Annotated in this window: 48 protein-coding genes; 24 read left to right on the plus strand and 24 right to left on the minus strand. The window is 44.6% G+C overall.

What is annotated here, in order from left to right; translation table 11 throughout:
• Together B3R91_RS05460 and B3R91_RS05465 are read left to right on the plus strand one after the other, a co-directional pair.
• Positions 1–854, plus strand: an 854-nt coding sequence (locus tag B3R91_RS05460) for a DUF4139 domain-containing protein (protein ID WP_286796779.1), incomplete at its 5' end; no start/stop codon positions are given.
• A 35-nt stretch (positions 855–889) separates the two neighbouring features.
• Positions 890–1,708, plus strand: coding sequence for an NRDE family protein (locus B3R91_RS05465; protein WP_191690729.1), 819 nt, complete (start codon positions 890–892; stop codon positions 1,706–1,708).
• Positions 1,709–1,771: 63 nt separating this feature from the next.
• Here B3R91_RS05465 and B3R91_RS05470 read toward each other — a convergent pair whose 3' ends face one another.
• Positions 1,772–2,293 carry an RNA pyrophosphohydrolase gene (locus B3R91_RS05470; protein WP_068403735.1) on the minus strand — a complete coding sequence of 174 codons (522 nt, stop codon included), beginning with the start codon at positions 2,291–2,293 and terminating at the stop codon, positions 1,772–1,774.
• A gap of 566 nt (positions 2,294–2,859) precedes the next feature.
• Between B3R91_RS05470 and B3R91_RS05475 the strand changes: the two genes are divergently transcribed.
• Entirely contained in the window at positions 2,860–3,273 is a 414-nt protein-coding gene (locus tag B3R91_RS05475; protein WP_191690731.1) for an OsmC family protein, read from the plus strand.
• A gap of 14 nt (positions 3,274–3,287) precedes the next feature.
• The gene (locus B3R91_RS05480) at positions 3,288–3,713 is read left to right on the plus strand and encodes an MAPEG family protein (protein ID WP_286796780.1); all 426 of its coding nucleotides are present in this window, start codon (positions 3,288–3,290) and stop codon (positions 3,711–3,713) included.
• Between the two features lie 70 nt (positions 3,714–3,783).
• On the opposite strand, the gene B3R91_RS05485 is transcribed toward B3R91_RS05480, so the two are convergent.
• The 6 genes from B3R91_RS05485 to hisIE all read right to left on the minus strand — a co-directional run bounded on the left by B3R91_RS05485 (position 3,784) and on the right by hisIE (position 9,493).
• The gene (locus B3R91_RS05485) at positions 3,784–4,806 is read right to left on the minus strand and encodes a tRNA dihydrouridine synthase (RefSeq protein ID WP_286796781.1); all 1,023 of its coding nucleotides are present in this window, start codon (positions 4,804–4,806) and stop codon (positions 3,784–3,786) included.
• 66 nt (positions 4,807–4,872) lie between these two features.
• Positions 4,873–6,372, minus strand: a complete 1,500-nt coding sequence (locus B3R91_RS05490) for a UvrD-helicase domain-containing protein (RefSeq protein WP_191690735.1) — start codon at positions 6,370–6,372, stop codon at positions 4,873–4,875.
• A gap of 223 nt (positions 6,373–6,595) precedes the next feature.
• Positions 6,596–7,474 (minus strand): twin-arginine translocase subunit TatC, encoded by an 879-nt coding sequence (gene tatC, locus B3R91_RS05495; protein ID WP_191690737.1) that lies wholly within the window; start codon positions 7,472–7,474, stop codon positions 6,596–6,598.
• Positions 7,474–8,190: a Sec-independent protein translocase protein TatB gene (gene tatB, locus B3R91_RS05500; protein WP_286796782.1), complete on the minus strand. Its 717-nt coding sequence runs from the start codon at positions 8,188–8,190 to the stop codon at positions 7,474–7,476. The genes tatC and tatB overlap by 1 nt, the downstream gene beginning before the upstream one ends.
• Positions 8,191–8,215: 25 nt before the next feature.
• Positions 8,216–8,455 (minus strand): Sec-independent protein translocase subunit TatA, encoded by a 240-nt coding sequence (tatA, locus tag B3R91_RS05505; RefSeq protein ID WP_286796783.1) that lies wholly within the window; start codon positions 8,453–8,455, stop codon positions 8,216–8,218.
• 189 nt (positions 8,456–8,644) lie between these two features.
• A complete protein-coding gene (gene hisIE, locus B3R91_RS05510) occupies positions 8,645–9,493 on the minus strand; it encodes a bifunctional phosphoribosyl-AMP cyclohydrolase/phosphoribosyl-ATP diphosphatase HisIE (RefSeq protein ID WP_286796784.1) in 849 nt (282 codons plus the stop codon).
• Positions 9,494–9,850: 357 nt separating this feature from the next.
• On the opposite strand from hisIE, the gene rpmI reads away from it, so the two are divergent.
• From rpmI to B3R91_RS05535, 5 genes are all read left to right on the plus strand, one after another.
• The gene (gene rpmI, locus B3R91_RS05515) at positions 9,851–10,048 is read left to right on the plus strand and encodes a 50S ribosomal protein L35 (RefSeq protein WP_011281253.1); all 198 of its coding nucleotides are present in this window, start codon (positions 9,851–9,853) and stop codon (positions 10,046–10,048) included.
• A 131-nt stretch (positions 10,049–10,179) separates the two neighbouring features.
• Complete coding sequence (rplT, locus tag B3R91_RS05520) at positions 10,180–10,536, plus strand: 50S ribosomal protein L20 (protein WP_058369591.1); 357 nt, start codon at positions 10,180–10,182, stop codon at positions 10,534–10,536.
• A 329-nt stretch (positions 10,537–10,865) separates the two neighbouring features.
• Positions 10,866–11,921, plus strand: a complete 1,056-nt coding sequence (pheS, locus tag B3R91_RS05525; protein ID WP_286796785.1) for a phenylalanine--tRNA ligase subunit alpha — start codon at positions 10,866–10,868, stop codon at positions 11,919–11,921.
• 68 nt (positions 11,922–11,989) lie between these two features.
• Complete coding sequence (gene pheT / locus B3R91_RS05530) at positions 11,990–14,404, plus strand: phenylalanine--tRNA ligase subunit beta (RefSeq protein ID WP_286796786.1); 2,415 nt, start codon at positions 11,990–11,992, stop codon at positions 14,402–14,404.
• A gap of 248 nt (positions 14,405–14,652) precedes the next feature.
• A complete protein-coding gene (locus tag B3R91_RS05535) occupies positions 14,653–14,949 on the plus strand; it encodes an integration host factor subunit alpha (protein WP_068403716.1) in 297 nt (98 codons plus the stop codon).
• A gap of 189 nt (positions 14,950–15,138) precedes the next feature.
• Here the strand turns inward: B3R91_RS05535 and B3R91_RS05540 are convergent, their stop codons facing one another.
• Complete coding sequence (locus tag B3R91_RS05540) at positions 15,139–15,495, minus strand: hypothetical protein (protein WP_286796787.1); 357 nt, start codon at positions 15,493–15,495, stop codon at positions 15,139–15,141.
• A gap of 477 nt (positions 15,496–15,972) precedes the next feature.
• Between B3R91_RS05540 and ypfJ the strand changes: the two genes are divergently transcribed.
• Entirely contained in the window at positions 15,973–16,875 is a 903-nt protein-coding gene (gene ypfJ / locus B3R91_RS05545; protein WP_227514907.1) for a KPN_02809 family neutral zinc metallopeptidase, read from the plus strand.
• 182 nt (positions 16,876–17,057) lie between these two features.
• Here ypfJ and B3R91_RS05550 read toward each other — a convergent pair whose 3' ends face one another.
• The 3 genes from B3R91_RS05550 to trxA all read right to left on the minus strand — a co-directional run bounded on the left by B3R91_RS05550 (position 17,058) and on the right by trxA (position 19,769).
• On the minus strand, positions 17,058–17,303 hold the full coding sequence (locus B3R91_RS05550) for a hypothetical protein (protein WP_286796788.1): 246 nt from the start codon (positions 17,301–17,303) through the stop codon (positions 17,058–17,060).
• Positions 17,304–17,596: 293 nt separating this feature from the next.
• Positions 17,597–18,865, minus strand: a complete 1,269-nt coding sequence (gene rho, locus B3R91_RS05555; protein ID WP_068403707.1) for a transcription termination factor Rho — start codon at positions 18,863–18,865, stop codon at positions 17,597–17,599.
• 577 nt (positions 18,866–19,442) lie between these two features.
• A complete protein-coding gene (gene trxA, locus B3R91_RS05560; RefSeq protein ID WP_068403703.1) occupies positions 19,443–19,769 on the minus strand; it encodes a thioredoxin in 327 nt (108 codons plus the stop codon).
• Positions 19,770–20,140: 371 nt separating this feature from the next.
• On the opposite strand from trxA, the gene B3R91_RS05565 reads away from it, so the two are divergent.
• Both B3R91_RS05565 and B3R91_RS05570 read left to right on the plus strand, forming a co-directional pair.
• Positions 20,141–20,854, plus strand: coding sequence for an RluA family pseudouridine synthase (locus B3R91_RS05565; RefSeq protein ID WP_068403701.1), 714 nt, complete (start codon positions 20,141–20,143; stop codon positions 20,852–20,854).
• Between the two features lie 57 nt (positions 20,855–20,911).
• Complete coding sequence (locus B3R91_RS05570; protein ID WP_286796789.1) at positions 20,912–22,543, plus strand: flavin-containing monooxygenase; 1,632 nt, start codon at positions 20,912–20,914, stop codon at positions 22,541–22,543.
• Between the two features lie 20 nt (positions 22,544–22,563).
• On the opposite strand, the gene B3R91_RS05575 is transcribed toward B3R91_RS05570, so the two are convergent.
• The 3 genes from B3R91_RS05575 to B3R91_RS05585 all read right to left on the minus strand — a co-directional run bounded on the left by B3R91_RS05575 (position 22,564) and on the right by B3R91_RS05585 (position 27,114).
• On the minus strand, positions 22,564–23,499 hold the full coding sequence (locus B3R91_RS05575; protein ID WP_286796790.1) for a D-2-hydroxyacid dehydrogenase: 936 nt from the start codon (positions 23,497–23,499) through the stop codon (positions 22,564–22,566).
• Between the two features lie 243 nt (positions 23,500–23,742).
• Positions 23,743–24,705: a response regulator gene (locus tag B3R91_RS05580; RefSeq protein WP_193031010.1), complete on the minus strand. Its 963-nt coding sequence runs from the start codon at positions 24,703–24,705 to the stop codon at positions 23,743–23,745.
• Between the two features lie 96 nt (positions 24,706–24,801).
• Entirely contained in the window at positions 24,802–27,114 is a 2,313-nt protein-coding gene (locus B3R91_RS05585) for a sensor histidine kinase (RefSeq protein WP_286796791.1), read from the minus strand.
• A gap of 805 nt (positions 27,115–27,919) precedes the next feature.
• Here B3R91_RS05585 and rapA point away from each other — a divergent pair.
• Positions 27,920–30,808, plus strand: coding sequence for an RNA polymerase-associated protein RapA (gene rapA / locus B3R91_RS05590; RefSeq protein ID WP_286796792.1), 2,889 nt, complete (start codon positions 27,920–27,922; stop codon positions 30,806–30,808).
• Positions 30,809–31,240: 432 nt separating this feature from the next.
• Complete coding sequence (locus B3R91_RS05595; protein ID WP_144297665.1) at positions 31,241–32,143, plus strand: acyl-CoA thioesterase; 903 nt, start codon at positions 31,241–31,243, stop codon at positions 32,141–32,143.
• Between the two features lie 97 nt (positions 32,144–32,240).
• Here the strand turns inward: B3R91_RS05595 and mutY are convergent, their stop codons facing one another.
• The 4 genes from mutY to B3R91_RS05615 all read right to left on the minus strand — a co-directional run bounded on the left by mutY (position 32,241) and on the right by B3R91_RS05615 (position 38,802).
• Positions 32,241–33,476: an A/G-specific adenine glycosylase gene (mutY, locus tag B3R91_RS05600; protein WP_286796793.1), complete on the minus strand. Its 1,236-nt coding sequence runs from the start codon at positions 33,474–33,476 to the stop codon at positions 32,241–32,243.
• Positions 33,477–33,732: 256 nt separating this feature from the next.
• Entirely contained in the window at positions 33,733–34,689 is a 957-nt protein-coding gene (gene ylqF / locus B3R91_RS05605) for a ribosome biogenesis GTPase YlqF (RefSeq protein WP_201592078.1), read from the minus strand.
• Positions 34,690–34,823: 134 nt separating this feature from the next.
• Positions 34,824–37,742, minus strand: a complete 2,919-nt coding sequence (locus tag B3R91_RS05610) for a DUF2339 domain-containing protein (RefSeq protein ID WP_286796794.1) — start codon at positions 37,740–37,742, stop codon at positions 34,824–34,826.
• Between the two features lie 322 nt (positions 37,743–38,064).
• Positions 38,065–38,802 (minus strand): dienelactone hydrolase family protein, encoded by a 738-nt coding sequence (locus B3R91_RS05615; protein WP_286796795.1) that lies wholly within the window; start codon positions 38,800–38,802, stop codon positions 38,065–38,067.
• 204 nt (positions 38,803–39,006) lie between these two features.
• Between B3R91_RS05615 and B3R91_RS05620 the strand changes: the two genes are divergently transcribed.
• Positions 39,007–39,627, plus strand: a complete 621-nt coding sequence (locus tag B3R91_RS05620; RefSeq protein WP_349681531.1) for a YcgN family cysteine cluster protein — start codon at positions 39,007–39,009, stop codon at positions 39,625–39,627.
• 108 nt (positions 39,628–39,735) lie between these two features.
• On the opposite strand, the gene B3R91_RS05625 is transcribed toward B3R91_RS05620, so the two are convergent.
• The gene (locus B3R91_RS05625; RefSeq protein WP_200662309.1) at positions 39,736–41,028 is read right to left on the minus strand and encodes a DUF4105 domain-containing protein; all 1,293 of its coding nucleotides are present in this window, start codon (positions 41,026–41,028) and stop codon (positions 39,736–39,738) included.
• 342 nt (positions 41,029–41,370) lie between these two features.
• Here B3R91_RS05625 and B3R91_RS05630 point away from each other — a divergent pair, with 342 nt between their 5' ends.
• The 5 genes from B3R91_RS05630 (at position 41,371) to B3R91_RS05650 (ending at position 48,820) form a co-directional block, all read left to right on the plus strand.
• On the plus strand, positions 41,371–42,270 hold the full coding sequence (locus B3R91_RS05630; protein WP_144297658.1) for an HlyC/CorC family transporter: 900 nt from the start codon (positions 41,371–41,373) through the stop codon (positions 42,268–42,270).
• A 280-nt stretch (positions 42,271–42,550) separates the two neighbouring features.
• Positions 42,551–44,125, plus strand: a complete 1,575-nt coding sequence (gene lnt / locus B3R91_RS05635) for an apolipoprotein N-acyltransferase (protein WP_191692233.1) — start codon at positions 42,551–42,553, stop codon at positions 44,123–44,125.
• 135 nt (positions 44,126–44,260) lie between these two features.
• Positions 44,261–44,698 carry a hypothetical protein gene (locus B3R91_RS05640; RefSeq protein ID WP_286796796.1) on the plus strand — a complete coding sequence of 146 codons (438 nt, stop codon included), beginning with the start codon at positions 44,261–44,263 and terminating at the stop codon, positions 44,696–44,698.
• A 306-nt stretch (positions 44,699–45,004) separates the two neighbouring features.
• A complete protein-coding gene (locus tag B3R91_RS05645; RefSeq protein WP_286796797.1) occupies positions 45,005–46,570 on the plus strand; it encodes a peptide MFS transporter in 1,566 nt (521 codons plus the stop codon).
• 432 nt (positions 46,571–47,002) lie between these two features.
• Positions 47,003–48,820 (plus strand): aminopeptidase P family protein, encoded by a 1,818-nt coding sequence (locus tag B3R91_RS05650; RefSeq protein WP_286796798.1) that lies wholly within the window; start codon positions 47,003–47,005, stop codon positions 48,818–48,820.
• Between the two features lie 115 nt (positions 48,821–48,935).
• Here the strand turns inward: B3R91_RS05650 and B3R91_RS05655 are convergent, their stop codons facing one another.
• The 3 genes from B3R91_RS05655 to B3R91_RS05665 all read right to left on the minus strand — a co-directional run bounded on the left by B3R91_RS05655 (position 48,936) and on the right by B3R91_RS05665 (position 52,822).
• A complete protein-coding gene (locus B3R91_RS05655; protein WP_286796799.1) occupies positions 48,936–49,811 on the minus strand; it encodes a hypothetical protein in 876 nt (291 codons plus the stop codon).
• A gap of 139 nt (positions 49,812–49,950) precedes the next feature.
• A complete protein-coding gene (gene fabF / locus B3R91_RS05660) occupies positions 49,951–51,228 on the minus strand; it encodes a beta-ketoacyl-ACP synthase II (RefSeq protein WP_286796806.1) in 1,278 nt (425 codons plus the stop codon).
• 214 nt (positions 51,229–51,442) lie between these two features.
• Positions 51,443–52,822 carry an anhydro-N-acetylmuramic acid kinase gene (locus B3R91_RS05665; RefSeq protein ID WP_286796800.1) on the minus strand — a complete coding sequence of 460 codons (1,380 nt, stop codon included), beginning with the start codon at positions 52,820–52,822 and terminating at the stop codon, positions 51,443–51,445.
• Positions 52,823–52,941: 119 nt separating this feature from the next.
• On the opposite strand from B3R91_RS05665, the gene tyrS reads away from it, so the two are divergent.
• From tyrS to B3R91_RS05685, 4 genes are all read left to right on the plus strand, one after another.
• Positions 52,942–54,153, plus strand: coding sequence for a tyrosine--tRNA ligase (tyrS, locus tag B3R91_RS05670; protein ID WP_068403761.1), 1,212 nt, complete (start codon positions 52,942–52,944; stop codon positions 54,151–54,153).
• Positions 54,154–54,213: 60 nt separating this feature from the next.
• A complete protein-coding gene (locus B3R91_RS05675) occupies positions 54,214–54,795 on the plus strand; it encodes a GNAT family N-acetyltransferase (protein WP_286796801.1) in 582 nt (193 codons plus the stop codon).
• Positions 54,785–55,024, plus strand: coding sequence for a DUF1653 domain-containing protein (locus tag B3R91_RS05680; protein WP_286796802.1), 240 nt, complete (start codon positions 54,785–54,787; stop codon positions 55,022–55,024). Before B3R91_RS05675 ends, B3R91_RS05680 begins: the two co-directional genes overlap by 11 nt.
• A 203-nt stretch (positions 55,025–55,227) precedes the next feature.
• Positions 55,228–55,884 carry a hypothetical protein gene (locus tag B3R91_RS05685; protein ID WP_286796803.1) on the plus strand — a complete coding sequence of 219 codons (657 nt, stop codon included), beginning with the start codon at positions 55,228–55,230 and terminating at the stop codon, positions 55,882–55,884.
• Positions 55,885–55,908: 24 nt separating this feature from the next.
• Here B3R91_RS05685 and B3R91_RS05690 read toward each other — a convergent pair whose 3' ends face one another.
• Both B3R91_RS05690 and upp read right to left on the minus strand, forming a co-directional pair.
• Positions 55,909–56,661, minus strand: a complete 753-nt coding sequence (locus B3R91_RS05690) for an SDR family NAD(P)-dependent oxidoreductase (RefSeq protein WP_144297647.1) — start codon at positions 56,659–56,661, stop codon at positions 55,909–55,911.
• A 78-nt stretch (positions 56,662–56,739) separates the two neighbouring features.
• Positions 56,740–57,387 (minus strand): uracil phosphoribosyltransferase, encoded by a 648-nt coding sequence (gene upp, locus B3R91_RS05695; protein WP_068403656.1) that lies wholly within the window; start codon positions 57,385–57,387, stop codon positions 56,740–56,742.
• Positions 57,388–57,671 lie beyond the last annotated feature (284 nt).

Below are 57,671 nucleotides of genomic sequence, written 5' to 3' on the forward strand. Positions count from 1 at the left end.
CTTATCCCGAACTGGGGTTAAGTAGCGTAAATCCCAATCAAACGACTACCAGTCAGCTGCCACACGTTGAGCGCTTGTCATTATATGAAGAGCAGCAACAAGCTAAATTGGCTCGTTATGCAGCGCCGATGATGGAGATGGAAGCATCGCCTGTCGTTGTTGCTTCTGCAAGAGACAATTATGGCGGCGGTGCAGAGATGCCGCCACTACCGAGCTTTACTGTGAGTAGTCAAAACAAAAATGGCATCACCGAATATCGCTTGCCGCAGCGTGTGAGTATTCCCAGTGATGGCAGGCGCGTACGCACGGTCATTGATGAGCAATCTGGCACCAGTAAGCTTTGGCTACGCAGCACACCAAGTGCCGAGACCGCCGCTTATTGGTATGCATCCGCGCCATTTTTGACGCCTGCTTGGGCAGATGGTTCGTTGCAGCTATACCGTGATGATAACTATGTCGGACAGTCGCGCTATAATTATCAAACTCTAAAAGAGCAGGGTGTTGGCTTCGGTATTGACCCAAGTTTGCTGGTGAAGCAATTGACTGACGAGAATAAACAAGGTGATAAAGGCGTATTTAACCGTCAGCAAACCAAAACCATCACTCAAGCTTATCAATTTACCAATCAGCACAATCGCAGCGTGCGCTTGCAGGTGTTAAGTGCTGAGCCGGTGAGCAGTGATGACAATATTAAAGTCACGGCGACGCATACCCCAGCGATTAGCCAAAAAGACTGGAATGACCATAAAGGCATGGTCGCTTGGGAGTTTGATTTGCCAAGTAAGCAATCACAAGTCGTGCAATCGACGTATCAAATCAGCTACCCTGCTGATAAAAAGCTGAATACCAACTAAGCGCTAATAATTTAATATTTATATCAAGGAAAACTATGTGTATCGTCGCCATTGCTTGGCAGTTATTTGATGAGCTGCCGTTGGTTTTACTGTCCAACCGTGATGAGTTTTTACAGCGTCCAACAGCGCCGCTGCATCAATGGGAGGATAAGCCTATTTATGCAGGGCGCGATAAGCAAAGTGGCGGCACATGGCTTGGCATACATCAACAGCAACATGGCGATTTTTACGACCAAAACGGGCGCTGGGCGGCGGTGTTAAATTTTCGTGATGGCGTACAAGCAAGTAATGATGAGCGCTCACGTGGCGAATTGGTCACCGATTTTTTGACCAGCACTTTAAACCCATTGGAATTTGCTCGGCAAATCAGTTTGCAAGATTACGCAGGTTTTAACCTTGTTATTGGCGATACGGCGCAAGCGGTGATTGTCAATAATCGTGGTCATGCACCAACGCCGTTATATGCTGGATTGTACGTAATATCCAATGGTCAGCCAGAAGAAGGGTGGTTTAAAACCGAACGCCTACGCGGTCGGTTACGCCAAGAGGTGTTGCCATTGATTAGCGAGAACAGCGCCCTTGACTACTGGCAAGCAGCGGCGTTTGCCGTGATGTCAGATAATACGCCAGCGCCAGAAAATAAATTACCCGAAACAGGTGTCGCTAAGCAGATTGAGCGCGCACTGTCCTCCATTTATATTGAATCTGCTGATTTAAGTAGTATGAATAAAACAGCCATGCCAAGCTATGGAACGCGGACGCAAAGTATTTTAACCTTACGTAAAGAAGATAGTTCAGACAAAAAAATCAAAGCAGCGCTTATTAGCCGTGAATGCCAGCATAGGCAAATCTAACATAAAAAAATTCCCCTATGAATAATAGCTATCAATAGGGGAATTTGTTTTCTATTTGAATACTTATTCCACCAACAAATGGTTGTTTTGTTCTGGAATAATCAGTTCTTGTTTAAGCGGTAGTTCGCGCACCAATTCTTGCAAGGCGCGACGATATACCCCGCGTTTAAAATGAATCACTTGTCCGAGTGGATACCAGTAGCTGACCCATTGCCAATGGTCAAATTCTGGTTTACCCTCATCAAAGCGGATGTGTTGAGTATTCGGCTCATCTAAGCGCAGCAAAAACCATTTTTGTTTTTGCCCAATACACAAAGGGTACTGCCCATGACGCACATAGCGTTTTGGCAAACGATAACGCAACCAATCTTGCGTGACCGCCAGTAGATCGACATGACGCGGATGTAAACCGACCTCTTCCCAGAGCTCGCGATACATCGCATCCATCGGCGTCTCCCCGCGGTCGATGCCGCCTTGAGGGAACTGCCAAGCGTTGTGACCAATACGTTTTGCCCACAGAACTTGCCCTTGTGTATTTGCCAAGATGATGCCGACATTGGCGCGAAAGCCGTCTGCATCTATCATGACTAAACCCTTTTAAATTGTTTAAAAATAGCTTATTTCGACAAGGTACAACGACAGCAATCATAGTTATTATAGGGTGATGACCATCAGTACTATGACAAAATAAGATTCATTACCGTTATTAAACCAAGAAACAACCAAAATGTGTAACAGTATTTTGCTATAAAATGTTTCACAAGATTAATCCTTTAAAATCAGTAACTTATAATTCTACTTTTGTAAGTAAATTCCGCAGATTTTTCTAACAATAATAAGTCGCGGTAACGATAGGTGTATAAATACTTAAATATCGAATATTATTGTTAAAGCATAAATAAGGTAGCGGTTTATAAAAGGTAAACAAGAAAAGGCAAACGAGGAAAGAGCGTCATAAATCTGGTTTTTGCTTATGCTACACTAATAAAAGACAGTATTTTTCAAAAAGAGATTGTATTTCAGAAAATAAGAAACCTTTACTATTCAAACTAAAAATCATGTCAAATTAAAAAGCATATGAATTAAGAAGCATATGAATTAAGAAGCATGCGCATTCAAAGTCGTAGCAATTAAAACAAGGAATATCTAAGATGTCAGAGTCAAAAGCAAGCGTCACGTGGCAAGAAAATAAAGCCTTTATGGGTGTGTCGCCATCAGGACATAACGTCCAAATCGATGCTGATAAAGAAAAGGGCGCCAGTCCTATGGAGCTAATTTTATTAGGACTTGGTGGCTGTGCCAGCTACGATGTGGTGGCAATTTTACAAAAGTCGCGCCAACAAGTGACCGATGTACGTTGTGAGCTGACCGCTCAGCGTGCTGAGACCATTCCAGCAGTTTATACCGACATTCATATGCATTTTGTGGTGACCGGACAAGAGGTCAAAGAAAGCCAAGTAGAAAAAGCCATCAAATTGTCGGCCGAAAAATACTGCTCAGCCAGTCGGATGCTGGTACAGGGCGGCGTCAATGTGACTCACGATTTTGAAGTGATTGCAGGATAGGGACGAGTATACTGATGAGTCTATTCTTTGGGTTGATTCCCGATAGTGCCGCAGCGGCTATTTGGGCGATGGTGGTGGCAAGTCTGCTGCCACTGATAATGGCGCTGACAGCAAAAGCGCTTGGTGGTTTTAATTTTGCTGACAATGCCCACCCGCGTGAGTTCTTACAAGGGACGACAGGAGCTGCCGCGCGGGCCAATGCTGCCCAGCAAAACAGCTATGAAACCTTGCCTATATTTTTGGCAGCAGTATTGGTTGCAATGCTGTTTTTTGTACCGCAGTTGATAATTAATACCATCGCTTGGCTTTATGTGCTGATTCGTATTGGGTTTTGCGTGGCCTATATTACCAATTTAGCGACCTTTCGCTCTATTCTTTGGGTGCTTTCGATGGCTTGCTCATTGATGTTGTTTTATTTAGCGATTCGGGTCAGTTTTTAGCTTATTGCAGCTGTAAGTCTTTGAGATTTTTATTTTTAACACCTTTACAATATCGATCATAAGGCGCTGTTTATTCGCATGTGCTATTTTGCAGCGCCGCGATAATCACCGCTTTATTTTTTTCTCTTTTAATACGTTCCCACAAGGTTTGCGCCTCAGAGTAACCTTTGGTCAACATACCAAGCCACTGCTTATAACGCCCGACCAACACCACATCGTTTTTCGCCGCACCCTCTAAAAACTTAATCTGATGGGTAATTAAATCTTGCCATGCTAAGACTGTCAGTGTTTTTGTGTCATTATTATCGAGATCAATCTTGGCAATCAAATCAGGACGGGTGACAGCGCCGCGACCAAGCATTAAATGCTGGGTTCCTGACTGTGCCATACAGTTTTGTGCGTGCTCACTATTCCAAATTTCACCATTGGCAATCACTGGTATAGCAAGCATATTAAAATTTTGGATTTTGTCCCAGTAAGCGGGCGGCTTATAACCTTGGGTTTTGGTACGCGCATGAATGGTTAACCAATCAGCGCCGCTCGCAGCAATCGCCGCTTTGATATCGTCCATGCGACTCGTATCCGTATAGCCCAGGCGAATCTTTGCGGATACGGGAAGGTGCGCGGGTACAGCTCGGCGTACGGCACTGATAATCTCATACATCACCTCAGGCTCATCAAGTAGCACTGAGCCACCACGATGGCTGTTAACCGTTTTAGCCGGACAACCAAAATTGATATCAATCGCAGGCGCACCAAGCTCGGCAGCATAAGCGGCATTTTCTGCCATCAATTGCGCGTCACTACCGAGCAACTGAATATGAATCGGTGTACCGGATGCAGTTTTGGCATCATGATGCAACTCTGGTACGTATTTATAAAATACATGTGCTGGCAAGACAGTTTGGGTAACGCGAATAAACTCACTGACCGACCAATCATAAGGACGACCCAAGTCTGACGCAATTTGGGTTAGGATTTGGCGCATCAAAGGATCAGTTAAGCCTTCCATGGGCGCAAGAAGACGAACAGGATTGGCAAATAATTGCTGTATGGTGTTTTGGCGTGCTTGAAGTTGTTGATTATGATTCATGATCGGAGAGTCAATGTTATAAAAAGAGGTCGGCAAAGGCGATGAGGGGAGAGATAGACGGGCAGATTAAGTATTACCAAAAATGACCTTTTTCCCTGTCTGCAGTCCTGATACCAAGTCTTTAATATTATGAATATCTAAATTGCTTTGCGCGCGCGTACACGCAACGTAGAGCAGACGCAGCTCTTCTGGGCTAATCTTGACCGCATTGGTGGTTACGTCATAATAAAAATCATCATCGAGCTGCACTTTGCCCCACTCAAGCCCTTTGGCTTTATGCGCGGTTGAGATGACATAATCAGCATTTTCGATACGGGTTAGGCTGTTAACTGCCTGCGTCAACACATTGGTACCATGGTCATCGACCAACTTCACCAAGGTTTTAAGGTCACTGCCTTCATTGGTTTCAGAGTATTCTTGAACGTCACCCCAATTATAAAAATACGCCAGTTCGGGCACGCCATACGCCGATTTACCATTTTTTAAGTTTTCGGCTGCCTGACAAAATTTAAGCATACGATCAGTATCGGCTTGTAACGCCACTCTATGCCCAAGTTTTAAACCAGTTAATAACTGCGACATCGCCGCAGCATTGGTACGGCAAAGAATGGCATCTTTTTTACTATGTACCATGCCTTTTTCGGTAGACGATTGCTTATTTGGATTGCCTTTTAATGGTACGTCTTCTTGTAAAGCTTTGAGCAAGGTATTGGCAATCTCAGCAATTGGTTCGCCAAAACGAAACGATTGGGTCAATAAGGTTTGCGGCAACGGCAGTTTTTTCATCGCATTGACCGCGCCGCGCCACTCATAAATCTGCTGATGGGCGTCACCGACATAAATCACCTGCCGTGGCTGCTGGGTCAAAATCCCCATCATCAACGGATCGGCATCTTGTGCTTCATCAAATAAGATAAAGTCCGCAGGAATACTCGGTTTTGATAGTGCCCACAATTTAAGATAAATATCATGGCCGATACCAGCCGGATGGCGCGCATCAATCGACTGTAACCAGCGCTGCTCAACAGCAGGGTAGAGCATTTCGCGCAACTGCTCGCTATCTGACTCAGCAAGCCAGCTTGGAAATTCAAGATGCCTTGGGGCAGGATAGCTGGCGTGGGTACTACAAAAATTACTCACTGCATCACTGACAAACCGCGACAAGCGCGCTGGCGTGAGGGTAATATATTTATTCACCCCATCCATTTGCCGGCGTACTTGTACCGGTTGTAAGCCCAAATCATCACCCAAACGCTTGGGTGAAAATCTCGGTAACGACAATTTAGCGGTAATATCACGTGGTACGTGACGGTAGGCTAATGAGTGAAACGTCCGACAATCGACATGACCGGGGAATTTTTGCCGCGCATCGTTGGCAATGGCTTTGTTAAAGGCTAAATACAAGCCGCGACCGCGCAGACGCTCGCCAATTAATTTGAGCGTCGTGGTTTTCCCTGCACCCGCATAAGCGACCACTTTAAATGACTTGTGATCCATCGCCATGTTTAGCGCGTTCAGCTGCTCATCAGTGGGATCGCTCATATAAGCTGGCATCGATGCGGACATAATAAAGCTACCTAAAAACTAGAATGGGGTCAAAATTGGCGACGGTAAAAAAAGCCACTGCATAAACAATGGCTGACGGCTGATAATAACGGTGATATTGAGACACTCATTAACACTGAGGGTAGTACTGAGCGACTTAAATAAGAAAGCGATTTAAATAAGAAAGTTATATTAACAGATTAGCGTGTTGGCTGCTTTTTGAATAAGTGCCTGATAAGTAAAGTTATTCTTTCTTCAACTCTATATCGTCTGTCAAAGTCAGTTTACGTTCTTCTTTGATTAAAACTTTCGCCAAAAACAATCCCAGCTCAAACAATAACCACATTGGGATGGCAAGCATTAACATCGACACCCCGTCGGGCGGTGTAACGACCGCTGCAACGCCAAAACAGCCGACGATAATATAGCGACGTTTATCTTCTAGACTCTGAATGGAGACGACACCCGCCAATATCAATAGTAAAGTCACCACTGGAATCTCAAAGGTAAGCCCAAACACCATAAACAGCTTGAGCGCAAAGCTTAAATAACTGTCGATATCTGTCATCGGTAAGACGTTTTGCGGCGCAAACATGATAAAGAACTTAAGCACGCCCTTTAAAACAATAAAATAAGCAAACGCTACGCCCGCATAAAATAAAAATATCGAAGACATCAGTACAGGAATAGCGACTTTCTTCTCTTTTTTATACAAACCAGGCGCGACAAACGACCAAATTTGATACAAGATATAGGGCATTGCCAAAAATGCCGCCACAAAGATACTCAGACGTATTGGCGCCATAAAGTTAGAGGTGATATCGGTTGCTATCATCGTCGAGTTGGCGGGCAACTGAGCAACCAATGGGTCGGATAAAAAATCATAGAGCTCACGTGAAAATCCGACCAACGCCAAAAATATCACCAGTACCGCGACGCATATTTTAATCAGATGCCGACGCAATTCAATCAAATGCTCAGTAATCGGCATATCAGCCATTGAGCTTAAGATATCACCAGAGTCATCATGCGCAGCGGCATCTGTGGCGGCATCTGTAATAGCATCGATGTCTGTAGCCGTTACTTTTTCTTGACGGCTTTTTTTACGCTTAAATAAACCCACTAATCATTCTCCTGCTGCTTGGCAGAAGCCTGCTGAATTGATGATTTGTTAATCGATGGTTTATTTAAATGGTTATTTAATAACGTATCGGCTTTATAATTGGGCAGGTAGGGCGGCTGCGGCAGACGCCTTGCTTTATCATAAGCGCCAAGACGAAACCACATGTTTTCCCAGGGTTTGGTGATGGCGGTTTGGATCATTTGATGGGTATGGTCGTTAACATCAGTTTTTAGATTAGCATCATTGTTTGAGGGCTGTGATTTTGATGGTTCAGACGCTGTTAATTTTTTATCGGAGTCATAGCGGTCATAAGCGTAGTCAAATTCTTTTGGCGTTACTAATGAATGATCGTCTTTTTCATGGTCGATTTTATCGCTATCACTATCCACTTTAGCAGTATTAACTCGATGCGCAGCTTTAAGATGCTGGTTTTGCGAGGATTCAAATTCTTGCAGACTGCCGCGCATCTCTGCCATCTCACGGCGCATTTCAGCTTCAGTTTCACGAATTTTAGCCAGCTCTTTTTGCATTTGCTGCCGCGTCTCTGCCAAGTCAAGTTCCGCTTCGATTTCAGACTGCAAAGTAGACACCGTGCGGCGAATTTTGGCATACCATTGCCCAGCCGTACGCGCCGCTTGGGGCAGTTTTTCTGGCCCCAAAACGATTAAGGCGATGACGCCAAAAAGCAGTAATTCTGAAAATCCGATATCAAACATAATGTCTCAATGCCACTGTTAAATGCTATACATTATGCTTGTCATTAACCTTAGTGGTTGTGCGCTCTTCAGTGTGCGCATTGCCATCATGATCGAGCACGACTTGCTTTTTGGCATGTTCGGTATTTTCATCTTTAACGGCTTCTTTAAAACCTTTGACCGCGCCGCCCAAATCTTTACCGGCATTTCTTAGCTTGGAGGTGCCAAATACGACCACCACCACCACCAATAAAATTAGCCAATGCGTAATGGAAAAACTACCCATGATGCTATCCTTCTGTCTTGGTTTTTAGTCTTTATATAAATACTTTGAGTGTATAGAATATTGCTGTCGTACACAAAAGCTATCGACAGCTTATGCGAAGTAACACGTCACTATATTATAACCTGCACTTGTGACAAAAAGGTGAAAGCAACAATAATCAAACAGGGTAACGGCTAAGCTTAAAAAACGCTAGCGCGCGGCTTTTTCATCAATACCTGACAGACCAAAACGTCGGCCTAGCTCATTTAATACCGCTTCTGATTCTATATCAAACCATGCCAGCCCAACTAAGCTATGGAACCAAACATCAGCAACTTCATAAATCAGCTCGTGACGCGCTTCGTCATACTGGGTTTTATCCACATTTTCATCGCAATTGGCTAAGTCTTTAGCCGCGATAATGCTCTCGGTACTTTCTTCGCCTACTTTTTCTAATATTTTATTGAGACCCTTGGCATATAGACTTGCCACATAAGAGCTGTCAGCGTCCGCTCGTTTGCGCTCGGCCAATACCTTATCAAGCTGCTGCAAAATAGAATGAGTGGTAGCAAGGCTGTTATTTTGATGGGTGTTAGAATGGTCTATATTTTCCGCCGCCGCTTCATTAATTTTAGGCGTGGCTTTTGCTGCGGCGTTTGTCTGATAAATTTCTGCTGGGTCTTTTAATACTTTATCGACGGTTTGCCATTCAGGTATTTGCCCTGACAAATCCAAACGCTGATAAAAACAAGACTCGCGGCCAGTATGACATGCAATACCGCCCGCTTGCGTGACGCTCAGTACAATCACATCAGCGTCGCAGTCCAAACGAATATCATGCACGCGCTGGGTATGCCCAGACGATTCGCCCTTATGCCATAACTTGCCACGCGAGCGCGAAAAATACACCGCTGTCTGCGTTTCGGCAGTTAATTGCAGCGATTCGGTGTTCATCCACGCCATCATCAAAATACGTCCGGACACATAATCTTGGGCAATCGCAGGAATCAAACCATCAGTATTAAAATTTACGGCAGCAAGCCAAGCAGGTAAAGTCATAATCTATCAGTCGTCTTATAAAAGAAATGAGAAAGGGGTAAACGGTATTAAAGAAAGTAGTAAAAATAGCGCTCAATCTCTACTTAAACACAGCTACCGCTGACATTCAATATGTTAACGCAGGAAATAAAGCGCAATTATAACAGCAGCACGTTTTTGCGCGTAGTGTATTTCATATCAACTAACGCACCCTATAAAGTAGCGATTAAAACTTTCCTTGGCAAAACAGCGTACTATCTGCTAAAATAGCGCCTCCCACCTCGAGGCAAATAGCCGTTTAGTGCTTGTTTTTAAAGCGACTATTCGTTTTTACTATTTGACGACCAGGTTCTATCAAAGACAAAGAGGCAAATCATCATGAAAGTTAAGATGAAAACCAGAAGCGGCGCCGCTAAACGCTTCAAAAAAACAGCGAACGGCTTTAAGCGTAAACAAGCATTCAAAAGCCATATCTTGACCAAGAAATCAGCTAAGCGTATTCGCCAGTTGCGCGGTCTAAAGATGGTGGACAAGTCTGACGAAGCAGCAGTTCGTCGTATGTGCCCATACATCTAATAGCCTATCGTCATTTAGCTTTAATCAATTAAAGATATTTGACTTTGCAATTTGATAACGATGTCTATTAGTCAATTATTTGATGACATCGTGATTCGTTTAATAATGATTAAAAAATCTTGGAGTAATTTATGGCCCGTGTAAAACGTGGTGTACAGGCAAATCGCCGTCACAAAAAAATCTTAAAGCGCGCAAAAGGCTACTACGGTGCTCGTTCACGTGTTTATCGCGTAGCAGTACAAGCTGTGACCAAAGCTGGTCAATATGCATATCGTGACCGTCGCAACAAAAAACGTACTTTCCGTCGTCTTTGGATTGCACGTATCAATGCTGGTGCACGCTTAAACGGCTTAAGCTATAGCCGCCTTATCAACGGCTTGAAAAAAGCAAACATCGCTATCGATCGTCGCGTACTTGCTGACATCGCTATGCATGATGCAGCGACTTTCACCGCCTTAGTTGAAAAAGCAAAAGCGGAATTAGCCTAAATATTAGTTATCCTTTAAGTATTCTGCTTGTTTGAGTGTTTGCTTAAATGGATAGCAATAATATTGATTAATAGTACGATATTAATAAAAGCTACCGCTGGTCGGTGGCTTTTTTTATATTAAATTATTTTACAGCCAGTTTTACACCGCAAAAATGTAAAACGTTTTTAGTAAAGTTGCACTTTTTATTGTCTAAATATTCAAGCCATTTATATCACACGCCTTTGGTTGAAAATGAGTGGGTAAATGGTTTGCAATATTTGGTCAAATCCCTACAATTATAAATCACTATTATTAATAGTCCGTTTAAATCAGGAAGAATGCGTCTTATGACTACCCCTGCTGCTACCACCGATTTGTCGGCGCTACCGACCTTGTCCACCGAGCTCAGCGAGTTAAGCGAAGCCCAGTTAAATGAGTTTGCCAGTGCTGCTGAAGCGTTAGTTTTACAAGTAACCGATGTGCGCGCGCTACAAGATTTACGTGTGCAACTGACCGGTAAAAAAAGCCCATTAACCGGCTGGTCAAAGCAGATGGGTAAGCTTGGTAGCGATGACAAAAAAACTTACGGTGGCTGGTTACATCAAGTGCGTAGCCGCATTCAAGATGCATTGACGGCGCAGCAGCAAGAGCTAGAAGTGGCGGCATTAAATGCCAAGCTTGCCAGCGAGAGCATTGATATCACCCTGCCTGCGCGCGGTGGTCAAAAAGGTCATTTGCATCCCGTGACCATGATTACCCAGCGTATGCAGCAGTATTTTATCCAAGCGGGTTTTAATGTCGCCACTGGCCCTGAAGTTGAGAGCGATTACTATAATTTTGAAGCGCTAAATATCCCGTCGCATCATCCAGCACGGGCGATGCACGATACCTTTTATTTTGATGCGCATTATTTACTGCGTACCCATACCAGTCCGGTGCAGATTCGCACCATGGAAAAGAATGAGCCGCCGATTCGTATTATTTGTCCAGGTCGCGTTTATCGTAATGATTCAGACCAAACCCACTCGCCGATGTTTCATCAGTTGGAAGGGCTTATGGTGACAGAATCGAGCACCTTTGCCGAGCTAAAAGGCTTGATTAGTGAATTCTTAGAAGCATTTTTTGCCAAAGAGCTGACCGTGCGTTTCCGTCCCTCATTCTTCCCATTTACCGAGCCTTCTGCTGAAGTCGATATTCTCGATGATAATGGTAAATGGCTTGAAGTCATGGGCTGCGGCATGGTACACCCACAGGTGCTGACCAATTGCGGTATTGATAGCGAAAAATACACCGGCTTTGCTTTTGGCATGGGTATCGAGCGCTTTGCCATGCTGTATTACGGTATCGATGATTTGCGCCTGTTTTTCCAAAACGACGTACGCTTCTTAAAACAGTTTGGCTAGATGGTCGTTATTAATACGTCACCCTTTATTCTAAAATCTTTATTATAAAATTCTGATCCGAGATATTTATGAAAATTAGCGAACAGTGGCTACGTCAATGGGTAAACCCCAACAATAGCAGTGAGCAATTGGCCGAACAGCTTACAATGGCAGGGCTTGAGATTGACGATCGCTTTGCGGTTGCTCGTGCTTTTAGCGGCGTGGTAGTAGGTGAGGTAATCAGCGTCGAGCAGCATCCCGATGCCGATAAACTGCGCGTCACGCAGGTCAATATTGGTGCCGCTGAGCCGTTACAAATCGTTTGCGGCGCGCCCAATGTGACGGTTGGTATGAAAGCGCCGGTTGCGACCGTTGGTGCCGTTTTACCATCTAACGACGCAGAAGGCTTTACAATTAAAAATGGCAACCTACGCGGTGTCGACTCTAACGGTATGCTCTGCGGTGCCTCTGAAATTGATTTAATCGATAGCATCGATGGCCTGCTTGAGTTGCCAAGTGATGCACCGATTGGCATGGATATCCGTGAGTATTTAGGTTTAGACAATCAAATACTGGATATCTCTATCACCCCAAACCGCGGAGATTGCTTTAGTGTACGCGGTATTGCCCGTGAGATATCAGTGATTAATGATTTGCCAATGCAGCAGCCTGAGATTCCTGCCAACGTGCCAACTGACGCTAACGGTGCTGGAAATACTACGCCAGCAGTAACAGTAAGCGCGGTTGAAGCGTGCCCACGCTATTTACTCCAATCAATCAGCAACATTGATCGTAGTATCGATACGCCGAAATGGATGCAAGATGCGCTAGTCCAATCGGGACTGCGCTCGCATAACTTTTTGGTTGACGTGACCAACTACGTGTTGATGGAACTGGGCCAACCGCTACATGCGTTTGATGCTGATACCATTGAAGGCGATATCGTAGTACGTTTGGCGCAGCCTGCTGAGACCATTACTTTATTAAATGAGCAAACCATTACTCTAACGGGTGATGAGTTGGTCATTGCCGATGATAAAGGTGCATTGGCACTTGCCGGAATTATGGGCGGTCAGCGTAGTAGCGTTACTGATAACACGACCAATATTATCCTAGAAAGTGCCTTTTTTAATCCATTAGCGATCGCTGCACGCGCACGCCGTTTTGGTTTGCATACCGATGCCTCACAACGTTTTGAGCGTGGTGTCGATTTTGAATTGCCAGCGTTAGCACTAGCGCGTGCAGTTGATTTGATTACCAGTGTCACGAACTCGCAAGCTGGGCAAATAGTAAAAGTAGAAAATAGCAAGCACTTGCCAGCACGTACGCCGATTACGTTGCCAGTTACTAAAGTCCGTGAGGTCATTGGTATTGAGATTGAGCCAGCAGTGATGGTGCGTATTTTGACTCAATTAGGCTTTGAGGTAGAGCAGCAAGCAGATAAGCTGATTTGCACGCCGCCATCGTATCGTTTTGATATGAATATCCGCGAGGACTTGATTGAAGAGATTGCCCGTATTTACGGTTATGATAATATTCCAAGCGTCTTGCCGCATTTGCAAGTCAGTATGGATTATGACGACACGGCGGACTTGACGCACGAGATGAAGCTCGCGCTAGTCGATAATGGCTATATGGAAGCCATTAGCTTTAGCTTTAGTGATGCAAAAATAGAAGCCTTGCTTGATGATAAAGCGCTGGGCGAAGTGTTGGCACTGGCCAATCCTATCTCTAGCGACTTGGCGGTGATGCGCCGTACTTTGCTATCAAGCTTATTGCCTTGTGTGCAATATAACCTCAATCGTCAGCAGCCGCGCGTGCGTTTCTTTGAAACGGGTTTAAGCTTTGTCGGTCAAAGTATTAGCGAGTTGGTACAAACGCCAAGTATTGCGTTGGTTGCTGTCGGCGATGTTTGGGATGAGCAAGCGTATCAAAACCGTGCGCTAGATTTTTATGATCTTAAGCATGATATTGAGCAGTTATTACCTGCGCAAATCGACAGTGCGCGTATCCGCTATGAGCGTAGTGCGCTTGCCTTCTTACATCCTGGTCAAAGTGCTAAGCTCTATATCGATGAGGTATACGTCGGTTGGTTGGGTCAACTCCATCCTAATACCGCTAAACAGCTAGACTTGCCAGCGACGTGGGTGGCGCAATTGTCACTGGCGCCATTATTAACCTTGGTACGTGAACAGCACGCTATCACCACACCAAGCAAATTCCCGCACGTACGCCGCGATATCGCCATCTTAGTCGATAGTGACATCAGCTTACAGACCTTGCAGGCGACGATTCGTGCTGCAGCTGGTGAATTGCTGACAGATTTATGGTTATTTGATGTGTATCAAGGCGACAAAGTACCGACCGGTCAGCGCTCTTTAGCGTTTGCTTTAATATGGCAAGACAAAGCACAGACCTTATCTGATGACGCAGTAAAAACGGCGACAGATAAAGTCGTGCAAGCGCTAACTGAACAGCACGCCGCTCAGTTGCGTGATAGCTAAAACCAAGATATAACCATCTAAAACGCTCTATGGCCTCTGCATAAATGAGGCTATGGCGTTTTGCTATTTATAAAAATGATTATCTGATAGAAATTTTCATCCTTAAAAAAGTTAAGTGGTTATTAATAAAGGATTTTCATGCAGACTTTATGAAAAAGATGACAAAAAACCTTTATAATAACTAACATTAATTCTCATACCGCTAAACCATGATATTCGACATCACGACATAGCATAGGAGTCGTACTGTGAGCACCTTAACCAAATCTGACATGATTGAGCATTTGATGAGTCATCTTAACCTGACACGCCAAGAAGGCCGCTGTTTGGTGGAGAATTTTTTTGACGAGTTGTCAGAGAGTTTGATTGATGGCAAAGAGGTCAAGCTGTCAGGCTTTGGCAACTTTGAGCTTAAAGATAAAAACAGCCGTCCCGGACGTAACCCAAAGACAGGGGAGCCCGTTGCCGTGTCAGCACGCCGCGTCGTCACCTTTAAAACAGGACAGAAGTTTCGCCAACAAGTGGATGAGCGCTTATTTGACTAATAATAATCTCGGCAGTAAGTGAAAATGATGGTTATCACAGTCTATTGAATATATTACTGTGATAACCATCATTTTTTATGTGGCGCTTTTATATCATACTACTTTTTATAAAACATAAATAGTAGACATAAAAAAAGAGAGCATAGGCTCTCTTTTTTACTGCAGTACTTTTATTATGAAAAATAAAAATTACTGAGCTGGTTCTTCAACAACAACTTCGTCAGCAGCGTCAACAGCTGGAGTTTTGCTAGCTACATCAACGCTAGTAGTAGTACCGTCTACAGGTACTTCAGCATCAACTTCGTCAGTAGCAGTAGCCGCTTGTGCATCAGCGATGTCAGCTTCAGCATCAGCTACAGCAGCGTCAGCTTCTGCAGGTACCGCTTCGCCTTCAGCAGCAGCTTCGTTTAGTTCTTCAGAAGCGTCTTGCACTTCTTCTTGCGCGTCAGATAAATCTTCAGCAGCGTTTTCTTTGTTGCTATCACAGGCAGTAAGGCCCATAGTTGCAGTCATGATACCAGCTAGAGCAAGTAATTTAAGTTTCATAGGGTTTCTCCGGAAAAATGAAATGGTCAGTAGCAGCAAAAAAGGTTGAATATCCGAGATGTCCCAGAATTCAACTAGTATTAATTACAGCTACTCAGCTTTCACGCATTCTATATGATTTCTTTCTGCATGGAAAGAGGTTGTACAATTAAGTAACAATAAAATTGTAAACCGACTTTTAACTTGCTCATTTAATATACTTTTTAATACAACAAGCCAAATTAATCGACGTATAATCAATGACATCAGGACGTTTTAGCACTTTTTTGATAAAAGGATTTTTTTTATGATTTTAAGCGTATTTTGAGATTATCGATAGGCTATTTATCAATAAAATTGACATTAAAATAAAGCAAAAATATAGAAGCGATTATGGTTGAAAGCTAGAATATAAAATCAACGGAATGAGTCATATATCTTATAACGTTAATAATCAAATAATAGGGTTTACTACGATAGTGATAGGCATGCTATTGGATTTTTAGGAGAAACATTATGAAGTGGCAAGACAGACGTGGCAGTTCGAATGTGCGCACCACCAGTGGCGGCGGCAAAATGATTGGTGGCGGTATCGGCGGTATTATCATTGCTGGTATTTTATGGCTGGTGTTTGGGGTTAATCCGATGACCGCCTTGCAAACGGGGCAAGTGATTACGGGTGGCGGCAATACTTCTACCCAACCTGCCACTAGTGATGACCGTGATACCCGCTTTGTAAAAGTCGTATTGGCGGATACAGAGGAAGTTTGGCATCAGATATTTAACGAGGCAGGGAGCACTTATAAAGAGCCGTCATTGATTTTATTTAATGGACAGGTCACCTCAGCTTGCGGCAGTGCCAGCGCCGCCACAGGGCCTTTTTATTGCCCAGGCGATCAGACGGTATATTTGGATACGTCGTTTTTTGTAGAGATGCGTCAAAGTTTGGGTATTACTGGCGATGAACAAGGTTCAGGCGATAGTGAAAATCAAGGTAAAGCGGGAGACTTTGCGCAAGCCTATGTCATCTCTCATGAGGTCGGTCACCACGTGCAGACTTTGCTTGGTATTACTCAGCAAGTCAATGAAGCCAGTCGCCAAGTGACACGCGCGCAGGCTAACAAACTGTCTGTCATGCAAGAGTTACAAGCCGATTGTTTTGCAGGCGTGTGGGCGCAGCGCAATCAAGAGCGCGTACAGTTCTTGGAAGCGGGCGATATTGATGAAGCCATCAATGCCGCTGGTCAAATTGGTGATGATCGTTTAGCACGTGCCGGCGGCGGCGCTGTGGTACCCGATAATTTTACTCATGGCACCAGTCAACAGCGCGTGCAGTGGTTTACCCGTGGTTTAGAGAGCGGTAATGTGCAAGCGTGCGATACTTTTAGCGGCGCGTTATAGAGTTCGTTTTGTGTTATAAAAATATTTGGGTATTGCTTACCCTATAAACGTAAAAAAGCCTGCAAATCCATTGCAGGCTTTTTTCTTGCTAACTTTTTAATAGTCAGCTATCTTTTTAAAAGACTCATATAATCCATCATCTTAATTAAGATAATGATTTAATCATAGCTAACGAATAGTGATTAACGAGTTTGGTCAAGGATATAAGCACCTGCGCCGCCAATGGCTGCGCCACCAATTGCACCGCGAGCGATGTCTTTACTGTTGCCGCCACTTTTAAGTAGAGCACCAGCAGCTGCACCAGCAGTAGCGCCTTTAGCAGTGTTGCTCAAGCCACTGTTGTAACCATAACCATTGTTAGCACAACCGCCCATCATCAAAGCTGAGCTTGCAATCACAGTTAGTGCAAAAGTTTTAGCAAATTTCATGGTATCACCTATTAAGTCATCAAGTTTGAAATCCAATATACAGGATGTATCTAAATATGTCTGTACTACTTTTAATAATAGCTTGTTTGTCTCTATCAAGCCGTAGTAGAAACGCTAAGCTTTGCAAATATACGGTAAATTATGTTACTTCGCTGTATCATTGGTAGGGGTTTTGCTTATAGTTATTGTATTTATAATGATAGTCCGCTAACTGTTTTTTGCAATTACGTAATTGCAAAACTAGAAAGACCACATAAAGTGGCCTTTTTTAATCTAGCAGTCGAGCTAACGGTCTAGTTTTGTGACTTACGTTTCATTTGCTCAAAGAATTCATCGTTAGTTTTGGCTTCTTTTAAACGATCAAGCAAAAACTCAGTCGCTTGGACACCATCCATCGGTTGTAACAGTTTACGCAATATCCAAACTTTACGTAGTTTATCTTCATCAAGTAGGCGCTCTTCGCGGCGGGTGCCAGATTTTTTGATATTAATCGCAGGGAAGACGCGTTTTTCGGCTAAGTCACGCTCAAGGGTGATTTCTTGGTTACCCGTGCCTTTAAACTCTTCAAAGATAACACTGTCCATTTTACTACCGGTATCAATCAAGGCACTGGCAATAATGGTTAAGCTGCCGCCTTCTTCGACGTTACGCGCCGCGCCAAAAAAGCGTTTTGGACGTTCTAGCGCGTTGGCATCCAAACCACCGGTCAATACTTTACCCGATGATGGAATAACGGTGTTGTAAGCACGGGCAAGACGGGTGATAGAATCAAGCAAAATGACCACGTCTTGCTTATGTTCGACCAAACGTTTGGCTTTTTCGATGACCATTTCGGCGACTTGAACATGACGCTGCGGTGGCTCATCAAAGGTTGAGGCAACGACTTCGCCGCGCACGGTGCGCTCCATTTCGGTTACTTCTTCTGGACGCTCATCAATGAGCAAGACGATAAGGTAGCATTCAGGATTATTACGGGTGATAGACTGAGCAATAGATTGCAAGAGCATGGTTTTACCGGCTTTTGGCGGTGCAACGATAATCGAGCGCTGTCCTTTACCAATCGGGGCAATCAGGTCGATGATACGACCAGTCAAATCTTCAGTGGTGCCATTACCAAGCTCTAGCTTTAATTGCTCAGTTGGAAATAATGGCGTTAAGTTCTCAAAAATCAGCTTATGACGCGAGCGATCTGGGGTATCAAAGTTGATTTCGCCAACCTTTAGTAGCGCGAAATAACGCTCAGAATCCTTTGGCGGACGAATGGTGCCCGCGATACTGTCGCCCGTCTTGAGACTAAAACGGCGAATTTGGCTGGGGCTGACATATATGTCGTCAGGACCTGCTAAATAAGAGCCCTCTGATGAGCGTAAAAAGCCAAAACCATCAGGAAGTACCTCAAGCACGCCGTCGCCGTAGATGGCTTCGCCGTTACGGGCATGGGTTTTTAAGATAGCAAAGATAATGTCTTGTTTACGGCTACGCGCCATATTATCAAGGCCCATTTCTTTGGCGATGGCCAGTAGCTCAGCGATTGATTTTTTCTTTAGTTCAGTAAGATTCATAGATAGGTCATTAGCAGTTGATCAGATGAGAGATGCCATTATCAGCACAAATCACGACAAGGGTTAAACAAAGGGTGTAGGGCGATAGAGGGTATATACACAGGGCTTGGGGCTTATGTAGGATTTGTTTGTTTTACGTGCCAGCTTATAAACGCCTTGCAAGACAGTCAGGCAGGTTTATAAAAAGTGAAGATAAAGAAGTCTACATAAGAGTCTGCGTCAAAAACTCAATATCAGTAATTGTGTTTAGTCATTGCGTTCAGTAGTGGTGTTTTATAATGACGATTGTGTTTTTGTTGATAAACACGAGGAGAATAGCGACAAGACACTTAGGAAAATGATTAGTTTTCTCTTGTCAGCAGACTATACGGCGTTCAAGACAGCCTTGTCAATAATTTTTGCCAAAAAAGCTATAATATCCAGCTTTTTGCTCAGAAAAGCAGCAAAAAAGCCATTAGCTCAAAAAGATAATGGCTTTTTCAATACGAACTTTATAAACAGCATAGCGCATTTTTTAGAATCGCTATTTTTAACAAACGCCTTTTAGCGATTATTAATTGGCATTTATTAATCGTACTTATAGATGTTTATCTAATACTTTAGCAAGTTCAGCTTTTGGCTGTAAGCCCATGACTGAATCGACTTTTTCGCCATCTTTAAAGACAAATAGCGTTGGGATGTTGCGGATACCAAAACGGCTCGCTGCTTGCGGGTTGTTATCGACGTCGACTTTAACGATTTTAACTTTACCTTGGTACTCGCTCGCCAAATCTTCTAAAATAGGCGCGATGGCTTTACAAGGACCACACCAAGTTGCCCAAAAGTCTACTAGCACTGGCATATCAGATTGTAGGACGTCTTGGTCGAAGTTTGCATCAGTGGTATTAACAATAAGGTCTGACATAATTTATCTCTCTTGTTTTATTATTTCTATCACCAGTCATCATACAATACGGCTGTCATATTCGAGCGATGAGTGGTTAAAGAATGGTTGGGAGGTGGTGAAAATCTGCCATTATATTAACATGTTTGCTCAAAGTTGACAGATGCAGGCGGGTTAAAATGTTTAACAATTACTATTAGCACAATAAATCGACACATAATGACACAGGTTATGTTTTATCTGTCACCCTAATCTCGTGCGGGCATTATTCTACATCTAGCATGTTTACCGTGTAGCGCCGTTAATATTTCTAAACCCTGATATCATTTATAGCCTTATTAGAATAATCTATTTTTAAACCACCAACCTTTTGATACAAGTAGCCCATTTTTATGCCTTTTACCGATGAAGCAATAGATGCCTTAAACGCTCAAGAAAATGCCTATCCTCTTGCGTTTTTTCAAAAATTTGCCCAAGACATTACCGTCTATGAAGACGATGACATTTGGGTTGTTGATAAGCCCGCCGGACTGTTAAGCGTCGATGGTAAAAGCCTTAAGGTGAGTTTGTTGGCACGACTCGAGCGCGCCAATCCGGCGGTAAAGTTGATCCATCGTCTAGATATGGATACTTCAGGGCTACTAATTTTTGCCAAAAATGCCGCCGCGCAAAGTCACATTAGTAAGCAATTCATCGACCGGTTGCCGCAAAAAAGCTATCAAGCGCGCGTCTTTGGTCGGTGGCAAAACGTCGGTGCCAAAGGCGAGATATCAGTGCCGGTACGCTATGAGCCTACGACCAAACCACGGCATATCGTTGACCATAATTGGTCAAAGCATGCATTGACACTGTATGAGGTGTTGGCGCATGAAGAATGCAACGGTCAGGCCGTCACGCGCGTGCTGTTAAAGCCCGTGACCGGTCGTAGTCATCAGCTGCGCGTGCATATGGTGCACGTCGGTCATGTGATGATTGGCGACCCAATTTATGCCGAAGGTAACGCCTTAACGATTGCGCCGAGGCTTAATTTACATGCTCAGCAATTGCGCCTTAAACATCCGACCCTTGGTGCGTGGATGGATTGGGAAAGTCCATGCCCTTTTTAGTAACTCCTTTCTAATAAGCTATTTTTAAATCAATCATGCAAAAACAAGGATCGTATTATGCTTGATGTAACAGCCGCCAAACAGGCACTTAAGCAGCGCTTTAAACCTAAAGCGTGGTCATCCGCCTCAAATATCCCCGTCGATTGTGAAGTACTTATCATCGGCGCTGGTATTGCCGGTATCGGTATGGCATGTCGATTGCAGCAGCAAAAGCATAAAGCGCTGTTTGGGCAAAAAAGCTCGAGTCGCTTAAAACAGCGAGCAACAAGAAAGCGGCAAAAAACTAGCCAGCGCTTTATGGTATTAGAAAAACGCGCGGATTTGGGCGGTACGTGGGATTTGTTTACGTATCCTGGTATTCGTTCCGACTCTGATGCTTTGACCTTTGGCTATAGCTTTCGTCCGTGGTTGAACCATCGAGTATTGGCAAAAGGCGGCGATATTAAAAACTATATTGCTGATACGGCGCGCGATTTTGGTATCACTGAACATATCCGCTATCAGCATGAGGTGCAGCAACTGTCTTGGTCAAGCCATAACCAACAGTGGACGGCAACGGTAAAAAACCATGTAAGTGGCGAGGTATTTGCCTTAACGGCAAAGTTTGTCGTCGGTGCTACAGGCTACTATGATTATGAGCAAGGTTATCGTCCTATTTTTGAAAACGAAGCAGATTTCCAAGGTGAAATCATTCATCCGCAGCATTGGCAAAATGTGAATTATGACGATAAAAAAGTCGTCATAATTGGTAGTGGGGCGACGGCGATGACGCTATTGCCTGCCATGGTCGATGAAGCGGGCGAGCAATGCGCGCAGCACGTTACTATGCTACAACGCTCGCCGACCTATGTAGCAAGTGTACCGGGCGATGATTATGCGCTTGATTGGCTGGCAGGTAAATTTTCGCCGTTATCAAAAACGCAAGCTTATAAGCTACTGCGCGCGCGTAATGTGTTGATGCAACAAGGGACGTATCGAGCGGCAGTTTTTGCGCCCAAGGTGATAAAAGCCTTATTAAAGCGTAGTGTTAAAACCGAGTTAAAGGGCAGCGGAGTTGATATTGCGCATTTTATGCCTACTTATAATCCGTGGGATGAGCGACTTTGTGCGGTGCCAGACAGCGATTTGTTTAAGGCATTACATGGCAAGCACGCTGCCGTCGTGACTGATCAAATTAACCACTTTACCAAAACTGGCATCATGCTTGATTCTGGTAAACACCTTGACGCTGATATTGTTGTGACCGCAACGGGGCTAAAGCTGCAAATGCTTGGCGGCGCGAAACTATATATCGATGGACGGGCAATTGATATTGGCAAACGCATGACGTATAAGGCGGTGATGATTGAAGGTGTACCAAATATGGTGGCGCTATTTGGTTATACCAATGCGTCGTGGACGCTCAAAATCGATTTGGCTTGTCAGTATGTGCTGCGCTTGCTCAACCATATGCACAAGCACGGTTATCAGGTGGCAGTGCCACACGCAAAAACTGCGCATAGCGAGGCGCATACGCAGCCAGATACGGTCATGGGCGCGCTAACGGCAGGCTACGTGCAGCGCGCGCAACACGAATTACCGAAACAAGGCGATATTTATCCTTGGCGGGTCACCAATAATTATCTGAGTGACCGCGTGATGCTTAAATACCGTAAAGTAAAAGACGACTGGTTACGCTTTAGTCGTTAAGTGTTATTAGTGATTGTCTTTTAATGCTTATCGATAAATTCTGAAACTTGCTTACTTAAAATTTGCCACAAGGTTTCTTGCGCGCTTTTGCTGCCCCAAGCGTTATGTGGGCTAAATATCACCCGAGGATGATTAGAAAGGGTTAATAAAGGGTCGTCTTTGACAATCGGCTCTTGCTCAAATACATCGGTGGCATAACCAATAATTTGCTCGTTGTTAATGGCATCGCTCAGCGCTTGGCTGTCGACAATACCACCACGAGCGACATTGACAATCAGTGGCTGTTTAGCCATTTTTGCTAAGGTGTCTTTATTAATTATGTGCTTGGTTTGCTCGTTTAATGGGCAATGTAAGCTCAATACATCAGACTGCGCCAGTACCTCATCGAACGCCGTATAATCCTCATTACGCGGCGTACGCCCTTGATGCTCCGCCCACAATACCGTCATCCCAAAAGCGCGGGCGATGTCGGTGACACGTTTACCGATAGTGCCAACACCAATAATACCAAGCGTCTTATCTTCCAAATCTATCAGTGGAATATCAAGTAAGCAGAAATTACCATCATCTTGCCACGTACCGTCCGCAACTTTTTCATGATAATGGATGCCTGCGCGCATGGCCGTTAGCATCAGCATAAAGGTATGCTCGGGTACGCTTTTGACCGCGTAACCAGCGACGTTATATAGCGCAACATTGTGCTTAGCGCAGGCATCTTGATCGACGTTATTCATACCTGTGGCGGTCAGTTGGATAAGCTTAAGTTTCGGCAGATTGGCAATGACGTCAGCGCTGATTTGGACTTTATTGGTAAAAATGATATCAGCATTTTGACAGCGCTCAATAATCAGCTCTTGAGGTGTATCGTCGTAAGTAATGTAGTCAGTCACGCCAGCAGGTGCTGGCAAGTCGATATTGTCAGAAAAAGTACCCTTGTCTAAAAAAACCGCTTGCATGATGTTCCCTTATCTCATTGTTATTTTAAATAGATGATATTTTAAATAGATGACGTTTTAAATGGCCTTGCATTTTAAATATGCTGACAGAGCTATTGGCTTAATGTAGCACGTTGCCGCACTTAGTCAAAAAATGCGTCAAAAACCCCATCGAAAAGCGTGCAGTAAAAAACCTCTACTTCAATTGAAATAGAGGTTTTATTTTTTGCGACAGGAGTTCTTGTGCTTATATCGTTCCTAAGCTTATAAAGAAAAACGCTTGCGCAATTTGCCAATCAGACTTCGAACGCGACTGCTTAAATCAATACGTACATCGTTTTCAGGGTCGTGCTCGACTTCATAACGCTTAACCAACTCAGGGCTGGCTTTGAGTTTTGCATGATGCTGGAAAGCACGGTTGACGCTAATCTCAAGTAGGCTGGCACGCATGGGCTTCGGTAAGCAGCGATAAACCTGACCTTTATTAATCAAATCAATGAGCAAGCCCGCATCCTGAAATTCCGTCTGTACCAAGACCACCAAGTGCGGCGCATCTTGTTTTAAGGTGAAGATAATCGGCGCGATATTTTCGCCGCTGACATTGATGTCGGTAATACACACGCCGATATCTTCATTGGCCAAATAATCGTAAGCTTCTTCTAAGCCTTCTGCGTGCAGGACTCTATAGCTATGCGAGAACTGCTTGCTTATTTGCTCAATCAGCTCGTCGGTTTCATCGATGACCAACAGTGTCTGCTTTTTACCCGAGCTATCAAATTGCTCCGCGTCCTCATCTGGATTATAAGTCAACGCGATTTCGGTGGCGCGACCGACGACCGCAAGTAGCTCCTCAGATTTACAAGGTTTGGTCAAATAACGATAAATCTCACCATCGTTAATAGAGCCAATAATCGCGTTCAAATCCGCGTAACCGGTCAATAAAATCCGCATGGTAGACGGCGAGACTTCTTTGACTTCGCGCAAGATATCGACACCCACGCGCTCGGGCATACGTTGGTCACTGACCGCTACGTGTACATGGTTATTTTTGATATAGTCGATATATTCAGTCGGGTCAGTGGTGATAAACACGTCATGCGTTTTACGAAACAGCAGTTTCATCGAACGTAAAATACGTTGTTCATCGTCGATAAATGCCAACTTCGGTTTTGGTCCAGACCCTAGCTCAGCGCCAGAGGTTTCCATTTCATGGTCAAATTCATTCATGATGATATCCTTATGATGAATAATAGTACGATAGCTTTATATAAGCATTTAAATAGCAATTGAGCTCACAACAAAACGAACAACAGAACCTAGCGCTTACGCTGCTAGGCTTTGTTCAGTTAAATCATTATCAATCGGTAGCGTTAAGGTAAAGGTGGTGCCAACGCCTTCGGTTGAAACCGCTTTAATGTCGCCATTATGCTGCTCCATAATCTGCTGACTGATGGCCATCCCAAGACCGGTTCCTTCGCCCGCGCCCTTAGTGGTAAAGAACGGCTCAAAGATTTGGTTAAGTACCTCGGCGCTCATGCCTTTACCATTGTCGCTGACATCGATATAGACATGACTGTCATCGGCGCGCGTTCGCACTTCGATTTTGCCATCTGGTTTTTCGCCCATGGCTTGCGCGGCGTTATTAAGCAAGTTCACTAGCACCTGATTAATCTGTGACGGCGAGCATTTAATTTCAGGCGTCGGCGCAAAATCAGTGACAATCTCTTGATGTCTGATAGAGTTGCCAGCGATTTTCAATGACGCTTCGATACATTCGCGCACATCGATGGTTTTCACTTTTGACTCATCAAGACGGGCAAAGTTACGTAGGTTTAGGACCATCTCGGTGATTTGCTCGACACCAAAGAGTGAGTCTTTAATCAGCTCTTTAAGCTCAGTGGACAAATCATCTTCTTGGATTTCATCCGACGCACGGACGATATCAGCCAATAACTTATCAATTTTGCCATCAGTAGCGGCATCAGTTTTAGCGGCTTTTAACCCTTGTACCAATTCAATCAACTCTTCGTATTGCTCAGTCAACTGACTGATAATCTCAAGGTTGTTTTGCACATAAGATAATGGCGTATTAACCTCATGAGCGACGCCCGCCACCATTTGACCCAAGGTTGCCATTTTTTCTGAACGGATCAATTGCAGCTGAGAGTTTTTCAGCTCTTTTAGCGTCTCTTGTAGCTCAGCGGTACGCTCTTCAACTTTAATCTCTAGCTGCTGATTAATATTGGCAAGCTTACCTTCGTTAGATTGGATACGGTCTAGGAGGTCATTAATAGAGCCATTTACCAGCCCAATCTCGTTGCGACCTTTGGTGAATTTAACCTCACTTAGCTTATTGTATTGCTTATCATTAATCAGGTTTTCCGCTTGCGAGATTTTATCGGTGGTTTCTTTTAACGGTTTAAACGCTAAATAAGTGAGCATAAAGTAAATCAAACCCGCGGTGATAAGTAGCGCGAGGGCAATCCAGTTAATCAGATTTTTACTTAGATTGTCAGCGATGGCGTTAATTTCAGCATCAGGCTGGACGACGATAAGTTTCCAATAAGTCTCAGGAATCTCAAATACGTACGCTTGGCTGCCGTTATAATAGCTGTCTTTTTCTAACTCAAAGCTCTGCAATAAGCGGCTGTCCATCGCGTTTTGCTTATTTTCACCGTTGTTTAGATAAGCGGCGTAGTTGACGAGATAATAGCCTTTTGACGTGCCGGTTTCGGCTTTATCAAGCGTGGTCAATACCTGCTGAACTTGCGGCGATACGCTAGCGGCAACGCGCTCGATGGTTTCGTTACGCTGCGTCTCCAAGAAGTTTAGTACCGGATTCCAAGCAGGGTCAGCGTTGATAACTTGTTTGATATCAAGCGGTGTACCGGTGGCTTCGTCGATATAGCTTAAGCGCTCAGGATTAGAGGAGGCGATAACTTTGTCACTGTTATCGAGCAGTAAAATATAACCTGAGCCCGAGCTTTCACTGAGCTTAACGATGTTTTCTTGCAGCTGGTTTAGGGTAAAGTTGACAGTACTGGCACCCCAGAACTGGTTATCACGCTCGATGGCGACACCGCAACTCATCGCCAGCTCGCCTTTGGTTTGGCTGGCGCGGACATGGTTCCAAATACAGCTTTCAGGTTTGAGCAATTTCAAAACGCTAAACCAGTCTTCTTGATAATAAGGATTGGCAGGGTTTGGGTCGCTGAGTACCGCTTGATAATCGCCGTTTTGACGCACCATCAAAAATGGATGGGTGGCGGTATTGGCGCCCAGTGCGCCTTTTTCTGGCCAAATGCCGCCACTACCTAATAAGTTATAATCGCGCTTATCAAAAGCATTGGCGGTACTGGCTTGCAAAATCGCTTCTTGTGGCGGCAAAGTCTGCGCGCTTTGCTGCAATAACAGGGCACTGCGCATCACGCGATTGATATCGGCTGAGATACTATTGACCGCGGTATTACCACGCTCAGCGACCAGTTTTGCCGATTCAAGGCGAATTTTTTCATGACCTTCTTTATCAACAACATACACAACAACGGCTAGTACGACCACAAAAGCCATAAATAGAATGGTCGTCACTTGGGTACTGACTTGGTTAAAAAAGCCAACTTTTTTGGAGGCACTCATGAGGGGATTGTCCTTGGATAAACGTGACCACAAAGCAGACTGTCTATACAGACTACTGATGCTATTTGCTGTGAGCAATCGATGATGTGGTGATACGTAAGCCTTACGAAAATGGGATTTGAGTATTGAGGCAAAGTTTTTAAAATTATCACTCAGTTAAATATCTAGATATATAACTAGTATTAAAGTATTTACGGTTAATTCATAACTTAAACGACTATGAAAAACACTATTTGGCTTACTTAACGGTCTTAAAAAGGACGGTATTAAGTAGGAGGTTGCCGAAATTTTGTGTTTTAAGACTTGATAGTTAAATTTTTTGAATAAATTTTTTATATCATTTGGAAAATCTAAAAGGGGGTAATGGTTAACATAGCTTCAATAACAATAAGAAATGTTAAATTGCATATATTAACAATATAGAAACAATTTTATGATAACAATGTTTAGCGCATAGTAGCGAGCCTTTTTCTTTACTTGTGAGTCGTTATATATGGATTTCTAAAAAGTTACTTAAGCGCAGTATTCCAATAATCTTGCCAAACAATTGCAATAATCTTGCCAAAAAGTGCTCTTGAAAAGTTAACTTAACGCACTCATCTAGGCGCTAACGTTATATAATGGTCTGTTTTATCCATCGACCTAGCTGACAAGTTGGGCGTTGCTGATAGCTTCAATGACCAGCAACTTATTAATGAGTTTGAGCTATTAATTGACTAAATCCTTGCGTGATTGTTTGTATGATTGTGGCTTGATTCATTAACTATCTATTTTCTTATCATCTGAGTACAAAAGACATCGCCTTATGACTATCTCTATCGCTTCATTGCACAGCACCGAATTTGCCGTTGGTCAACGTTATTTATCTGATACGGAGTCTGAGCTTGGCTTGGGTGTGGTCATCGACGTCGATGACCGCTGTGTACATATCTTATTTCCGCAAAGTGAAGAGACCCGCGTCTACGCCAAAAATTCTGCGCCGTTATCGCGCGTGGTGTTCAAAGAAGGTGATAGTATTTCTGACCAAGCCGGTAATAGCTATACCGTAACCGCGGTCGAAGAAGTGATGGGCGTGCTCAAATACAGTGTTGATGAGCATGAGCGCGGCATTATGGAAACCCGTTTGGCGGCTAATATCACGCTGGCTAAGCCGCTTGAGCGTTTGCTGGCTGGTCGTATTGAGCGCGGGGATTGGTATGAGCTGCGTCAAGATATCTTGCGTATGCAATCAGCGCTAGCGGGTCATCCGCTCAAAGGCTTGATGGGCGCACGTGTCGATATCATCGAGCATCAGCTGTATATTGCCCATGAAGTCGGTAAACGTATCGCCCCGCGTGTCTTGCTTGCTGACGAAGTTGGCTTGGGTAAGACCATTGAAGCAGGTCTGATTATTCATCAGCAGCTACTGACTGGCAAAGCTGAGCGCGTCCTAATTCTTGTACCAGACAGTTTGCAGTATCAGTGGATGATCGAGCTGCGTCGCCGTTTTAACCTAAACTTTGCCTTGTTTGATTTGGTACGTACCGCTGCGATTAAAGAACACGACCCTGAGCAAAACGTCTTTACGACTGAGCAATGTATCATTGCCGGCATGGACTTATTGCTTGACCATCCAGATTTGTACGATCAAGCGATGGAAGCGGGTTTTGATTTATTGGTCGTCGATGAAGCGCATCACCTGCATTGGGATGAAGCACAAGGCGGCAATGATAAATATGACCTCATTGCTGACTTTGCCGAAGAGACACCGGGTGTCATGCTATTAACGGCAACACCTGAGCAGCTTGGCGCCCAAAGCCACTTTGCCCGTCTGCGTTTATTAGACCCCGATCGCTTTGATGACCTTGATGAATTTATCGATAGCCAAGAAGCCTTTGCCGAAACTGCCGCTGTTGCCAGTGTCTTAATCGAAGATAAACCATTAAGCAACGGTCAAATCACGGCATTAAGTCATCTGCTTTCTATTAGTATCGATGAATTAGTAAACATTAATGACGACGAAAAACTGCGTACTTATGCGCTCAATGAACTCCTTGACCGTCATGGTACGGGGCGTATTTTATTCCGTAATACCCGTGAGAGTGTCAAAGGTTTTTATGGTCGTAGCAGCCAGCCGTATCCGTTGCCGCTACCTGAAGCATGGGTAGATAGCTATCAAACCAAGGGTAAATTGCGCGAGCAGCTTTGGGGCGAAGAAAATCAACCCGATGGCGGCTGGCTAGAGGATGATCCGCGGGTGCCGTGGTTGATTGATATTTTGAAGGGTGAGCTTAAGCATAAAAAAGTATTGTTGATTGCTCGTAGTGGGGCGACGGTTGAAAGTTTAGAGGCGGTATTGCGTCTACATGCTGGTATTAAAACCGCTATCTTTACTGAGCAGATGACCTTACTTGAGCGTGACCAAGCGGCGGCGTTTTTCGCCGACTTAGAAGGCGCGCAGATATTACTCTGCTCAGAGATTGGCTCAGAAGGTCGCAACTTCCAGTTTGCAAGCCAGCTGATATTGTGGGACCTGCCTGCCAATCCAGATACGTTAGAGCAGCGTATCGGTCGCCTAGACCGTATCGGACAGACACAACAAATTATGCTGCACGTTCCTTATGTACAAGGAACGGCGCAAGAGCGACTGTACCGCTGGTATAACGACGCGCTCAATATGTTTAATCAGATTTCTCCAACGGCGCAAAGCGTACAAGAGCAATATATCCAAGAGTTGAAACCGCTGCTTGAAGGCGCGGATACCGACGCTAACCGCACCACTTTGCAGGATATTATCGAAAAAGCACAGCAAACGCGCTTGGGACTCGAAGCACAGCTACAAGCTGGTCGCGATCGCTTACTTGAGTACAACTCATGCCGTCCGCGCGTTGCTGGGCGTATTGCCGATGCCATGCATGATTTTGATAAACATAATCTATTGCCGCAATTTATCGAGCGCTTTTTTGCTTCCGCCAATATCGACCACAATATCCAACGTGATGGCTCATGGGTGATTGCGCCGATTGATAGCACGGAAATTAGCGATTATATCGACGGTCTGCCGCTCGGTGATGAAGATGGTATGACGCTGACCTTTGAGCGCAAGCAAGCGCTGCAGCGTGAAGATATCGAATTTATCACCTATGAGCATCCATTGATGCGCGCGATTTATGAGCTAGCAAGTACCAGCACTTTTGGGAATACCACCGTTGCGATGCTAAAGAGTGCCGCCGTTCCACAAGGTATGGTGCTGCTAGAAGTGAATTTTCGCGTTGAAGCGATTGCGCCAAGATTGCTTAATCTGCCTGCTACCTTGCCGACGCAAAATATTCGTGTGTTTATCAGTGAGCAGGGTAGTGATTTATCCGCGCGTATTAGCAGCGATATGATTATGCCGCATATTGAGCGCTTGGATAAAAACCGCGCCCGCCAAGTGATTAAAGTACGTGGCGATGTGATTGAGCAGCGCTATTATGAAGCAGAAGATATTGCCCGTCAGCAGCTAGAAGAGATTGGTGAACAGGCAAGCGCACGCTTTAGCCAGCAGTGGTCACGTGAAATCAAACGCCTAAAGCATCTGCAAACGATTAATCCTAACGTGCGCCCAGAAGAGATTGAGCGTCTAGAGCAGCTAAAAGCCCAAGGTGAGCAAGCACTAGGCAATTTATCGCTGGTGCCAGACTCTATCCGCGTGCTAGTTGCTGTAAAACCATAGGATAAGGTCAAATAAAAAGCGAGGTGTTTCATCATCTCGTTTTTTATTTATGTTTGTGAGCTTAGATGCTACTTGTTTAGATAATTACTTGCTCATTATTGTTAAGCTAATAAAGCGTTAAACCGACTCGTAAGGCGGCGACTGCTTAGTCAAAATCTTTAATATTCGCTAAGATGATTGGCTTTTCGCTTTATAATGAGCGATTGCTAATCATTTTACTGGCTATTTATTTGGCGTTGTCAGCGTTATCTGGCTGTTTAGTGCAAACTATAATAGCCATGCTATAACAGTTTTAAAATGAACCTACTATACATATTATTTTAAATTCAAACGCCACATTGGCTTAAGCCGTATCGTATTGATACGCTTGACCCTTGAGTGCTTATATCTCAATGCTTGGTGTGATTGATCAAAATAAGGAAACCTATCGTCATGTCTGATTATCCGCAACTGATCGATGAGCTGCTCGCTACCGTCGCGCTTATCGAAGTCAGCCCTGATGTTTTTGAAGGTAAAAGCCACGATTATGTGGGCAGTCGTATTTTTGGCGGGCAAGTGCTGGCGCAAGCAATTATGGCCGCATCGCATACGCTCGATAAAGACAAACCTTGTCATTCGCTGCATGGTTATTTTTTGCGCGGCGGCGATATCAATCAGCCGGTGATTTACCAAGTACGCCGCCTGCGTGATGGTCGCAGCCTGTCAGCGCGTGAAGTCACGGCAATTCAGTATAAAGAAGTGCGCGGTAAAGCGCCTGTCGAGCAAGTGATATTTTCGATGATTGCTTCGTTTTCACCGATGGAAGAGGGTTTGGAATATCAAGAAGATATGCCCGTGTATCCGCCGCCAGAAGACTTGCTTGATGAGCAAGATTTAAAAGAGCAGTATGTTGGAAAGGTTCCTGATGCCCTAAAAGCGCGCTTTATGCGTCATCGTCATGTCGAGATTAAACCGATTAAGCCGCGTGATCCGATTCATCCAGAACCGATGAAACCCAAGCAAGCAAACTGGCTGCGTATCCGTGAGCTTGGAAAGCAGCCTGTGGCCATTCAGCAAGCACTATTGGCGTTTTCGTCTGATTTTTACTTGGTCGGTACCGGGCTGATGTCACATGGGGTCAGCTTTATGACCAGTGGTTTGCAAGCGGCGAGTATTGATCACTCGATGCATTTTCATCGTGATTTTGATTTAAATAATTGGCTGCTATATGACATGTGGAGCGACACGACCTCTAATGCCAAAGGCTTAAATCACGGTCAGTTTTGGCAAGATGGTCGATTGGTCGCAACGGTACAACAAGAAGGCCTGATGCGTTTGCGGGTGCCCAAATCTTAAATTTTGTCTTAGTTTTTTGTAGGTTATAAATGAAAAAAGCGACTCAGAATATATTTTGAGTCGCTTTTTTTTATAAAGGTTACTTAGTCGCCCTAACTTAGGCTTCCAAGATCTTTACCATTGCTCGTGGCAATCCAAGTGTTGCTTGTGCATCTTCAGCATTTGACCAATTTATAATAATATCTGCTGCTTGCAAGGCTTTGGTCAAATCAGCCGTTTGCTCATTCGTTAAAGTCAGTGATTGCGGCGTTAAATACCAATGGAAATGGGTTAAGGAGTGTTTGATAGGCGCGTCATCAAGCAAGGTTTTATTAATGGGCGCGGCTGCTAAATTACGCTTATCTAACCATTCATTGATAATTTGCTCAGCGGTGGTAAATTCTGTTTCATAGACTTTTTCATTGCTAGCAACTTTTAATGATTTATCATCGCTGGCTTTTGAATTTTTAGCAGTTGTTTTGCCACTTACTTTACCGTCAATTTTCTCAACAAATTGCAAAGGCAAACTCCATAGTCCGCCCCAAATGCCATTGTCAGGACGCTGTAGCCATAGTATGTTGCCGGCCATATCTTTAATCAATAGCGCATTGCTAAACTTGCTTGGCTTGGGCTGCTTTTTAGCTTTGACCGGATAATCGGTCTCGCGACCCTGCGCATGGGCAATACAATCATCTTGCAATGGGCACAACAGACAAGCAGGCTTGCTACGCGTACATAAGGTTGCACCCATATCCATCATGGCTTGCGCAAACAATCCTGAGTTCTCTCTTGGTGTTAAACGCTCCGCCAATGCCCACAGCGCTTTGGTCGTAGCCGACTTAGTAATATCACCATCGATAGCCGCCCAGCGGGTGAGGACGCGCTTGACATTACCATCACAGATGACGCCATAACGATGTAGCCCCATTGCCATAATCGCCCCAGCGGTCGACGGTCCAACGCCAGAAATCGCCTCCCAACCTGCTAGCGTCTGCGGAAAGTCGCCCGTCTCATCAATCACTGCAACCAATTGCTTTGCGCCTTTATGCAGATTACGCGCCCGTGCATAGTAGCCAAGTCCTGCCCAATGCTCGGCAACCAAATCCCATTCTGCTGCGGCTAAATCTTGCACCGTCGGAAACGACGCCATAAAGCGGGCAAAGTAGGGCAGCACTGTCATTACTTGCGTTTGCTGGAGCATGACTTCTGATAGCCAAACGATATAAGGATTGGGCGTATCGGTTTGGTGCTGTTGCCACGGCAGATCGTGGCGACCGTTTTCAGCGAACCAATCGAGCAGGCGGGGAGCGAATGAATCCAGAGAAGTTAATGACTGAGAAAATTGAGTAGGCAAGAGTATTCCTTGTAAATTGAACAGGGATATATAACGTTTGGGACAAACAGTGTTTATGGGTGTAATACGATTGATACAAGACAATAGTAGATGAGCTTCGTTTTCAGTATCGGGGAATGAAAATCAAGGAATGGAGCTATAATTCACTGTCTTGTTTGCCAAGTAAATTTTGAGTAAACCTTCAGATAAGTTAAAGGTAAATAATAGAATATAACAGGTGCGCTAGGCGCACCCTACAACTTTATCTAAGTTCGATCTACTTCCGATTCTTCCGCGTTTTTAAACGACGCAAACGTTTTTCTTCTTCTTTAGCGATTCTTTTCTCTTCGGCTGCGACTCGTTGTTCAGCGACCACAATTTCTTCAGCTTCAGTCATTTCTGGCGTCTCGAGGGTAATATTTCCAAGCTTGCCGCTACGTAACTCGTTAATCAAAATCTCAGACATGCGGTAGGTATCGACTTGATTGCCCGCGCGCACGCAGCCGCGATTACGTCCCGCCATTTCAAAAAACTCCCAATCGGTCTTGGGTAATTCTTCAATCTTATAGCGGGTTTTTAGCAGTTCAGGATAGGCTTGCATGAGATACTCAGCGGTATAACTGGCCACATCGGCGAAGTCAAACGCCGTATCACGAATACCGCCGGTCGCCGCCAAGCGATAGCCAGAGTTTTCGTTTTCAACCTTTGGCCACAGCATGCCAGGCGTGTCATAGAGCATGATGTCATCGTCAAGCTTAATCAGCTGCTGTGACTTGGTCACCGCTGGCTCGTCGCCCGTTCTAGCTACCGCGCGCCCCGCTAAGGTATTAATCAAGGTTGATTTACCAACGTTTGGAATACCCATAATCATGGCTTTGATTTGACGTCCCGTCCCGACTTTATTGGGTACGAGGGATTTGCATATTGCAATGATACGCTTGACGTCATCGGCTTTGTTATTGTCGCAAGCGATAGCTTTAACGCCGTCTTGTTGTTCAAGATATTCCATCCACGCTTTGGTCAATTCAGGATCAGCAAGGTCGGCTTTATTTAAAATTTTGATGACCGGTTTTTCGCCGCGTAATGCCGCGACCATTGGGTTTTCGCTACTATAAGGAATACGCGCGTCAATCACTTCAATGACGACGTCCATCTGCGGCATGATTTCTTTGATTTCGTTACGGGCTTTGTTCATATGCCCAGGGAACCACTGAATACTTGCTCTCTTATCCATCTGCTTTACTAACCTTTTATAAAAAATGCTCAAAGTAAGACAATCAACGTCTACTTTCTAATGGTGTTCAGTTTACTACACAACCAGCGTCACCACGTTAACATTTCATTCAACGTAACGCACAGAGCAGACTATTATTCAAACTCGTCTGTTAAATCCTCACGTGCTGGTGGCAATGGCGCTAAATAACCAATGACCAAGATTAAGCTACCCGCACCAAGGAAGGAAATCACTCGCCAAATCGCCTCGGTCTGGGATAAATCAACCAAGACCAGTTTTAACACCACAACTCCCAATAGTCCAATGCCCATAAACCATAGCGTTCGTTGTCCATAGCGGCTGGCGATAATAGTGGCGACCAAAGCAATGAGCGTCCATAAAATGGTTAGTCCCGTTTGTACTTGCTCGCTATTCCAAGCGCCTCCTGTCACGTCGTATAAACCGCCAGTCCATAACGGCGTGCCGATAAATGCGTGCAGCGTTCTAACTAACATGCTAGAGCCTATCCAAAAACTAATCAGCGCTAAGATAATTAACAGCATATCGTTTTTAGGAATGGCTTTTAATAGATTTCTCGAACCTCTACCATGTGGCTGACGGAGTAAATAAACGCCCAAGCCGTAAAACACCACCAGCCATAACGTCACATCATATAAGTTAAATAAAGGAAAGTAGGGCAGTTCCCAAATAATACCATCGTAAGTGAAGTTGGTAAAAATAGCCCAACCTAGTGTGATTGGTACAAATATTTTGGCACTGTCTAATAATGCCTGATGCCAATCAAACCAATAAGGCGCAAATACTGAGGTCGCTGCTCCCGTTTGCGAGTGTGATTGCTTATCATTGTATTGAACCATAGCATGACGCTGTGTACACCATAATCCAGCCAGCATAAAGGCAACCGGAACCAAAATAGTCATGACGCCTTTTGAATCAGGCAAGCCATAATGCATAGCTTCTGCCAATAGGATAATGCCAGCACCAAGCCAGCTCGCGCTATCAAAACTTTTTAACTCCGCTTCTTTATGCCATGACTTTAACCATAGTTGCCCAACGACTAACCAACCTATGAATAAGGCAATAAATATCGGCCAATGAAAGGTTGTCCATTGATGATCAAATTCATACTTTTGTGGCAGTTGAAACAGTAGTGCGGCATAAAATAGCAGCAATAACCCATGGCTAAACTGCCTAATCTCGCGCCACGCATGATAGTGATTGACTGCCTGATAAATAGTTAGGCTGGTTAAGGTGGCCAATCCTAGCAGCGCCGTCGTTGCTAAGCGCCGGCTGGCAAGCCAGTGGTCAAAATCAATCACCAATACGTACAGCAGCCAAACCATTGCAGTAAAGGTTAAAAAGCGACCCAAATTTGGACTGCGCCACATCAAGTTAAACGCCATACTTTGGCTATTGATACTGGTAAGCCATTGCTTAGTAGCGAGTTCACCAATGCCCAAAGCTTTAGTATAGGCAGTCAGCGTATGATTGGCGTTAAGCTGGTTGTTGGCGTCATCAATAGGCGAGTTGCTGGCGCGTAAGATAAACATCGTAGCTAGATAGCTGAGCGCCGAAATCGTCAACGCCAACGTTGGATAATCTTTGATCGTAAAGACCACAGTTATCATCAGCATCGCGATACTGAGCAGCTGCAGTAACAACCCAAACAATACTGACCATGCACGTAGTGAGCGCCGTCCAAACCATACCAAGGCCAGCCCTTGTACCGACCAGCCAAAGGCAATCCATTCTGCATCAAGTGCCAGCGGAATCACTAATGCTAAAAAGCCAAACCCTAACGCCAGCATACCTTCAGTAATCAGAGCATAGCGCTGACTGCGTTTAATAAAGCGCCAACCAAGACCCAGATAAATCATCGCTAAAATAGCACTAACAATGGTCAACGCATGATGAATATCCTGCAATAAGGCAGAAAATAAGCCAAATGCCAATATCGGCACGGAGAATAACAGACCAATATCGATAGGGAATACATAGCTAGAACGTCGTTCTTCAACATTAGCCACGTTCATAATAGCTTCATTGTCATCGTTATAAGCAATGATTTGTTGCGCGTAGCGAATCACCACAAATAAATACAGAATGAGATGTAGGGCAACCAGTACCACCAATGACCAACGCTGATTATCAATAATTACCGTTACGTTCTCTGTCAGTCCCCAATAATAAGCCAGCCCAAACGTGACTCCTGACCCAAAAATATTGAGCACTTTCCACGGACGATAATGAGCAATTACTGCAATAGTCACGTTTAGTAATAAGTAATAGCTAAACAAAACCGTCAAGCTGCCTGTATCCTGACTGGTCAATATAGGCGCAAAAAAGCCGCCCGATAATGCCAGTAATGCCAAAGGAAAGGCGTTTTGACGGACGGCTAAAACGACGGTAAGTGCTGATAATAAACCAAGTCCTATAAAGCTTGGTAGACTTGCCAGCACTTGATAAACGCTATAGGCAAAAAAGGTGGTTAGATAAGCAATCGCCAATCCTGCGCCTTGCAAAGTGATGCCGTAAGCAAAGCGGTTTTTTACTAATTTTAATCCTAAAGCTGCTAACCCTAAACCGAGGACGCCTATGGCAATGAGTTTAAAGGCGATGGGTATTTCAATATAGTCGCTTAATAAGCGCAGTAATAACACCACCCCAACGAGCAACACCAATACCCCAACGCGCACTACTAAGTTGCCGCCAAAAAACCAGTTTTGCATAGAGTGAATAATGGAGGTGACGATAGGCAAGGAGCGCTCGTCTGGCTCTATCGTTGTAACGGGGGTTCTCGATTTTGTCGATTCTGCTGGTTTTAGCTTTAAGCCGAGGTTTTCTTCTATGGGTTCGGCGCTAGCGTCAGCGGCTGTAACCAAATCTACTGCTGCTAACGGTATCGGTGGCGGCATTGATGACCGCAAGGTTGGAGAGGTGTCAGGCACTGATGCAAATTGACTTTCTTGATCGCTATTTATATCGGCGTGAGAAGATTTTGCTGTCGTTGTGTCCTGTTTTTGCCGTTTAAGCTCAGCTTGCAGCGCTGTCATATCATGACGCAACTGTCTAATTTGTTGGCTTATCCTCGCGTACAGGATGATCACCACGATCAATAAAGCCATAAAAGCCAGCCAGCCCAGCTGATTTATCAATAGATATAACATCCTCGTCACTCAATCCCACTTATAATAGAGTGATGATGACGTTATTTGCTCATAAGCACAAGATTGGTCATGGTAGTTATTGTGTATAACGACTAAAAACAGGGGTCGCTTTCTGAGAAAGTGACCCCTGTTTTTCGTCTTATACTTTGTATTAACACTCGTTATAGTGAGCGTTTATACAACTTGATTGATGATATCTTTAAAATTATTAACCAAGATTGGCTTTCATAAATTCAAGCATGTTGTCCCAGCTTTGCTTAGCAGCGGTTTCGTTGTAGCCAAGGTCAACGTCGTTTTTGGCCGCGCGTTCATCGGCGTGCGGATTGGTAAAGCCATGTTTGGCACCGTCATAGACATCAATCGTGTAGTCAACATCGGCAGCATCTAGCTCTGATTTTAGACCTTCGATTGCCTCCATTGACACCATCGAATCATCACGGCCGTGAGCGACCAATACTTTGGCTTTGAAGTTTTTATCGGCTGGCTGTTTTGCTGATGGGTTGCCATGGAAAGTAGCAACCGCTTTTAATGGCATACCTTCACGCGCCATATCGAGCACCACTTTACCGCCAAAACAATAACCAATCGCCGCTAAGTTATCGCGATTAACCGCCAGTTGGTCACCAAAGTCATTGAGTATTAAGCGGCAACGTGCCATTAGCATGTCTTGATCAGCAAGTACTTGCTCCATCCACATATTGGCCATCGACGCGTCGCTGGTCAGCTTGCCTTCACCGTAAACGTCCATCGCCACCGCTGCATAGCCTGCTTTTGCTAAGCGCTCAACGACGGACTTTGGATGATCGACCACGCCCCACCATTCTGGCGCCACCAAAATACCTGCTACTGGATTGTCCTCTGAGGCAGATTCTGGCAGCGCCACATAGCTGATAAGCTCGACGTTGTTTTCGGTAGTGCTGATCAATTCAAAAGTCTTAATTGACATATTATTGTCCTTTTTTTATGTTATGAAGGGGATTTTATAAATGACTGTTTTATAGATGACTGTTTTATAAATGCTTGTTTTATAAGTGTTAACTGTCCGTATTTTGCTTCATTCTTTTATTTACTTCTCCTACCTTAACGCCCAAGTTCGCCAAAAACAGCTATAATACTGTAACGCTCTTTATCAAAATGCTACGGCGACTTTATGACACTCAATTTGTTCAATCAATCTGGATCTCAATTAGCATCCGCTCTAGATTCCAAAACAACAACTGATTCAGATTCAGCGACGCCATCTGCTGTGCGCTTATTTCCTCACAGCCAAAACAATGCTAATGATCTATTGCGTCCGCAGTTTTGGTCACGTTTTGCGCTGTCAGAGCTAAACCATAGCGAATGGGAAGCGCTATGCGATGGTTGCGGTAGCTGTTGCCTAATCAAGTATATCGACGATGACAATGTCAGCGATGACCATAGTCATGAAGCAGAAATGGTTGAATATACCGATGTCACCTGCCAGCTGATGGATTGCGCGACCGGTTACTGCAAGCATTACGCCACCCGCCAAGAGCATGTGCCGGACTGTATTCAGCTAACTATGGAGAATTTGCCGCAGATGATGTGGCTGCCGTCGCACTGTGCTTATAAGCGCTTGTATAAAGGACAAGATTTACCAAGTTGGCATTTGTTATTGACGGGAGATGCGGTGGCAACTCAGCAGCAGATGCGCGCTGCCAATGTTGGCGTAGCAGGGCGCTGTATTTCTGAGATTGGCATGACAGATGAGGAGATGGAGGAGCGGGTGGTAAATTGGGTCCAGCCTTAACCTAACTTTTTTTATAAAGGGTTTAATCTATGTTTATGCTTAATGAACAATGGGTTTAACGTCGCAATACCGCTTTGGAGAGTAGCTGCACCTCTTCGAAAACCTCAGCTATTCTTTAGATTCCTGCGCGGCAGATTTGGCGCTCGCTTCCGCATCGGCTTGTGAATCTGCCAGTGGCGGGATAGGAATATCTTGCCGAATTTGCTTGGAGAACTCGCGGCTATTGATAGCGCTAGTTCCTGCCAAATTATCAAAGCCGCGAACCTTTGGATTGATATGGGTGCGCTCGTACCACGTGTCCATTGACCAAGGCTGACCGTCTTTTTCAGGGTTGGCGTCGAGCATGCCAACGTCGTATAAGTAGTTTGGTAGCCAGCCCGATACCCAAATCCGATAATCCCATGGCAAGCGGTCGCCACTGACGATACGCGCCATATAAAAGATAATATTGGTACAGTTGCTCATCAACGTGTTGTACCAAGTTGGTTTGGCATTCAATTCATCGGCGGCAGTTAAGTAAGACTCAAATAACGACTTGACCTCGTGCTGTTGTAGATTGCTGACCGGAAACAGATAAACTTGCTCACCGCGAGCATTACTGCGAGTATAAATGATATCGCGCTCTTCAGCAGCAATCAGGCTCAGCTCAAAACGCCTAAAAAACCCTGCCAATGCCGAAAACGACTCGCCTTCTTCTTTACGAATCTCAAACGAGAAGGCGAGCGGCCTATCATCTTCAAAGCGAAAACTGACCAAAGTATGCGCAATCAGCGGCCCCATCCAATAGGAGTTGGTCACATCGACGCCAGAGAGTTTTGACATATCAATGGTGCGCGTGTCCCAATGTTCAGTCGCTTCTTTATCGGTACGCCAATCAAAGTTTCGCACATTGGTGAGCGTGACTAAGTCAGGGTTGTTGGCATCGCGGCTATAAGTAACTCTTTCGCTGACTTCCGCCATCCAGTCGCGGTCTTGTTTGGGCTCGATAGAAAAAAACCAGCCCAAACCAATAAACCAAACTGCCCCATATAAACCAATGAGCCATTTAACGGCTACTTTTTTATCTGGCGCTGCTGAATTATTTGATGGCTGATTACCTCGATTTTTTGGAGTTTTTGACCAATGCCTTTTTGTTGCATAAGCGGCATTAGCCAGCGCCGCTAAAATGCCGATTATAACAAGGGTCGTAAGCCAAGTAATCGGTGAGCGTATGCCAAACTGATACCAAATTGCCATTAACAGCCAAATAGCAGATAGGAGCAACGTAGTAACGATTAAAACCTGCGCGAGGTAATAGCGCCAAGTTCGCTTTTGCTGGCGATCATGAGCTGCCCCATGCTCTAAGCGATTGCTGTTTGAAAGCGGCGAGAGCAGGCGAGAAAAAAATGCACGTAGCGACATAGGTTTGACTTTGAGGAATGAAGGCTTTGACCATAGCAAAGTTTGCAACACACTGACAATACAATTTGAGTGAATTTGTCGTTGAATGTCCGTAAGCCTTGCGATAAAGTGAAACCTATTAGGCTAGTCTATTTTTATCTATACTTATATAGTTGTCATTTATCGCTATGATAGGATTTGTATGGATAATTTGATCTTTATTTAAATATTTTGACTACTGCCTAAATATAAAGTCGCTGTTTTATTTGCTATTTTAATCCCCATTTAGGTTTAAGATTTTAATTGCTATTCACTATTTTCTTTGATTACTGCTATTAACTAAAGAGGTTAAATCACATCATCATGTCCGAAGACGCTCCAAGCCCGAGTAGTTGGTCGATGCGCGGCTTAAAACGCTGGCTATCGACCGCCCCCGAAACCCGTGATGAACTGATACGTTTGGTGCAAGACTCGCGCCAGTTCTTAGAACCCGATACTGTGGACATGTTGGAAGGCGTCCTTGATTTGCCTGCCACCCAAGTTCGCGAAATTATGACCCCGCGCCCGCAAGTGATTGGGCTGCACGAAAGCGCTAGCTTAGCTGAAGTGATGGATATCATTCTTGAGACCACACACTCGCGCTATCCGGTCTTTGATAGCCAAGACGATGATGCCGTTATCGGTATTCTATTGGCAAAAGACTTGATTCCTATCCTCGTACACATGGTGCGCGATCAAGAAGATAAAATTGGCAGTCAACGTTTACGAGACTTGGTGCGTCAGCCGCTTTATATCAGCGAAACGGCGCGCTCTGATACTTTGCTACGCTCATTACAGCGCACCCAAGTGCATATGGCGATTGTCGTCGATGAGTTTGGGAATTTTGCTGGTGTGGTAACGATGGAAGATTTGCTCGAAGAAATCGTCGGCGATATCGTCGATGAGCATGATGACTTCGATGAAGACAGTGATATCAATAATATCGTCGCCGATCCTGAAAGACCAAATACGTGGCGCGTGCAAGCATCGACAGTGATTGAAGACTGTAACGATGAGCTTGGCGCCCACTTTGATGATACCGATGTTGATACTATGGGTGGTTTGGTCATGCAAGCGCTCGGTCATGTTGGTGATTTGGAAGGGGAGAGTGTGGTGATAGACGATTGGCAAATTACCATTACCGATGTTGAAGGGCGCTTTATTCAAAATCTTGAGCTGTCTAAAATCAATGCTGACCAGCAAATATTAATAGGTAGCCATTAATTTATTGATGTTTATCACTTAATCTTGGCACTTAAAGATCAGCTCGGCATTTAAATATAAAAAAACACGATTGCGGTCGTGTTTTTTTTGCTTTTAAAATCGGTATTTTGCAACGCAATGTTACCTATTGATTGATTTAGACTGGTATCATGGGCAGGTTTAATTTTTGAGCGCTGTATTGAGCAGCTAACGATTGGCTATCAATCCAGCGCTCACCGAATAAATCAAAGTTAATATTTAAGCTTTAAACGACTGAAAAATAAGGTTTTGGATAACTGCTATGCGTCTGTCTACTGTGGATTTGCAAAAACGTCTAAACCCCGATAAGCCCAAGGGCTTGCCGCTGGTGTTGACCATATTGATTGCGTGGCTGGCAGGCGCAGTGTTTATCTTTGCTCTCGCGCCGTATGGTTTTTGGCCGGTGGCGTTGGTGTCGCCTGCTATTTTGTATGCCTTACTGATGCCTGATATGACGGGCAAGCGTGCTTTTGTTATCGGTCAAGCTTATGGTACTGGGCTTTGGTGCGTCGGGGCATTTTGGCTGTATACCTCAATCCATGTCTATGGCGATACGCCAGTGTGGCTAGCGCTAATTATGATTGCGCTGATGGGCCTTGGTATGGGCTTGTTTCATGGCTTTTTGGCGCTGATTTTTAATCGTGTCGTCGGTAAACAGCCGTTATCCTTTGCTGCGCTTTGGGTATTGCAAGAGTGGATGAAAACGTGGCTATTTACCGGTTTTCCGTGGTTATTTGTCGGTTATGCCTTTACCGAGCAGTATTGGCTATCATCATTAGCGCCCGTTGCTGGCGTATTTGCGGTGTCTTTCGTGGCAGTATTATTGGCGGCAAGTTTGGTTGAGCTATTGCGTCGCCGCGGCGGTTATATGATTCCTACTGCCGCGCTGCTTATTGTCAGCTGCGCATTATGGTTGCTAAATCCGCAATGGACAAAACCAAAGGGCACGCCTGACTTGTCGGTATCATTAATCCAAGGGAATATTCCGCAAGATTTAAAATGGCTGACCGAATATCAGGTAGAAACGCTAAAAATCTATGCCACCCTGTCCAGTACCGAATGGGGCAGCGACATGATCTTGTGGCCAGAGTCTTCCATTCCCATGTTTCAAGATGAAGCGCTAGGTTTTATCAGTGAAGTGGTCAAAGTGGCCAAAGAAACCGATACCACGTGGGTCACTGGCATCCCTTATAAGGATACCGCAGCTTTTGATGCCAAGACCGATAAATACCCGCCGTTTTATAATAGTGTCATTGCTTTAGGTGCGGACGCTGAAGGGCTATATAAAAAGCAGCGTTTGGTACCCTTTGGCGAATATATCCCCTTTGAGGGCATGCTAGATATCTTGCCTAACCTTGCTGGCAGTCAAGATATCATGAGCTATAGTCGCGGCAGTGACGATCAATCACCGCTGCGCGTGCGTGGTCATAACTTGGGCGCAGCGGTTTGCTATGAAGTTGCTTATCCTGACACCACGCGCAAAAACGCCATCAATACTGACTTTTTATTGACCATTTCTAACGATGCGTGGTTTGGTAGCTCGGCAGGTCCGCTCCAGCATCTGCAAATGGTCCAGATGCGCGCGCTTGAAAACGGCCGCTGGTTTATGCGTGCCACCAATACTGGCGTGACGGCTATTATTGACCATAAAGGTCATATCGTGAAGCGGGCGCCGCAGTTTGAGCGCACCGTTTTACGCGGAAATGTGCAAGCACGCGTTGGCAATACGCCTTATATGCGCGCGGGTAATTATCCTATTTTAATCATTATTGCGCTTCTGCTATTATTAAGCTATCTTGGCAAGCGTGCGACCCCGCAGAGACGTTTGGTCAAATAAAAAAATACCCATAGGCTTTGGTTGTAAGTTTTTTCGCTAATAAACCCTTTAAATCGTTAAGGGTTTTCACAAATCGATATAAATTGCGATATAATAGGCCAATATTTTAAATATTTTGTGCAAGGTGGATAAGGTATGTCAGAACATATTGTCGAAAACAATCCCAAGAAAGAGTTCCTATTTGCTTTAGGCGGTGTTGCCTTATTTTTAGGTATCGTCTTATTAATCGGCATTTCTGGCTATTTGCGTCCAGCAGGCGAGCATATCACTGCTGAGAGCACCGAAGCGACTGCTGAAACAGAAGCAACTGCTACAGAAGCCGCGCCTGCTGCGACAGCGGAAGCTGCCGATACCGACGCAGCTGCTACTGCAACACCAGCGGATGCTACGGTAACGCCAACCGATACTGATGGTACGGTCGTTGCTGCTGAATCTGGCACCGCAACTGCTGAGGGTACTGTCAATCAAGCCGCAGTCCCTGATGATGCTAACTTGACAGCAGAAGAAGCCGATGCGGATTTGGATGGTGGTGAGGGTGCAGAGTTAACGCATACTTGGAAAACTGAAGAGTAAGCTTGTGACCTAAGTATTTTGTTATAAAAACAAATACTTGTATAAATATAGTCAGATACCCGTAATTAAATACAACTGTTGTGACGATACTTTATTCTAAGAGTGAAAATACTCTAGAAGCTAACATTAAAGACCTGTGCTTGGTTAACTGAGCACAGGTTTTTTTGTAGGTATTTGTGTAATTATTGAATAACTTTTTCTTTACTTGACCATAACCAAGTGAAACAATAATGCGCCTATGTGACCGCTTAGCAAAATAAACAGGAGTTTGGTCGTCATTACAGTGGTCTTTAAAGGAATAAAGTTATGACCAGAGACTCAAAAGTAAATGTTAGTGAAGCTGAATTGTCAGCACTGGATAATGGGTTTATGGGGCACCCAAAGCCACTACGCCCGCTGTTTTTTACCGAAATGTGGGAACGCTTTTCTTATTATAGTATTCGTCCGTTATTAGTACTGTTTATGGTCGCGACCGTTGGCAGCGGTGGTTTTGGCTTTGATGAAGTCACTGCCTCTGCTATTTATGGTATTTTCGCCGGTTCATTATATCTGGCGGCGGTACCGGGGGGTTGGCTCGCTGATAACTGGCTTGGTCAAGAGCGTGCCTTATGGTGGGGCAGCGTGATTATCGCCCTCGGTCATTTATGTATTGCGCTCTCCGCCATATTTGGCATGACGCTATTTTTTGTCGGTTTGATATGTATTGTATTAGGGTCAGGTTTATTTAAAACCTGTATTTCCGTCATGGTAGGCGCTTTGTATAAAAAAGGCGATGTGCGCCGTGATGGTGGTTTTACCTTGTTTTATATGGGGATTAATATTGGCGCGTTATTGGCCGCGCTCATCGTTGGAGTGTTTAAAGAAAAAGGCATGTGGCACGCAGGTTTCGGCGTTGGTGGTATCGGTATGCTGATATCACTTCTGATTTACCGCTTTTCTGCGCAAAAAACCTTGACCCACTATGCCCAAGCCAAAAATATAAAACCTGAGTGGGAATACGCCAATGACCGTTATAAAAATATCGGTCGCTGGGTAATCGGTTTCTTGGTGTTATTGGCAACGGCTGTGGTTTTGGTAGCAAGTGGCATGTTACCGTTTAATCCTGAAATGGTCGCCGAATATATGACTTATATCATCGCAGCAGTGGTGATAGGCTATTTTGCGATTATGTTTGTCTCACCTCGTCTTGATAAAACCGATAAGCTGCGCCTACTGACTTGCTTTATTTTAATCATCGGTTCGACACTATTCTGGTCAAGCTTTGAGCAGCAACCAACCTCGTTTAACCTATTTGCCGATCGCTATACTGACTTGAACGTCTTAGGATTTGAGATACCGAGTATTTGGTTCCAATCATTAAACCCGTTGTTTATTTTATTGCTGGCGCCCATTGTTAGTATTGTTTGGATCAAGCTTGCCAATCGTGGCCTTGAGCCAAATAGTATGGTTAAGTTTGCACTGGGTATGTTGCTGACCGCGGCAGGCTTTTCGTTGATGATATTTGCCTCAAAAAGTATTTTGACCAGTGATGGTGCACTGGCCTCACCTTTATGGTTAGTGGGCAGCTTATTACTGCTAACACTTGGGGAATTGGCGCTCAGCCCTGTCGGGTTGTCTGCGATGACAAAGCTTGCGCCAAAAGGTATGCAGGGGCAAATGATGGGACTTTTCTTTGCTTCTGTCGCCATGGGCAACTTGGTCGCTGCGTTCTTTGGTGGTCATGTTTCTGCGGACAAAATTGAAGGCTTACCGACATTATTTACCACCATGACCGTCTTTTTGGTAGTGACCGCAGTGGTGTTATTGGTACTGGCAAAACCTATCAATAACATGCTGGTAAAAAGTGAGCAAGCCGATAAAGCGGCTCAGTAAATAAAGCGTTAAGTGGATGGTGAAGATTAATTAAGCCTATTTAGCTTATTTATAGTAGCAATCGTCCCTATAAACGCCCAAAGATAAGACGTGTTACCATAATCGGTAGCACGTTTTATTGTTTCAATCAGTGAGTTATTTCTCTGTCGCCGTTGAAAGCCTGCTGTCTGCCCAAACATCTAGAGATGCGCTGCTTTAATACTATTATTAAACTACTATTACTAAGCTGAAATTAATAATAGCTCGGCTAAACGCCTAAACACTCTTACTCATTTATATAACTATCATTCTAAAAATAGTAAACCCTTTATAGGCAAATAAAGGCTTCACGTAATACTGATGAATTTATTTGCCTCAATAAGACGGCTACTCATAGTCGCCTCACAAGCGTTTTTTTAACTCTCATTTTTAAAAGCAATAAGGACACCTTTCATGAATAAACAACACATCCACGAGCGTATTGATAGTCTACGCCAAACGCTTGCCGCACAAGATTTAACGGCGATTATCGTACCGTCAGCAGACCCGCATTTGTCTGAGTACTTGCCAGAATATTGGCAAGCGCGTCTATGGTTATCAGGCTTTACAGGTTCGGTTGGTACACTGGTCGTTACCGCTGAATTTGCTGGCCTATGGACAGACAGTCGCTACTGGGTACACGCCGCGCATCAGCTAGAAGGCACAGGTATTACTTTGGAAAAACTGGCTCCTGGTCAGCCGAATCATATCGATTGGCTAGCGCAAAACTTAACCGAAGGCGATAGCGTAGCGGTGGATGGCAATGTATTGTCTATCGCTGAGCAAGACAGATTGCTCGATGCGTTTGATGCCAAAGATATTACTTTAATTACTGAGCGCGATGTATTGACCGACATATGGAGCGAGCGTCCAGCATTGCCATCAGCACAGCTCTACCAACACGATGCGCAATTTATCGATCAGCCCGCCAGCTCAAAACTTGCTGCCGTGCGCGCAGGTATGGCGAAGGCAGGCGCAAGCCATCACTTGCTGTCAAGCTTAGATGATATCGCTTGGTTGACCAACTTACGCGGTGCGGACGTTGATTATAATCCGGTATTTTTAGCGCATATGCTCATTAGCGAAGATAAAGCGACCTTGTTTGTTGATAATAATAAAGTCAGTAGCGAGATTGAAAAAGCGCTAAAAGACAGCGGTATCACGCTTGCAGATTATGATGCGGTACAAGAGGCATTAGCTACCTTAACGCCAGAAGATATATTATTGTTAGACCCAAGCAAAGTGGCGGTCGGCACGCTATCAAAAATGGCCGACGATGTGGGCTTTATCGAGCAAATGGCGCCAAGTACGTTACTCAAATCAGTGAAGTCTGCGGCGGACATCGAGCATGTACGCGAAGCCATGCGCCAAGATGGCGCGGCGTTAAGTGAGTTTTTTGCGACATTTGAAAAACGCCTAGCAGACGGTGAGCGTTTGAGTGAGTTGGATGTCGACAGTATGCTCATCGAAGTCCGTAGTCAGCAGCCGCATTATGTGTCGCCAAGCTTTCCAACCATCGCAGGCTTTAACGAAAATGGCGCTTTGCCGCATTACCGTGCGACGCCAGAAAAATTCAGCTACCTTGATGTCGCTGAGGGCGAGGGCGGCTTATTGCTCATTGACTCAGGTGCGCAATATCAAAACGGCACCACCGATATCACCCGCGTGGTCGGTATTGGCAAAGTAAGTAGCGAGCATAAACGCGATTTCACCACCGTGCTTAAAGCCCATATCGCGTTAGCAAGAGCGCATTTCCCTGATGGTATTGCTTCACCGCTCATCGATGCGATTTGCCGTGCACCCTTGTGGCAAGCACAGATGGACTATGGTCATGGTACCGGTCATGGCGTTGGTTATTTCTTAAACGTCCATGAAGGCCCGCAGGTCATTGCTTATAGTGCCAGTACGCCAAAAGAACGCGCGATGAAAGAAGGGATGATATCTAGTAATGAGCCGGGTTTATACCGCGAGGGTAAATGGGGTATTCGTATCGAAAACTTGGTGGTCAATACGCCGGTTGCGAATCCGACTGAGACTGAGTTTGGACAATTCCTAAACTTTGAAACCATTACTTACTGCCCAATCGATACACGTTTGATTGAGCCTGCACTATTAACCCAGATCGAGATTGATTGGCTCAATGATTATCATAGCCAAGTCTATGCCGAGCTAAAAGATCGCGTTAAAGGTGCGGCACTCGAGTGGCTAACCGAGCGTACAAAAGCTATCTAAGGCAAAAGCTTATATTCTTGCATTGAAGATATTAAAAAGCCCCGTCAATATCGATGGGGCTTTTTAGTGTCTAGTTATACAAAGGAATTCCTAATTTGAATCAGGTTTTTTATCGCTAATGAATATTTTTCTTAGCGATATTCTCATTACTTTTAATAGTAGTGGCGGTGTCAGGTTCGGTTAAATGCTGTGCCAATTCAGCCCGTAACCAAGATTTTAAATTCTCAGAAATTTGCATCATTTGCTCGCTTAAATAGTCATCGACATGCATCTCAAGCTCGCGAATTAATTCTGGGTGACTCGCGCCAAGTTTAGTATCTTTTAAAGACAAAGGAATAGCAGCGTCTGAAACGGCTTTATCGATAACGGTTTTCATATTATGATCGTTTGCGCCATTTGTCACATTTGCAATATTAGCAGGTTCTTGAATGGATTTTTTATCAGTGTCAGTAGCAATTTTCGTAGCATCCGTTTTAGTAGCTTCCAGTTTGTCTACTGCGTCAGTGTCATTTTTACTAGTAATATTTTTACTACTAGCATTGTCATCAACACTGGTAGCTTGTTTATGAGCTGGCTGCTCATTGTGCTGTTGCTCTTGTTTCGCCGCTTCTGCTGCCCTTAATGTTTCATCTTCTTTCTGCTTAGCGTCTACTGCTGCTTTTGCCTGTTTTTCTTTTTCTAAACGTTCTTTTTCTAAACGTTGTTCTTCTTCCAAACGCTCTTTTTCGGCAGCGGCGCGCTCTTTTGCTTGTTTTTCGGCAATGGCTTTGGCAATCGCTTGTTCGGCTTCATGATTTTCATAAAGAGTATCAAGATGGGCGTCTAAGTCATGAGTGCTAAAAACAAAGGTTTCAAATGGCGTGTCGTGTTGTAAGAGGGTAGTGATATCGGTAAGTTCTTGGATGATAGAGGCGCGTACAGGGTCTGGCGCACACGTCCAGCGCTGATAAAACTGATGGGAAAATGAGTAGCTTGACATGGTATCTTCCATAAATGTTGCATAAAATTACCCCTTATCATACGCAAGTACGATAAGGGGCTGCAAGTGGTCAAACGTAGCAAATCTGACACCAAGGTTACAACGGCTAAAATAATAGTTATTTAGCATTTTTAACGTTGTTTTAGGCGTTTTAGCTTGATGGTTGCACCGGCCAACGAGCGAATATAAGCGACCCATTGGTGCCACCAAAACCAAAGCTATTGGAAACTGCATATTGCAGATTATCAACTTTACATGATTGATTGGCGACGTAATCGAGATTGCAGTTGTCTTCAACATTATCCAAGTTAATGGTCGGCGGTACCTGCTGATGTTGCAGGGCAAGCACAGTAAAGATAGCCTCGATGCCACCAGCGGCACCCAATAAATGACCAGTCATCGATTTGGTCGAGCTGACCAAAATGCTGTCTTTAACGGGCGCAAAAACGGTTTCGATCGCGATAGATTCGGCAACATCACCCGCAGGGGTACTGGTACCGTGGGCATTGACGTAGCCAACGACGGCAGGCTCAATACCGGCATCGTTTAGGGCGTTGCGCATGGCGCGCGCTGCACCGCTACCATCTTCTGGTGGCGCGGTAATGTGACTGGCATCGTCACTCATGCCAAAGCCAACCAGCTCAGCAAGTATCGTTGCGCCGCGCGCTTTGGCGTGGGCAAGGCTTTCAAGGACGATGACACCCGCGCCATCACCGAGCACAAAGCCATCACGCTCTTTATCAAACGGACGCGAGGCTTTGGTTGGCTCATCATTACGAGTTGAGAGGGCATGCATCGCCCCAAAACCTGACATTCCAAGCGGGCTTGAGCCTTTTTCACTCCCACCTGCCAGCATCACATCGGCATCGCCATAGGCAATCAAACGCGCAGCAAGCCCGATAGCGTGGGTCGCGGTGGTACAGGCAGTCGAGGTCGCCAGGTTTGGACCTTGTAAAGTGTGTTTAATAGCGACCAAACCTGCAGCCATATTAACGATAGAACCTGGAATGATAAAAGGCGAAACCTTCATAGCGCCTTTGTCACGTAGGGTATCACGGCTGTTTTCAATGGTTTGGATACCGCCAATGCCTGACCCTAAAATCACGCCAAAGCGCTCTTGCTCGACATCTTGTACAGGTGCATCAGCTGCGCTAATTTCATCGATAAAACCCGCGTCTTTTAACGCCATAGCCGAAGCTGCAACGGCATAATGTATAAACTCATCATAGCGGCGCGCGTCTTTAGCATTCATATATTGCTTGGCGTCAAAATCCTTGACCACGCCCGCAATTTGCGCCCGATAGTCGGTTGCATCAAAATGAGTAATGGGCGCGATACCGCTCTCGCCATTAAGTAGACGCGTCCATGAGCTTGCGACATCTAATCCTAAAGGTGTCACCGCACCCATACCCGTCACCACCACACGCATCTCGTCTGGGCGCTCATAATGGGGCGGCTTTTGGCGCGGGTTTTGCTGGATAGGGGCAGCATTAGAGTCGGCGGCTTGCGCGTTTGGTGAACTGCTATGTTGGCTCATGCGATATATCCTGTACGTACGATCCTAAAAAGAAGGTATTTTAACCGTCATTATAAAACACATTAGTGCACGTATGTAAACTAAAATTTAAACAATTAAAGGCTTATTAAGCAAAACAAACTTGACCCAATACCACGCCTTTACTTGCGCCAGTGACCGCTGGTAAGTTACCAGTTTCCCCCATTAAGGTTTGCCGTGCCAACCATGCAAAGGCGACGGCTTCGACCCAAGCGGGGTTTAGTCCCAAGCTGGCAGTAGTTTCTACTTTGCAGTGAGGTAAATGCGCCTGCAAGCGAGTCATCAAGTAATCATTTAAGGCACCGCCACCGCAGACATAAACCGAGCTATTTTCTTTGGCTTTAATAAACATATTGATTTGCATACTGGCACTCATCGCCGTCAGCTCGGTCAATGTTGCCTGTACATCGGCTGACGAATAGCGAATATGGGCAGAGGCTTGGTCAAATTTTTGCAGCTCGCTTTGTAGCCATGCTAAGTTAAAGTCCTCGCGCCCTGTGCTTTTCGGATAGGTTCGCGCAAAAAATGGATGTTCTATCAGTTGGTTAAGTAGCGGCTCAACGACTTGTCCTGACTGCGCCCATGCGCCGCCAGCGTCATAATCTTTATCCGTATGCAACGCCGTCCACGCATCGAGTAATAAATTGGCAGGACCGGTATCATAACCAATAATTGGACTATTATTAACAAGAGCATCATTAGCAGGATTAGCGTTAATAAGGTTAGCATTGGCTGGCAAAACGGTAATGTTGGCAATACCGCCCAAATTTAATAACACCCGTGTGCTATCAGGCGTGGCAAACAAGGCTTGATGAAAGGCAGGTACTAAAGGCGCGCCTTGACCACCAACGGCCATATCGCGGCGGCGAAAGTCGCTGACCACGCTAATACCAGTACGCTCGGCGATGATATTGGCATCGAGCAGTTGCAAACTAAAGCCCATTTGTGGACGATGGCGCACCGTTTGACCATGGCAGCCTATCGCCAGCACCGACTCTACATCGGTATTGGACTGCTGCAATAAATTATTGACCACGTCGCTGGCAAATTCAGCGTATTCTTTACTTGCCCAGCCAAACCAGTCTAATTCGCTACTAGGCTCTCCCATCGTTGGCGTTAATTCTTGAACGCCATTTGGCTGACAAAGTGCCAATAAAACCTCACGCAGGCGTGGCGGAAAATCTTGGCTGATAGAAGCTAATAGCCGTAGCGGTTGTTGGATATTTTCTTCACCACCGAATTGACAAAGCACCGCATCCATACCATCCAAGCTGGTGCCAGACATCATGCCGATATATAAGCCATCATCGAAGTTCTCAAATACCGTTTGCTCAAGCGCATCGGTCAAGGTGGCATAATTCAAATCGTCATCTAAAGTTTTGTCCAAAGTGTTATTTAAATTATCGTCATAATTGATAGTTGAATCAGTATTATCATTAGTATCAGCAATCGATGCAGGGTTGGTCATGGCAATTTACCTTAAAAAACGCTAGTATATCTCTCAAATTCTAACATCTTTTACGGGCTACGAAATTCTAATTGGCCCAAACGCGTTACCCTTTAAATAAAGACAATAAAGAGAGCATCATGACCACCCAAACTTACACCCTAGAAGAACAACTTGCCCTGATTCAGCGCGGTACACAAGAAATCCTATCGGAAGACGATTTGGTTAAAAAGTTAAAACTGAATCGCCCGCTGCGTATCAAGGCAGGCTTTGATCCCACAGCGCCTGACTTACATTTGGGTCATACCGTGCTGATTAATAAGCTGAAGCATTTTCAAGACTTGGGTCATGAAATTTATTTCCTAATCGGTGATTATACCGCCAAGATTGGCGACCCTTCTGGCAAAAACAGCACGCGTCCGCCTTTGACCGATGAGCAAATCAAAGTCAATGCACAGACTTATGCGGAACAAGTTTTTAAGATTTTGGATAAAGAAAAAACCAAGATTGTCTTTAACTCTGAATGGTTTAAAGACATGTCAGCGGGTGATATGATTCAGCTTTCTAGCCAATTGACCGTTTCACGCATGCTAGAGCGTGATGATTTTTCTAAACGCTACGCGGCGCAAACGCCCATTGCTATCCATGAGTTTTTATACCCATTGGTGCAAGGCTATGACTCTATCGCGCTAAAAGCCGACGTCGAGCTGGGCGGTACTGACCAAACCTTTAACATTTTGATGGGACGTACCTTACAAGGTCGTTATGGTCAAGAGCCGCAAGTTTGTATTACCGTGCCAATCTTAGAAGGGCTAGACGGCGTTAATAAAATGTCTAAGTCACTCGGCAATTACGTCGGTATTTACGATGCGCCGGGCACCATGTACCAAAAACTGCTGTCGATGCCAGATACTTTAATCCGTCGCTACTTTGAATTTTTAAGCTTTAAGCCGATGGAGGAAGTTGAGGCGTTAATGGCAGAGATGGAAAACGGTCGTAACCCACAAGAAATCAAACGCATTCTTGCTGAAGAATTAATCGAACGTTTCCATGATGCGGACGCTGCTGCTAATGCGCACAAGTCAGCGGGTAACGTATTGGCTGATGGTGAACTGCCCGTTGATTTACCAGAAGTGACGTTAGAGTTAGAAGGGCAGGACGCATTATTTATCACGCAAATCCTAAACCAAGCAGAGCTTGCCAAAAATAGCTCATCGGCTAAAGACATGATTAAACGTGGCGCGGTAAAAGTAGATGGCGAAGTGGTCGATGCAGGCTTTAGCTTAACCTCTGGTCAGACAGTCGTTATCCAAGCAGGCAAAAAGGCTTATGCGAAAGTGACGGTTGCTTAGTTAAGACATTGAGCTAGGTAACGAGAGTTTCTAAGTTTATTATGGCTTAAGGAGAGATAGATGTTAGACCTTCCTACGTTATCAAGTAACGGCATTATTCTTAAGCCATTGATGTTAACTCATACTAATGATTTAACCCAAGCTTGCCAAGATGGTGAGCTATGGAAAATAAACGTGACTTCAGTACCAGAGCCAGACAAGGTTATTGACTATATCAATACGGCCGCATCAATGCCTGATAGAAAAGCTTTTGTGGTTATCGATAAATTAAATGGTAAAGCGATTGGCTCAACGAGTTTTCATGATATTTTACCAAATAGCAAGCGCTTAGAGATTGGCTATACCTGGTATGCTAAATCGTATTGGCGCACGCATGTCAATACCACCTGTAAGCTTATGCTACTCACTTATATATTTGAAACATTGAATTATCAAACCGTAGGTTGGCGCACAGATATTGACAATCATCGCTCACAACAAGCCATTGAGCGTTTAGGTGCTAAAAAAGATGGCGTGATTCGAGGTAATCGAGTGCGCCGTGATGGTGTTATTTCGGATACAGTGATGTATAGCATGTCAAAAGATGAATGGCCTAAACATAAAACCAAGTTAATAGAGAAGCTAGCTAAGCATGGAAAATAATAATTTTAGTAGCGTCGCCCAAGGCATTTACCGCCATTATAAAGGCAATCTTTATCAGGTGTTGCATACCGCGCAGCATTCAGAAACCGAAGAAGCGCTAGTGGTTTATCGCTGTCTATATGGCGAGTATGGCGTTTGGGTTCGACCATTAACCATGTTTACAGAAACCGTTGAAGTTGATGGTAAAGAAGTACCACGATTTAAGTTGGTTAAAGCCTTAGCGGATTGATATCTCGAAATGTTTAAAATTTATTGCACAAATTAAAAGCGACCCGTTAAGGTCGCTTTTTTTATATAAATAAAGCGGACAAATAAATCCAAGCACACAATATGTGCTGCTATTCGATAGCAAATGACTGTAATAGGAAACGTATATAATAGATACTATATGTACTAAATAATAGTTTCACTGTTTAATAAGGATATTAGCGTATGGGCAAGTTAACTTTAGCATTGCTTGATAGCAGCTTATATCCACAAAGCTGGCAGCAGCAAACATTTACCAGTCCGCCCGCGCTATTGCTAGCCATGCTCATGACAGAGAATATGCCAGATGCCGAAGCATTTACAAAGCAATTATTAGCCAATGGTGTTTATCAAGATTGGATAAATAGCAGCGTGTTTGGCCGCTATCTACACCGTAATTTTACGGCGTTTTATCGACAAACAGAAGACAGTTTTAATACCGATATGCCAGCGTTATTTCGCCGCGAGCTTATGCGCCACGCCCAGTATTTACCATTAGAACAGGTATCATTTTTTGCAGGTGATTTAGCAAAAAGCGTGCGTCAGACAAAGGTGTTAATCTCAACGCTCAATCCTGCCACCGCGATTATTGATGCTCAAAAGGTAAGTGCAAAATCTACCATCAATAATCCGACCATAATTATTAATCAGATAGTAATTAAAGGTAAGCAAGTTTTAGGATTTCCGATACGTCACAATAAACGTACCAGCGAGCGCACGCGTAATGAGGTATTGATTTTGGGTTTTCAGGAATTGCGCCTGATCAATGAAGAGAATGTCATAGCCAAAAAACGAAGCAACATAGAGGCGACTATATTGCTTCGATCTTATGAATTACGTTAATAAACCGAATGGTCGGCTAAACCTTTATGAATCTTGCTTAGCAATCGTTAGACCGTTGTAGGTTTGCGCAACCGGCATGACTTCTAAACGGTTGACGTTAATATGGGCAGGCGACTCAATCAGCCATAACAAGATATCGCCAATATCATCACCGGTCATGGTTTTAAAGCCGTCGTAAACTTGAGCGGCTTTATCGTCATCGCCATGATAGCGCACGTTTGAAAATTCGGTGCCCGCGACATTACCCGGTTCAAGATTGGTCACCCGTACTTGCGTACCGATTAAGTCAGCGCGCAGATTTAAGCTAAATTGTTTGACAAAAGCTTTGGTCGCGCCATAGACGTTACCACCAAAATAAGGCCAACTGCCCGCAATTGAACCAACATTAATAATATAACCGCTATCGCGTGCGACCATGGCTGGCAAGACAGCATGAGTCAATGCCATCAAACCTTTAATATTGGTATCAATCATACGTATCCAATCATCAAGACTGGCGTTGTGCGCAGGCTCGGTGCCGAGTGCCAGTCCAGCGTTATTCACCAAGACATCGATTTGTTTAAAGTCAGCCGGCAAGTCAGCAATGATTTGTGGAATAGACGCCGTGTCACTGACATCCATGACCACAGGTAAAAATGCCTCGCCCAACGTATCTGCCAACGCATTCAATTTGTCTAAGCGTCTGGCACAGCCAATCACGCGATGACCATTGGCAACCAAACGCTCAGCTAATGCTTTACCGAAACCAGCGCTTGCCCCTGTAATCAATACGTTCATCTTATATCCTTATCATTGATGTTCTGTACATGTGTCATGGTTTATAACGCCAGCTTGTTTTGGTTTAAAGGCGTTGTCTTACTTGTTAAATAACTGCTTACCAAAGATTTTATCGCCGGCATCGCCAAGACCGGGAATGATATAGCCATGCTCGTCTAAATGGCTATCGAGTGCGGCAGTATAAATGGTCACATCAGGATGGGCTTCATTCACCAAACGCACGCCTTCAGGCGCGGCAACCAAGACCAATGCCTTGATATTGGTACAGCCATTTTTCTTGAGCATCTCGATGGTTGCAACCATTGAGCCGCCAGTCGCTAACATTGGGTCAATGATAAGTGCTGGGCGTTTGTCCATATGGCTGACAAATTTTTCAAAAAATGGCACAGGCTGCAAGGTTTCTTCGTCGCGCTGTAAACCGACGACAGAGATTTTCGCCGTTGGGATTAAATCGAGCACGCCGTCGAGCATACCGATACCAGCCCGCAAAATAGGAACGATAGTCACAGTTTTGCCCGAAATTTGCTCACCAGTGATTTCACCACACCAGCCTTGCATCGGGAAGCTTTCGATTTCAAAGTCACGGCTCGCTTCATACGCCATCAAGCGCGCAAGCTCTTTGGTTAGGGTGCGAAATTTATAAGTACTACAGTCTTTTTCACGCATAAGGCTGAGTTTATGACGGACTAACGGGTGATCAATAACGGTGATTTTTAAGTCATTCATAAGGTCTCTCTTGATTTTTCGCTGATGCTTGCGCAGTTACTGCGGTTGCTATTAGTAATAAAGATACAAACACTTACTGCACTTCAACCCTATACCTAGACCATCAATAGTAAGCTTAATGCTTTAATAAAAAAGTAAGCCAAAGGCACTTATAACAAGGTTAGTTTTATTTAAGCAAACTATGTTCGACTATAATAACGCCCTAACAAATGAAGTAGTGTTCAGGCTTGCTATGATAACAAAAAAACAGCTTTTCTGATGAAGAATCTTATGACTACACAACC

The organism is Psychrobacter sp. UBA6291 (genome assembly GCF_002439405.1).
GTDB lineage: Bacteria > Pseudomonadota > Gammaproteobacteria > Pseudomonadales > Moraxellaceae > Psychrobacter > Psychrobacter faecalis.

Excerpts from the sequence above, each read along its gene's own strand:
- B3R91_RS05490 (WP_191690735.1), bottom strand. The coding sequence starts at position 6,372 with ATGTCCGCATCGATGCCAGCTTATATGAGCGATCCCACTGATGAGCAG.
- rpmI (WP_011281253.1), top strand. The coding sequence starts at position 9,851 with ATGAAAGTTAAGATGAAAACCAGAAGCGGCGCCGCTAAACGCTTCAAA.
- tyrS (WP_068403761.1), top strand. The coding sequence starts at position 52,942 with ATGACCACCCAAACTTACACCCTAGAAGAACAACTTGCCCTGATTCAG.
- B3R91_RS05465 (WP_191690729.1), top strand. The coding sequence starts at position 890 with ATGTGTATCGTCGCCATTGCTTGGCAGTTATTTGATGAGCTGCCGTTG.
- B3R91_RS05650 (WP_286796798.1), top strand. The coding sequence starts at position 47,003 with ATGAATAAACAACACATCCACGAGCGTATTGATAGTCTACGCCAAACG.
- B3R91_RS05575 (WP_286796790.1), bottom strand. The coding sequence starts at position 23,499 with ATGCAAGCGGTTTTTTTAGACAAGGGTACTTTTTCTGACAATATCGAC.
- B3R91_RS05625 (WP_200662309.1), bottom strand. The coding sequence starts at position 41,028 with ATGTCGCTACGTGCATTTTTTTCTCGCCTGCTCTCGCCGCTTTCAAAC.
- B3R91_RS05470 (WP_068403735.1), bottom strand. The coding sequence starts at position 2,293 with ATGATAGATGCAGACGGCTTTCGCGCCAATGTCGGCATCATCTTGGCA.
- trxA (WP_068403703.1), bottom strand. The coding sequence starts at position 19,769 with ATGTCAGACCTTATTGTTAATACCACTGATGCAAACTTCGACCAAGAC.
- ylqF (WP_201592078.1), bottom strand. The coding sequence starts at position 34,689 with ATGGATAAGAGAGCAAGTATTCAGTGGTTCCCTGGGCATATGAACAAA.
- B3R91_RS05675 (WP_286796801.1), top strand. The coding sequence starts at position 54,214 with ATGTTAGACCTTCCTACGTTATCAAGTAACGGCATTATTCTTAAGCCA.
- B3R91_RS05570 (WP_286796789.1), top strand. The coding sequence starts at position 20,912 with ATGCTTGATGTAACAGCCGCCAAACAGGCACTTAAGCAGCGCTTTAAA.
- lnt (WP_191692233.1), top strand. The coding sequence starts at position 42,551 with ATGCGTCTGTCTACTGTGGATTTGCAAAAACGTCTAAACCCCGATAAG.
- B3R91_RS05640 (WP_286796796.1), top strand. The coding sequence starts at position 44,261 with ATGTCAGAACATATTGTCGAAAACAATCCCAAGAAAGAGTTCCTATTT.
- B3R91_RS05585 (WP_286796791.1), bottom strand. The coding sequence starts at position 27,114 with ATGAGTGCCTCCAAAAAAGTTGGCTTTTTTAACCAAGTCAGTACCCAA.
- B3R91_RS05655 (WP_286796799.1), bottom strand. The coding sequence starts at position 49,811 with ATGGAAGATACCATGTCAAGCTACTCATTTTCCCATCAGTTTTATCAG.
- rho (WP_068403707.1), bottom strand. The coding sequence starts at position 18,865 with ATGAATCTTACTGAACTAAAGAAAAAATCAATCGCTGAGCTACTGGCC.
- B3R91_RS05685 (WP_286796803.1), top strand. The coding sequence starts at position 55,228 with ATGGGCAAGTTAACTTTAGCATTGCTTGATAGCAGCTTATATCCACAA.
- rplT (WP_058369591.1), top strand. The coding sequence starts at position 10,180 with ATGGCCCGTGTAAAACGTGGTGTACAGGCAAATCGCCGTCACAAAAAA.
- B3R91_RS05550 (WP_286796788.1), bottom strand. The coding sequence starts at position 17,303 with ATGAAATTTGCTAAAACTTTTGCACTAACTGTGATTGCAAGCTCAGCT.
- B3R91_RS05615 (WP_286796795.1), bottom strand. The coding sequence starts at position 38,802 with ATGTCAATTAAGACTTTTGAATTGATCAGCACTACCGAAAACAACGTC.
- B3R91_RS05485 (WP_286796781.1), bottom strand. The coding sequence starts at position 4,806 with ATGAATCATAATCAACAACTTCAAGCACGCCAAAACACCATACAGCAA.
- B3R91_RS05645 (WP_286796797.1), top strand. The coding sequence starts at position 45,005 with ATGACCAGAGACTCAAAAGTAAATGTTAGTGAAGCTGAATTGTCAGCA.
- B3R91_RS05680 (WP_286796802.1), top strand. The coding sequence starts at position 54,785 with ATGGAAAATAATAATTTTAGTAGCGTCGCCCAAGGCATTTACCGCCAT.
- pheS (WP_286796785.1), top strand. The coding sequence starts at position 10,866 with ATGACTACCCCTGCTGCTACCACCGATTTGTCGGCGCTACCGACCTTG.
- B3R91_RS05540 (WP_286796787.1), bottom strand. The coding sequence starts at position 15,495 with ATGAAACTTAAATTACTTGCTCTAGCTGGTATCATGACTGCAACTATG.
- B3R91_RS05610 (WP_286796794.1), bottom strand. The coding sequence starts at position 37,742 with ATGACAGCGCTGCAAGCTGAGCTTAAACGGCAAAAACAGGACACAACG.
- pheT (WP_286796786.1), top strand. The coding sequence starts at position 11,990 with ATGAAAATTAGCGAACAGTGGCTACGTCAATGGGTAAACCCCAACAAT.
- rapA (WP_286796792.1), top strand. The coding sequence starts at position 27,920 with ATGACTATCTCTATCGCTTCATTGCACAGCACCGAATTTGCCGTTGGT.
- B3R91_RS05480 (WP_286796780.1), top strand. The coding sequence starts at position 3,288 with ATGAGTCTATTCTTTGGGTTGATTCCCGATAGTGCCGCAGCGGCTATT.
- B3R91_RS05475 (WP_191690731.1), top strand. The coding sequence starts at position 2,860 with ATGTCAGAGTCAAAAGCAAGCGTCACGTGGCAAGAAAATAAAGCCTTT.
- tatA (WP_286796783.1), bottom strand. The coding sequence starts at position 8,455 with ATGGGTAGTTTTTCCATTACGCATTGGCTAATTTTATTGGTGGTGGTG.
- B3R91_RS05565 (WP_068403701.1), top strand. The coding sequence starts at position 20,141 with ATGCCTTTTACCGATGAAGCAATAGATGCCTTAAACGCTCAAGAAAAT.
- B3R91_RS05630 (WP_144297658.1), top strand. The coding sequence starts at position 41,371 with ATGTCCGAAGACGCTCCAAGCCCGAGTAGTTGGTCGATGCGCGGCTTA.
- upp (WP_068403656.1), bottom strand. The coding sequence starts at position 57,387 with ATGAATGACTTAAAAATCACCGTTATTGATCACCCGTTAGTCCGTCAT.
- B3R91_RS05580 (WP_193031010.1), bottom strand. The coding sequence starts at position 24,705 with ATGAATGAATTTGACCATGAAATGGAAACCTCTGGCGCTGAGCTAGGG.
- B3R91_RS05620 (WP_349681531.1), top strand. The coding sequence starts at position 39,007 with ATGACACTCAATTTGTTCAATCAATCTGGATCTCAATTAGCATCCGCT.
- tatB (WP_286796782.1), bottom strand. The coding sequence starts at position 8,190 with ATGTTTGATATCGGATTTTCAGAATTACTGCTTTTTGGCGTCATCGCC.
- B3R91_RS05690 (WP_144297647.1), bottom strand. The coding sequence starts at position 56,661 with ATGAACGTATTGATTACAGGGGCAAGCGCTGGTTTCGGTAAAGCATTA.
- B3R91_RS05665 (WP_286796800.1), bottom strand. The coding sequence starts at position 52,822 with ATGACCAACCCTGCATCGATTGCTGATACTAATGATAATACTGATTCA.
- fabF (WP_286796806.1), bottom strand. The coding sequence starts at position 51,228 with ATGCGTGTGGTGGTGACGGGTATGGGTGCGGTGACACCTTTAGGATTA.
- hisIE (WP_286796784.1), bottom strand. The coding sequence starts at position 9,493 with ATGACTTTACCTGCTTGGCTTGCTGCCGTAAATTTTAATACTGATGGT.
- B3R91_RS05595 (WP_144297665.1), top strand. The coding sequence starts at position 31,241 with ATGTCTGATTATCCGCAACTGATCGATGAGCTGCTCGCTACCGTCGCG.